We start from the raw sequence: 57,671 nt of genomic DNA, 5'->3' as shown, positions 1-57,671 counted from the left end.
GAGCATGCCGCGGGCTTCCAGCATCATCGAGTCGAACTTCGGCGACTTGAACTGGCTTTCGTTCCAAGGAGCATCGGACGAATAGAGAAGCGAGAAGTAGATGTCCGGTGTCGGCCGCGGATTGATATTGCCGAAATGGATCGGTGCCTTGAGCCAATACTTGTCCCAGTAGCCATCCGAAGGCACGCGCTGGATATCGAGCTTGAGGCCGATATCGGCACCCGAGGCCTGGATGATCATGGCCATGTCGATGGAGAAGTCGGCCGCCTCCGAGGCGACGACGGGGATCGACTGGCCGAGAACACCGGCCTTCTGGAAGTAATGCTTTGCCTTGTCGGGATCGAATGCTTTCGGCTTCAGGTCCTTGTTGTGGAAGACATTGGCCTTGGAGATCGGCTGGTCGTTGCCGACGTCGCCGAAGCCACGGAGTGCTGCGGCAACGATCTGTTCGCGGTCGATCAGATGCTTCATGCCCGTCACGAAGTCGGGCTTGTTCATGTCGAGGCGAATGTTGAGGTTCGTATAGCTGCCGACCGTCGACCGCGAAAGCCGGAAGTCTTTCTGGCCATCAACCAGCTTGGCCGCACGGGGATCTACGGAGGAGCAGAATTGAATGTCACCGGCCAGCAGTGCGTTGACGCGGGCCGTCGCATCGGGAATGGCAAAGAACTCGAAGGAGTCGAGATGCGGGAGGTTCGGCTTCCAGTAATTCGTGTTCTTCTTGACGATGGATCGAACGCCGGGCTGGAAGGTTTCCAGAACGAAGGCGCCGGTGCCGATGCCCTTGGAGAAGTCGGTTGTGCCATCCTGCACGATCATGAAGTGATGCAGCGCCAGAATGTACGGAAGGTCGGCATTGGCGGCCTTCAGGACGATTTCGACCGTGTTGGGGTCGATCGCCTTGATCTCCGTCATCTGGGCGGCGATCTTGGCGACCTTCGAACCGACGGCGGGATCGAGATGGCGCTTCAAGGCGAACACGACGTCGGCTGACGTCAGGGTCTTGCCATCATGGAAGGTCACGCCCTTGCGCAGGGTCACGGTCCAGGTCTTGGCATCCTTGGTTTCGAGCTTTTCGGCGAGTTCCATCTGTGGAACGCCCGTCACGTCAATGAAGGTCAGGCGGTTGTAGAGCGAACAGCAGCGCGAATAGTCGGTGCCCAGCGAGGCCTTGGCCGGGTCGAGCGTGTCGGCGTTGGAAGAGGAAATGCCCGCGGCCTTCATGTGACCGCCGGAAACCGGCGTCGCCGCAACCGCTTGCTCGGCGCGGCCGAAGACGGCGCCGCCGGCGGAGAGCGCAACGCCACTTGCCAGCATCATCTTCAGAAGATCGCGGCGGGTCGCGCCGCGACGGATGGCATCCTCGACGCGGGTGTCGTCCGATTTCGTCCAGTTGGTAATCTTGTCGGTCATGTCATTCCCCTTCTTTGCTTTGATTGGGTGATGTCCGTCTTGTGCGGACTTTCGGCCCCGGTGAATATTGCTCGCGGCGTCCCGTGTTTTGCGCCTTCTCCCGTTGATGCGCCGGGTGACCGGCGTGGGCGCTTTCTGCCTATTCCATTTGCCAGAGGCCGGTTTGCTCTCGGGCTTGATGTTTATCAGTCTGTCATGTCCGCCGGGGCGTATCGTTCGATTTGGTCCGGGACGGCAGCATAAAATTGCGAACTTGCTTCCTGCGGCGATATTTCGGCGAAATGCCGCCGCAGTCGGTTTCTGCGGTTCAGGTCAGCGCCGCCCGGATATCCGGGTCTTCCAGCGTTTGGTCGAGCGTTTGGCGGGTCCGTTCGACAATGGCGTCGATATCGGCATCCGTGCAGCAGAGCGGCGGGGCATAACCCAGCACCCCTTGCGGGAAGGCGCGGATGACGAGACCATTGTCCCAGGCGCGGTCGAAAATGCGGCGCGCCGGCTGGGCTGCTGCCGGAAGCGGCGTCTTCTTCGCCTTGTCCGTCACCAGCTCCACGCCGTAAAGCATGCCGCGCCCGCGGATCTCGCCGACAAGCGGGTGGTTGCTCAGACTTTGAAGTCCTGCCAGGAGCCGGGCTCCGGCCTTGACACCGTTTTCCAGCAGGCCGCCTTCGTAAAGCTTCAGGACTTCCAGCGCGACGGCGGCGCTGACCGGATGGGCAGAATAAGTAAAGCCGTGGCCGACGGCCGTCTCGCCCGCGCCATCGGCAATCACGTCATAGACATGATCGGCCATGAAGACCGCGCCCATCGGCACATAGCCGGAGGTCAGCCCCTTGGCGACCGTCATCATGTCTGGCACGATGCCTTCGTCGGATGAGGCAAAGAGCGGACCGGTGCGGCCGAAGCCGGTGATGACTTCGTCGGCGATGAAGAGGATGCCGTAGCTCGTGCAGAGCTCGCGCATGGCCTTGATCCAGCCTTTTGGCGGGACGATGACGCCGCCCGACCCTTGGATCGGTTCGGCATAAAATGCTGCCACGCGATCCGCGCCGATCTCCTCGATCTTGGCCTTCAGGCTGGCAAGCGAGGCGGCCGTGATCGCCGCATCGTCTTCGCCCACGGGGTTGCGGTAGGGATAGGGCGAGGGGATCTTGTGCTGCCAGTCGAACGGCAGGCCGAAGCCGGCATGGAAGGCCGGAAGTGCGGTGAGCCCGGCGCCGACCGTGGTCGAGCCATGATAGCCCTGCTGGATCGAGATGAACTGATCGCGCTGCGGGTGGCCCTTGGCGTTCCAATAGTAGCGTACGAAGCGGATGGTGGAATCCACCGCATCCGAGCCGCCGAGCGTGAAATAGACGCGGTTGAGATCGCCCGGCGCCCGTTCGGCGAGTTCTGCCGCCAGCCGGATCGCCGGCTCGGAGCCGAGGTCGAAATAGCCGGTCGCGTAGGGCAGTTCGCGCAACTGCTTCGTGGCCGCCTCGATGATGCTTTCATGGCCGTATCCGGCATTCACACACCAGAGCCCGGCAAAGCCGTCGACCAGTTGATGTCCATTGGCCTCGGTGACGGTTGCGCCAAAGGCGGATTTCAGCACGCGCACACCCTGCCGCTCATGACCGCGATAGGAGGCGACGGGATGGATGAGGTGGGCGCGATCGAGTTCGATCAGGGAATTGGCGAGCATTCTCAAACTCCAGGTGTTTCAGCCGAGGGCCTGGCTGACAAGGGCAAAGACTTTATGTTTCGGCTCGCCGGCATTTTCGGTCAGCGGACGCCGCATGGTCACGCCACCGCCGACATGCGCCAGGCCAAGTTCGGAAAGCCAGGGCGCAATGCCTGTTTCGCTGCCCGTATCGACACGCAGGAAAGAGCCCTCACGGGATGAGGCGAGATAGGCAACCAGTGCGCAAGCGGTCTTCGCATCCGGCGCGATGACGGGGCCGATGACCTCGCCGCGCCCGAAGGGCCGGATCGCTGCCCAGGCATCGATGGCATCGCCCTTGCGCACCACAGCGATCTGCCCGCGCTGCAGTAGCGCATCGAGAAGCGCCGAGCGGTCGGCATGATAGGCTTTGCGGTCGAGCGCCTTCACGGCCTCGACATCGCCGGAGCGCATGTCTTCTACGCCTTCCGGACGTTCGACCGCACGAACTGCACCCTGATGCTGGCGGATTGTCCCGGTGGCGACGAAGCCGAGCTTTTCGTAAAGCGGCAGGCCTTCCTTCGTGGCAATGAGGCGTAGCGGCCTCTTGCCGGCGAGTTCGAAGGCTCGTTCCATCAGCTTGCGGCCAACACCGAGGCCCCGCATCGACTTGTCGACGATCACCATGTTGATCGTTGCGTAATCATCGCCGAACGGTGTCATGAATGTCGTGCCGGTCACGCGGCCGTCGCCATCCACCACTGCAACGCCTGCGCTGAGTTGCTGCACCATCGCCCAGTCTTCGCGGCGATGCGGCCAGCTTTCGGCGCGCGACAGCTCAACGGCTCCGTCAATGTGTTCCGGCTCGAAGGCAACGATGTCGATCTGGTTCTGCATGGGCATTCCCTTTCCTGACCTGAAGTGTCGGCGAGGACGGGGAAGCTATTCATCTGAATGGCAAGGCCCGTGCACTATCTTTCGCCGAAGCGGGCGGGCAGCGCCGCATCTTATGCTGCGACCCCTGCGAAACCGGCATTTGAAAGGGGCTGGCTCGGGCGTGAGCACGGCCCAACCATGCAATAGTGTGCCAAACGGGACGGCAGATTAAACACTTTGTGCTTCCCGGACGGGTGAATTCGCGCAATCGAGGCGGGACAAGCCGGCTTATGATCAGGCCAACGAAACATGAAAGCCAGAGGAAGAACGTCATGGCCCCCTTTCGCCCGAAATACATCTCCTTCGACTGCTACGGCACGCTGATCAATTTCGACATGGCGGGGGCCGCCCGCGATCTTTATGGCGACCGTCTCGATGCGGCGGGCATGGACAAGTTCATCCGCAACTTCTCCGCCTACCGCCTTGATGAAATCATGGGCGCCTGGAAGCCCTATGCAGAAGTCGTGCACAATTCGCTGTCACGCACCTGCAAAGCCAATGGCGTGACGTTCAAGGACGAAGACGCAAAGATGGTCTATGAGCGCGTGCCGACCTGGGGCCCGCATGCCGACGTTCCGGCGGGGCTTGCCAAGGTGGCGAAGGAAATTCCGCTCGTCATCCTTTCCAACGCCATGAACGCGCAGATCATGTCGAATGTCGAAAAGCTAGGCGCGCCCTTCCACAAGGTCTATACCGCCGAACAGGCGCAGGCCTACAAGCCGCGCTTCCAGGCCTTCGAATACATGTTCGACATGCTTGGTTGCGGCCCGGAAGACATGCTGCACGTCTCTTCGTCCTTCCGCTACGACCTGATGTCTGCGCATGATCTCGGTATCAAGAACAAGGTCTGGGTCAATCGCGGCCACGAGCCGGCCAACCCCTATTACGGCTACACCGAAATCGCCGACATCTCCGGCCTGCCGGGTGTGGTAGGTCTCTGATCAGGATCCTGATGCGATGAAATTCGTCTCCTATTGGCATGACACGGCACCCGCCTTTGCCAGCGCGGCTCAAGGCGTGGTCGGCGGGCACTATGATGTTGCCGTGATCGGCGCGGGCTTTACGGGGCTCGCCGCCGCAAGGCAGCTTGCACGAGCGGGGGCGAAGGTCGTCGTGCTGGAGGCGGAGCGCGTCGGCTTCGGCGCGTCGGGCCGCAATGGCGGACATCTGAACAACGGCCTGGCGCATAGCTATCTCGGCGCCAAGGCCGAGCTTGGCAAGGAGCGCGCCATCGCGCTCTACCATGCGCTGGACTCGTCCATCGACACCATCGAGGCGCTGATTGCAGAAGAAGGCATAGACTGCAATTTCCGCCGCTCCGGCAAGCTGAAGCTTGCCTCCAAGCCGAAGCACTTCGAGGCGATTGCCCGCAATTTCGAGGCGCTTAACAAGGAATGCGATCCTGACACGGCACTCCTGTCGCCTGAGCAACTGATGGGCGAAGTGGGCTCGCCTTTCCACGGCGCGATGTTGTCGAAGAAGAGCGCCATGATGCATATGGGCCGCTATGTCGTCGGTCTGGCTCAGGCCGCTGCCCGCCACGGTGCGACCATCTTCGAAGGCACGACCGTCACCGGGCATCGCGAGGTCAACGGGACGCATACGCTGGAAACCTCGCGCGGCACCGTTACCGCTGCCAATGTCATCATGGCGACGGGCGCCTATACGACGAAGAACTTCACCTGGTTCCGCCGCCGCATCATCGCGGTCGGCAGCTTCCTGATCGCCACGCGCCCGCTGACGGACGGCGAAGTTCATGCCGTGATGCCCGGCAACCGCACCTGCGTCAACACGATGAATATCGGCAATTACTGGCGGCTGGCACCCGACAACCGTCTGATCTTCGGCGGCCGCGCCCGCTTTTCGGCGACCTCGGACCAGCGCTCGGACGAGAAGAGTGGCGCGATCCTGCGCCAGAGCATGGAGCGCATCTTCCCGCAACTGAAGGGCATCGATATCGACTATTGCTGGGGTGGGTTGGTCGATATGACCGCCGACCGCTACCCCCGCGCCGGCTTCCATGACGGGCTCTGGTACGCCATGGGCTATTCAGGCCACGGCGCGCAGCTCTCCACCCATCTCGGCATGATGGTGGCCGACGCCATTCTCGGAAGAGCGGATCGCAATCCCATGCAGAACTACCCCTGGCCCGCAGTTCCCGGTCATTTCGGCAAGCCCTGGTTCCTGCCGCTCGTGGGGCAGTACTACAAGATGCTCGACAGGTTTCAGTGAGGCTTCCACTGCACGGCAAGCTGCCGTTACCCTCGTGGCTTTTTCCGGTCATCCCGACCGAGCTGGTCTATGGCGCTGGCAAGATCCTTCTCGTCATAGGGCTTGCGCAGGATCGCACTTCCGGGGAGCGGCGCCTCTATATTGCCGCCGGTCGCGAAAATGATGGGCAAGTCGGGGAACTGCTTGCGGGCTTGTTCGGCCAGATCGAGCCCGCTTCCATCCGGTAGGTGCAGATCGCAGATCAGGAGGCTGATCTCCGGGGTCAGGGCCGCCATGCACTGTGCGACAGTGCCCGTTTCAACCACGGAATGGCCGAGATCGGCGAGCATGTCCGACACGAAGACGCGGATGAGCGGCTCGTCCTCGCAGAGCAAGGTCTTGCCGTGCGGGTCGGCTTTGGGCGGCGCGATCGCCCGCTTTTCATCAAGCACCTGGCGCACCTTTCGCGCGAGCTGTTCGCGCGTATAGGGCTTGCCGAGGAAGTTGACGCCAGTGTCCAGCTTGCCGTCGTGGACGATCGAATTTTCGGTATAGCCCGAATTGAACAGAACTGCGGCGTTCGGCCGATTTTTCTGAACGATCTGGGCGAGCGCCGTGCTTTTGACCGGCCCCGGCATCACGACGTCCGTAAACAGCAGATCGAAACGAATGCCGCTTTCGACGATGGCCACGCCGCTCTGGCCGTCGCGGGCCAGCAGTACCTGATAGCCAAGCTCGCGCAAAAGTTCTGCGGCGGTCTCGCGAACCGCTTCATCATCCTCGACGACCAGGATTGTCTCGTTGCCGCCGACGATTGCCGTGGATGGAGCCGGCAGCTCATCTTCGGCAGCCTTTGCCCGCGGCAGATAGATCCTGACCGTCGTGCCCTTGCCTGGCTCCGAATAGATATTGACGTGTCCGCCGGACTGTTTGACGAAGCCATAGACCATGGAAAGGCCAAGCCCCGTTCCCTTGCCCTCGGCCTTCGTCGTGAAGAAGGGATCGAACACCTTCTCCAGGATATCCGGTGGGATGCCCGTCCCCGTATCGGTCACGGCGAGCATGACATATTGACCCGGCTTAACTCCGAAAACCTTTCGCGTGTATTCGTCGTCGAGATAGGCGTTGCCCAGCTCGATCGTCAGCTTGCCGTGACCTGCCATCGCGTCACGGGCATTGATGGCGAGGTTCAGGAGCGCGGTTTCGACATTCGTCGAGTCGGCAAGCGTGTTCCAAAGCCCACCCGACACGATCGTCTCGATCTCGATCCCTTCGCCGATACTCCGCCGCAGCAGATCGTCGAGATCGCGCACAAGCCTGCCGAGATTGATGACCCTGGGTTCCAGCGGTTGTCTTCGCCCGAAGGCGAGAAGCTGTGAAGACAGTTTCGCGCCGCGCGTCGTTGCCATCATGGCGTTATCGAGCAGCCGCAACGACTTCTCGTCCGTCAGCCGTTTGCCGAGGAGTTGCAGGCTTCCCTGGATCACCTGCAGGAGATTGTTGAAGTCGTGGGCGATGCCGCCGGCGAGATTGCCGATCGCATCCATTTTCTGCGACTGGCGCAGCATGTCCTGGACGCGCGCGAGTTCCTGCGTGCGCGCCTCCACCCGTTCCTCGAGCGTGCTGGTCAGATCCTCCAGCCGCGCCTGCGCCTGTTTCTGCTCCGTGACATCGTAGCCCTGGACAAAGATGCCATCGACCTTCCTGTTCGACATGATGGGCTGGTAGACGAAATTCAGGAAGCGGATTTCGCCGGCGCCTCCGGGTCCTCGGTTGAGCAGGACGCGCGCGCCATCCGCCACGAAAGGCTCGCCCGTCTCGAAAACCCGATCCAGAATGTCGATGAAGCCCTGACCGGTGATTTCCGGCAGGGCGTCTTCCAGCGCTTTGCCAATGATGTCCCTGCGCCCGACAATTTCGAGATAGGCATCGTTGGCGAGATCAAAGATGTGGGTTGGTCCGCGCAGGACGGCCATGAAGCTGGGCGCCTGCGAAAAGAGCGTACGCAGATATTCGCGCTCCTTGGAAAGCAGCAGGTTCTGCCCCGCGACCTTCCCGGCGCGCTCCATGATCGCTTTCTCCACGGCGATGTCGCGGCCATCCGCGCGATGCCGCAGCCGCTGCAGCTCCGTCACATCCATCGTGTTCTGCAGAATGTAGAGCGCACCATCTTCGCCGCGGATCGGTGTATGCGTCGCACTCCAGAACCGCTCCTCTATCGATCCGTCCCGCCCGGCGATGGGGTAGGGGATCAGGGCCAGATGGTCCATCTCGCCCGTCTGGATAACGGTGGTGAGCGACCGTCTGAGCATCTCCTCCGGCACGGAGCCAGGCTCGCTCGGGAACGCGTCGAAGACATTGCGTCCGATGATCTCTCCGCGTTCGCGCATCGTGGCGGCCAGATAGGCTTGGTTCATGCCAACGATGTTGAATGCGCTGTCCAGGAGAACAAAGGGAGTGGGCGCCTCATCGAAGAGCTTTCCCAGATTGATGTTCGGCATGGTGACTGCCTGCATGTCCGTCGTAGCCCCCTCGTACAATCGAAGTCCCCAAATGCTGCGTCCCCTGGTCCTGTCGCGCGATCAAGGCCGACAGGCTCGGGAAGATGGCCCCAGCTACGTCCGTGCCGTACTTGCTCGAAACGGAGCAACCGAGTCAAGGCGGAAAGACGCCGCTAAAATCAACATTCCGACGCACCCGTGATGAGCTGGGTGCGTCGGCAAATTTTCCAGTCAAAGCCGGCAATTGAGCGGCCGGGAACACTCAATCAGACGCCGTCCTGCTGCGTTTCAGAAGGCGGGAGATGACATTCTTCCGGCGGCCGTACTGCGCGAGGTACACGTCGCTGACGAGCCGCGCGCCGCCATCTTGCCGTTCCAGCGTGATTTTCCGGCTGTGGAACTCCTCCAGTTCCGCCCGGTGGCCGACGCTGAGGATCGTGGCTGAAGGCAGTTCGCGAAGAAGCATCTCCATCATCGCGTCCTGCGTTTTCTCATCCAATGCGGAGGTTGCCTCGTCGAGCACGACGATGTCGGCGTCGTGGAGAAGCAGGCGGGCGAACGAGACGCGCTGCTTTTCGCCGCCGGAGAGGATGTGATCCCATGGCGCCTCCTGATCGATCTTCTCCTTGAGCTGCCCGAGCCCCACTTTCTCAAGCGCTGTTGCCAGATCACTGGCCGTCCACCAGTCGCCGCCTCTCGGATAGGCGATCGCCCGCCGCAGCGTGCCGGAGGGGATATAGGGACGCTGCGGAAGCATGAACAGCCGGCTGCCCTCGCGGAAGCTGACCGTGCCGTCGCCCCAGGGCCAGAGACCTGAAATGGCGCGAACCAGCGTGCTCTTGCCGGAGCCGGATTCACCTGCCACGAGAACGCGCTCGCCGGGCTCGATCTCGACCTGTGTTTCCTTCACCACCGCGCGGCCGTCGCCGAGCGTCACGGAGAGATCATGCAGGCTGAGGATCGAGCCCTGCTTCACCTCTCCGCGCTGGATGCGGCCGATCGTGTCGTTTTCCTCGGCGCGCTCCAGTTCGTCCAGTGACGTCATGAGCGAGGCCACGCGCCTGGCGCAGGCATTCCAGTCAGCGAGACGCGGATAGTTATCGACCAGCCAGCCGAATGCACCCTGAACGATCGTGAAGGCAGAGGCCGCCTGCATGACTTCGCCCAGCGTCATCTCGCCGGCCAGAAACTTCGGTGCGCAGAGCAGCACGGGCACGACACCTGCCACCAGCATGGACGTATGGGAGACCAGCGTGGTGCGCATGTACTGGTGCGACAGGAGCCGCCATTGCCGACGGACGTTGCCGAAGGTCCGGTCCAGTTCACTGCGCTCTTCCTGTTCACCGCCCAGAAGCGCGATGCTTTCGCCATTCTCGCGCACACGGGTCAGGGTGTAGCGGAACTCTGCCTCCGTCTGGTTCTTGACCTCCGACACCTGCACGAAATTTCGCCCGATCACCGCAATCGAGGTCGAGGTGATGACGGCATAGAGGACGGCGGCGATGACCAGGAAGCCGGGAATGACAATCGTCGAGCCGCCGAACGGCAGTGTCAACGCACCTCCGATCGACCAGAGGACCACGATGAAGGTCGAGGCCGAGAGGAAGGCGACAAGCACGCCGGAGACAAAGTCGACCGGGGCTTCCGTGGCGATCCGCAAGTCCTCCGAGATGCGCGCCTCCGGGTTCTTGTGGTCGCCATCGATCAGGTTCAGCTGATAATAGCGGCCATGCGCGAGCCAGCGGGCGATGAGCTCTTTGGTGAGCCACGAACGCCACCGGCGCTGGATCAGCATGCGCGCATAGACCTGCGCCGTCACGAGCCCGACGCTGCCGATCACCAGGATCGGAAAGACCTCCGCGAGAAACAGCACCGTAGAGGAGTTGCGCTGCTCGATGGCGTCGAAAAGCCGGCGGTTCCAGACGTTGAACCCGTACTGGAAGGCGAGGTTGGCAACGATCAAAAGCAGAAGAGCCAGGGTGCAAAGCCACGCAACCTTTTCCCCCGACGGGCCCCAATAGCCGCGCGCACTTTTCAAAAAACGCAGGAGCAAGAAGGCTTTGCGCGCCTTCTCCATCTCTTCCGGCGTCAACTTCGGAACGTCCTTGCCGTCCGAAGACACAACAGGTTGATTCAAGTCTTGCCCCCTGCTCGGAGCGAAGCGCGCGCTATCTGAAATGCGCGGCACCGTTCCGGTTTCATCTCGCTTGTGTCGAGCGCAAAGATCGACACAAGCCATGAAACGCGGACCCCGGCCGGATGGTTCCGCCCGAAACTCAAGGAATTTTCTATGTGTCAGAGATAGCGGGAGACGGGTCTGTAGGCGATCACCTGACGGTGAATGGGAACGGGAACCGTCCGATCACGATCCGTTTGCTTTCCCTCATGACCGCACCCTCCATCCTCAGATCAATCCACCCATGTGGAAGCTCTTCGTTTCCAGATATTCCTCGATTCCCATCTGCGCGCCCTCGCGGCCGAGGCCGGATTGCTTGACGCCGCCGAAGGGAGCGACTTCCATGGAGATGAGGCCGGTGTTGAGCGCCACCATGCCGAACTCCAGCGCTTCGCCGACGCGCCAGGCGCGTTTCATGTTCTCGGTGTAGAAATAGGAAGCGAGGCCGAAGGGCGTGCCGTTGGCAATGGCGATGGCCTCTTCTTCCGTCTCGAAGCGGAAGAGGGGCGCGACGGGCCCGAAGGTTTCCTCCGTGGCGAGCTGCATGTCGGTGGTGGCACCCGTTAGCACCATGGGCGCGGTATATTGCGCGCCGTTCGGCATGGCGGGTGTTTCGGTGATGATCTTCGCGCCCTTGGACAGCGCGTCCGCCACATGGCGTTCGATCTTGTCGATGGCGGCGGCGTTGATCATCGGGCCGATGGAGACGCCGGCCTCGGTGCCCGGACCCACCTTCATGGCATCGACGCGGGCCTTCAGCTTGGCGGCGAAGGCATCGTAGACGCCAGACTGGACAAGGATGCGGTTGGCGCAGACACAGGTCTGGCCGCCATTGCGGAACTTGGAGGCGAGCGCACCTTCAATCGCCAGATCGAGATCGGCGTCGTCGAAGACGATGAAGGGCGCATTGCCGCCGAGTTCCAGGCTGAGCCGCTTGACGCTATCGGCAGCCCCGCGCATCAGCAGCGAGCCGACGCGGGTCGAGCCGGTGAAGGAGATCTTGCGAACCGTCTCGTTGGCCATCAGCTCGTTGCCGATTTCCGTCGGCATGCCGGTGACGATGTTGATGACGCCCGCTGGAATGCCGGCGCGTTCGGCCAGAACGCCCAGCGCCAGCGCCGAATAGGGGGTGAATTCGGAGGGCTTGATGACGACCGTGCAGCCGGCGGCCAGCGCCGGCGCCACCTTGCGGGTGATCATCGCATTGGGGAAGTTCCACGGCGTGATGATGCCGCAGACGCCGACGGGCTCCTTGAGCACGATAATACGCCGGTCGCGCGCGGGGGCAGGGATGGTGTGGCCGTTGATGCGGCGGGCTTCCTCGGCGAACCATTTCACGAAGGAGGCGCCATAGCGGATTTCGCCGCGCGCCTCGTCCAGCGGCTTGCCCTGTTCCGATGTCAGGATCAGCGCCAGATCCTCGAGGTTTTCGATCATCAGATCGAACCATTTTTCGATGATCACGGCGCGCTCGGCATTGGTCTTCGCCTTCCAGACCCTGAAGGCGGCCTCTGCCGCGACGATGGCGGCGCGGGTCTCTTCACCGCCCATGTCGGGAACGGTGCCGATGGCGTCTTGGGTTGCAGGGTCAATGACATCGACGGTCTTGCCGGAACGGGCGGCGATCCATTCACCATTGATGAGGCCGGCCTTGCGGAGGAGGCTCTGGTCCTTGAGGTTCAGCATGGGTCTGTCCTTATTCGGTGGTGAGCGCGGCGATGACCGCAGCGGTGATGGCGTCGGTCGAATCCTTGCCCGGAACTGTGCCGATGCCCTTGGCGGTGACGGCGGAAACGGCTGCCATCACGCGGGCGGCGGCGTCCTTTTCCCCGAGATGATCCAGCATCATCGCGCCGGACCAGATGGCGGCCATGGGGTTGGCGATGCCTTTGCCTGCAATGTCCGGCGCCGAGCCGTGGACGGGCTCGAACATGGACGGGGCGGAGCGGTCGGGGTTGATGTTGGCGGAGGCTGCAAAACCGAGCCCGCCCTGGATCGCCGCGCCGAGATCGGTCAGGATATCGCCGAAAAGGTTGGAGGCGACGATGACGTCGAGGCTGTCCGGAGCCATGACCATGCGCGCGGCGAGCGCATCGACGTGATAGCTCGTGACCGCGACATCCGGGTATTCGGCGGCAAGCTGCTTCGTGATCTCGTCCCAAAAGACCATGGAATATTTCTGCGCATTCGACTTGGTGACGGAGGCAAGCTTGCCGCGCCGGCTACGTGCCTGCTCGAAGCCGAAGCGGATGATGCGCTCGACGCCCTTGCGGGTGAAGATCGAGGTTTCGACGGCGACTTCGTTGTCTAGCCCCTGATGGACACGCCCGCCGGCGCCCGAATATTCGCCTTCGGTATTCTCGCGGATGCAGAGAATGTCGAAGCCTTCGGCCTTCAATGGACCTTGCACACCCGGCAGAAGCCGGTGCGGCCTGATATTGGCATATTGCACGAAGGCCTTGCGGATGGGCAGAAGCAGCCCGTGCAGCGAGACCGAATCCGGCACTTCCGCCGGCCAGCCGACCGCGCCGAGAAGAATGGCGTCGAAGGCGCGCAGCGTCTCGATCCCGTCCTCCGGCATCATTCGGCCGGTTTCCTTGTAGAAGGCGCAGGACCAGGGGAATTCCGTGCCGGACAGCGCGAAGCCGGAGCGCGCTGCGAGAGCCTGCAACACGCTCCAGGCGGCGTCGACAACGTCGCGGCCGATCCCGTCGCCGGGGATCAATGCTACCCTGTGGGTCTTCATGGCGGATACTTTCTCAGAAGGGGAAGAGAACGTGGCTGTTCATTTGATTGGCCGGAACGGTGAGGCGGGCCACAATCGTCAGTTCACGACAACATAGATCTTGCGCACGGTCTCGATCGTCTTCCAGACGCCGACAAAGCCGGGCTTCATGACAAAGCTGTCGCCGGCCTTGTAGATGACCGGTTCGCCGCCCGTAGGGGTGATTTCGACGACGCCCGAGAGGATGTGGCAGAACTCGAAGACCTCGCCCTTGATCGATTTTGTCTCGCCTGGCGTTGCTTCCCAGACGCCCGACAGCACAAGGCCGTCCTTGGCCTCATCCATCGCCCAGGTCTTGAAGGCGGGTGAACCGGCAATCAGCCGTTCCGGCAGCGGACCGGATTCACGCGGGGCGAAAGTCGGGTTCGGGTCAAGGGTCTTCAGAAGAGACATGGTGTTTCCTTTCACGAGGGGTGTCTTGCGTTCAGTAACCGCGCGCCCGATCGACAAGTCCGATGGGTTCGTGGCCGGCCAGATGAAGCCGGATGTTTTCGATGACGGCACGCGCCGCACTCGCTGGCTGAGTGACGCTGGCGACATGCGGGGTGAGGATGATCTTCGGGTGCAGCCAGAAGGGATGATCCTCCGGCAGCGGTTGGGGATCGGTGACGTCGATCATCGCACCACTCAGATGGTCGCGGTCGAGTGCTGCGAGCAGCGCCGCATCATCCAGCTGGGGGCCGCGCCCGACATGGATCAGCTGCGCCCCCTTCGGCAGCATCGCAAAAAGGTCGGCATCGAGGAAGCCGCGGGTCTCCGGAGTCAGCGGCAAAAGGCAGACGAGAATGTCCGTTTCGGCGAGCATGGTGCCAAGCCCGGTTGCTCCGTGGTGGCAGGTCACGCTGTCGAGGCTGCGCGGACTGCGGCTCCAGGCTGCGAGCGGGAAGCCGAGCGGCTTGAGGCGTTCGAGAACAGCCTGCGCCAGCATGCCGAGGCCGAGTATGCCGATGCGCCGGTCGGTGGCCTGCGCCTGCGGCAGGGGCGCCCAACGCCGCTTTCGCTGGCTTTCGAGATAGGCGGGCAGGTTGCGATGGAGGGCGAGCGCCGCCAGCAGCACATATTCCTGCATCATCCGCACGATCCCGTCCTCGACCATGCGCACGACCTTCACATGGGCCGGAATCACGGCCAGATCGAGCTGATCGACGCCCGCCCCGATCGAAAAGAGAATTTCGAGATTGCGATAGCGGGCGAGGTCCTTTGGCGCGGTCCAGGTGATGAGGTAGCGAACCTCGTTCGGATCGATGCCCCTCGCATCCATGCTGAACGGAATGTTGGGCAAAGCCTGAGCAAACGCGTCCGCGAAGATCGCCCCACGCGCGGCATCGGAGTTGAAGAGAAAGGTCATGAAGCCTTCTCCGTCACGCGGCACAGCGACCGCCAAGTGCTTCAATGAAGCGCTGGCAGGCGGCAAGTTCGCTTTCGAGGATGAATTCATCCGGCTTGTGCGCCCGGCCGATATCGCCGGGACCGCAGATGACCGCATCGATGCCGGCGGCCTGATAGAGCCCGGCTTCGGTGCCGTAGCTGACCGCGCCCAGCGGTGCCTCGCCCGTCAGCTCCGTCACGAGGTGAGCGAGCGGGCTTTGCGGCGACAGGGCCAGTGCCGGATAGGCGCTCAACTCCTCCCACGCGACGATGAAACCGTCAGCTTGCAGTGCTTCGGCAGTTGCCCGGATTGATGCGAGCAGGTCGCGCGGGGCAATTCCCGCAATCGCGCGAGCTTCAAGCTCCAGGATGCACAGGTCCGGGACAATGTTGATCGCCTTGCCACCGGCCATCACGCCCGCCTGCAGCGTGGAATAGGCAGGCTCGAAGGCGGCATCGAAGGGTCCTTGCATGAGGCGCGCGGCCTCCGCGACGACGACATCGAGGACTTTTGCCATGGCATGGATGGCGTTCAGCCCGAGATCGGGCCGCGAGGAATGGCCGGCACGGCCGCGTACGGTGACCCGCGCTGCTGCCTTGCCCTTGTGGGCCAGTACGGCGTGCATGTTGCTCGGCTCGCCGATAAATGCCCCGAGCGGCGGGGCGCAGAGTTCCGGCAGCCGGGCGATGAGATGCGGCACGCCCCTGCAGCCTGCTTCCTCGTCGTAGGAAAAGGCGAGGTGGATGGGGCGCTTCAGGCCTGCTTTCACCAGCTGCGGCACGGCGGCAAGTGCTGCGGCGAGATAGCCCTTCATGTCGGTCGTGCCCCGCCCGAACAGCTTCTCGCCATCGCGGCGGAGCGTGAAGGGCGAGGATGTCCATTCGCTTCCATCGGCCGGCACGACATCCATGTGGCCGGAGACGATATAGCCCGGCACATCTGCCGGCCCGATCGTCGCGAAGAGATTGCTGCGGTCGCCTTCAGGGCCGGGCAGAACCTTTGCGCCGACGCCGTGCCGGTCGAGATAGGCGACAATCCATTCGACGATCGCGGCGTTCGGCGTGCCCACGACGCTATCAAAGGAGACCAGCTTTTCCAGAATGTCAGTCGCGTTCATGATTTCCCCGGTTTGGCGTCCGGCCGTATTGGTTCGCCGGCTATCAAGCATGCCGTGTTTGCGCAGGATGGGATGCCGAACGCGGGGCCGTTTCGGTGAAAAGTTGCGCAGCGCTGCAGATTTCGAGCAAAATCTGCGGAACGGTGCGCTTATGCTTGAAGACCTGTCCGGATCCTCGAGGTGCCGGATAATGGCAAATTGATCGAGGATATGCGTGTGGGTGCGATCCTGAAGCCCGGCGAAAGAAATCAGATTGACGCCTTCGAGATGCAGATCGGCGATGTGGCGGGGGCTGACCTCGGGCAGCTTCATGCGCTGTCGATTTCGGTCGGCTGGCCGCATCGCGCAGAGGACTGGCAGTTCCTGCGTGATGTCGGCAAGGGCGTCGTTGCCACCGACGACATCGGCCGTATCATGAGTTCGGCCATGTGGTTCCGCCAGTCGCCCGATCTTGCGACGATCGGCATGGTGATCACCTCGCCGCGCCTGCAGACGCAGGGCACCGGCCTCTGGCTGATGGAATATGCGCTGCAGGACCTTGAGGGCGTCGACCTGCGCCTCAATGCCACGCGGGCTGCCCAGAGGCTTTACCTGTCCCTCGACTTCGTGCCGGAAAAGAAGGTCTATCAGTGCCAGGGCATCGTCACTAATGCACCCGGCGAGCAGACCATTTCCGGCGACCTCCGGATGCTGGGTGATGATGATCTCGCGGCAGTGATAGCGCTGGACGCGGCCGCGTTCGGCGTCGCACGGGCAGGCGTCATCGAAAAGGTGATGGCGCATTCGCGCGGCTACGGCCTTTTCCGGGATGGCGTTCTGAAGGCCTTCGCGCTCTGTCGTCGTTTCGGGCGCGGCCACGTTGTCGGCCCGGTGGTGGCCGCGGACGATGAGGATGCGATTGCGGTCGTCTCGCCGCATATCCGCGATCATCAGGGCCGCTTTCTGCGCCTCGACACGCATTTCGAGACCGGTGACTTTGCGCTCTTCGTTGTGCGCAGCGGGCTGGCCGTCTTCGATACGGTGCTGACCATGTCGCGTGGCAAGCGGCTTGCGGACTTCGTATCGGACGAGGCGCATGCGCCGGTGACCTACGCACTCATCAGCCAGACGCTCGGCTGATCATGCCCGGCCGATCGGCCGGCCCGCATGTTCGGCCATAGTTGTTAAGCTCCGCCTAAACCGGGCATTCAGGCGAGATCGATTGCCGATCTCTTACCCCTTCAGTCATCCTGCTCGCAGCGCACGAAATGTGGCGGGCAGGACCAAGCAGAAAGCGCAGCGATGAAACGAGAGAACCAGTTTTACATCAACGGCGAGTGGCAGTCTTTCGCCGATGTGAACCTGTTGCCGGTCGTCGATCCGGCGTCCGAACAGGTCACAGGCCATGTCGCGGCCGGCAACGCCCGTCATGTCGATCTTGCTGTCGCCGCCGCACGTGCGGCCTTCCCGGCCTTTGCCCAATCCCCGGTTTCGGAGCGGGTGGCGTTGCTGAAGCGCATGCATGCGCTCGTCATGGAGCGCGCAGAGCAGTTCGCTCAGGCCATGGTGAGCGAAATGGGAACGCCGATCAGCTTCGCGCGCTCGTCGCAGGTCTTCTTCGGCGCCGAACACATCCGAGTCCAGATGGAGACGCTTCAGACCTATCCGTTCCTGTCGGTGAAGGAAGGCCTGGCGACCGCGAAGGAGGCCATAGGTGTCTGCGCGCTCATCACCCCGTGGAACTGGCCGCTTTACCAGATCACCGCCAAGGTGGCGCCGGCGATTGCCGCCGGCTGCACGATCGTCCTGAAGCCCAGCGAGCTGTCGCCTTACAGCGCGCTCCTGTTTGCCGAGCTGATGCATGATGCCGGCACGCCGCCGGGCGTGTTCAATCTGGTGACTGGTACAGGCGAGGCCGTGGGTGCGGCTCTGTCCAGCCATCCGGATGTCGACATGATCTCCATCACCGGCTCGACCCGCGCCGGCGTGCTGGTCGCCCAAGCCGCGGCGCCCACCATCAAGCGCGTGGTTCAGGAACTGGGTGGCAAGTCGCCGAACATATTGCTCGACGATGCCGATTTCGAAGTCGCGGTCCCGAAGGGTCTGCAGGCGGGCATGCGCAATGCCGGCCAGTCCTGCAGCGCGCCGACGCGGATGCTGGTGCCCGCGCATCGGCTCGCCGAGGTGGAGGCGCTGGCGCGCAACACCGTCCATGCCATGGTGGTCGGCGATCCGCGTGATGCCGCAACCACGATGGGACCGATCGCCAACCGCGCCCAGTTCGATCGCGTCCAGTCCATGATCCGCGCCGGCATCGACGGCGGCGCGAAGCTTGTGGCCGGTGGTCTCGGCCGGCCCGACGGGATAGAGAGCGGCCTCTTCGTCCAGCCGACGGTCTTTTCCGAGGTCACGACCGACATGCGGATCGCGCGGGAGGAAATCTTCGGCCCTGTCCTCGTGATCATGCCTTACCGGGATGAGGAAGAGGCCATCGCCATTGCAAACGACACGGTCTACGGGCTCGGCGCACATGTGCAGTCGGCCGACATTGACCGGGCGAGACGCGTCGCGAGCCGCATCCGCGCCGGTCAGGTCCATATCAACTATCCGGCCTGGAACGGCGCGGCCGCCTTCGGCGGCTACAAGCAGTCAGGCAATGGCCGCGAATACGGCGTCCATGGACTTGAGGAATATCTGGAGACGAAGTCGATCCTCGGTTATTGAACATCCGACGCCATGCCGCCGCTACGCCACGGCGGCGGCTTGAGCGATTGACGCAGAAGTTTCAGGAATGCGGTGGAGCGGGCGCTTCGTCCGTGTCTCGAGCCCAGCATGGCCACGATGTCGGCTGATGGAAGCTGCCAGTCGGGCAGCACTTCCCGCAATCGGCCGGCGGCGAGGTCCTGCGCCACGCTCCATTCCGAGCGCATCATCACGCCCTGGCCCGCCAGCGCCCAGTCCCGGATGACCGACCCGTCATTGCTCGACATGACCGGATTGATCCGCACCGTCGCGCTCTCTTTCCGTGGCCCGGTGAGACGCCAAAGCGTCACGTCCTCGTCATTCTCGCGGACGGCGAGGCAGCGATGCCTGACAAGGTCTTGAGGTTCGGAGATGGGCGCGGCGGACGCGAGATAGTGCGGACTGGCGCAGAGGATTCGCCGGTTCGGCGCCAGCGTTGTGACCACCTGGTCGAGATGTGCGCGCGCCCCGATGTGAATGATCACCTCGAAGCTCTCCATGAGCATTGCCGAAGGGTGATCGGACAATTCCAGCGTGGCGAGCGCACTTCGGTTCTCCCGTGCAAAGGTCTCCACGACGGGGGCGACATATTGCCTGCCAAATCCGTGCGGGGCGGCAATCCTCAAATGTCCCCGTACGATACCCCGGCGGTCGGCCAAAGCCTCCGCCAGCTGGTCGATGGCATTGTTGACGAGCGCGCCGTGCGAGGCGACCAGCGAGCCTTCTTCGGTGAGGAACAGGCTTTTGCCGGTTCTGTCGATCAACCTGACGCCCACCTTTTCCTCAAGCGCGCGCAGCCGCTGCGTAACGGCTGGCGGCGTGACATTGAGCTTGCGCGCACTCTCCGCCAGCGAGCGGGAGCCGGCAAGGACCGAGAAAAAGGCGAGATCATCGGAGGTGAGCATTAAGGTAGTCCTGAATTGAAGTTGGATCTGTATTAATTTCCACCTTCAGCGTCAGGAAGCAAGATTGCCGAAACGGGTATCGCGGAAAGGCCTCTCCTCCCGACCTTTGGCTTCGGACACGGCACCTCTGCCAGGTGACGCAGAGCGGCTTCGATATGGCTGCTGCATCGCTCTTGATGCTGGTTCCCCCACAAGCGGCGGCTTGAAGAGCTGATGATGATAATGAAGGGAAAGGATTGCCGATAGCGGCGCTGTCGATGCGGATTGGCCTTACGACTTGATGATCGGAAGCCGAATTTCCACCCCAAGACCTGCTTCTTGAATTTCTATGATGTCCGCCTCTCCGCCATGGGCGCGTGCGATGCTGCGGACGATCGACAAACCGAGGCCGGAGCCCCCGCGGGCTCGGGTCCGCGAGCCGTCGGCGCGCCAGAAACGCTCGAAGGCCCGTGCGCGGCCTTCCGCCGAAAGTCCGGGGCCATTGTCCGAGACGCGCAGAAAGGCAACCTCTTCCCTGACGCCGGTTTCCACGCGAACCGTGGAACCGGGCGCATAGCGGATGCAGTTCTGCAAGAGCGCATGCAGGGCCTGGCGGAGCTTCGCCCGGTCGACGCGCGCCGCTGCCGGCCGCAGGACTGTCCGGGTGGTAATGGCAGCAGAAGAAAGATCGTGACTGACCGAGGCCAGCACAGCCTCGGCATCGGCCGACAGGTCGGACGTTTCGACATCAAGTTCCAGTTTGCCGGCATTTGCCATGGCGAGCGTCCGAAGCTCTTCCACTATGCTCGACAGGTCGTCGACATGGTCGATCAAACGTATGTAAAGCTCCGGTGTCGGCTGGAACGCGCCGTCGAGCAGTCCCTGCAGGCGTCCGCGCAGGATCGTCAACGGTGTTCGCAACTCGTGGGCAATCGCCGAATTGGCGTATTTCAGCTCCGCTTCGGTCTTTTCCAGACGTTCCGCCATGGAATTGAAGTCGGCTAGAAGGTCGCTTGCCTCCCCGAAGCTCCAGCGCACGTTGTCCGCACGCGCCGAAAAATCACCCGCCGCGATGGCGCGGGCGGCGGCAGCGACGGAGTGGAGCGGCTTTGCAATATTGCGCGCCAGCCGCCAGCCGACGAATGACGCCGCCACGATCCCGGTGGCAAGGATCAGGCCCAGCACGACGAAATCAACCAGCTGCCATTTCTCGTCATAGGCGGCGTCCGGGTACATGGCGGGGTAGATGATGAAGTAGAAGAGCGTGATGCCGCCATACATGACGGCAAAGGCCAGCAGCGTCAGCCCGATCATGCTGACCAGCATATGGGTGTTGAGCGGCTTAGCCATGAGGTACGGCCACCTTGTAGCCGACACCTCTGACCCCGGTCAGCAGACCTTCGGCACCGGCGGCAGAAAGCTTGCGCCGGAGGTTGGAGAGATGGCTGTCGACCGTGCGGTTCAGCGCATCGCCCTCCGGCAAACAGGCATCCACCAGTTCCGAGCGCTCGAAAACCCGGTTGGGTGCGCCGGCCATGTGGCTGAGGAGCCGGAATTCGGTTCTGGTCAGTTCCAGCGGCACGGTCCCCCTTTCGGAGTCCACCTGCGCGGAATGCGCTTCCGGATCGATCGAGAGCGAGCCAACGCGGATCACGTTTCCGGCCCTTGGCCGGTAAGTTCTCCGCAGCACGGCCTTGGCGCGCGCCACGACTTCCACAGGATTGAAGGGCTTGACGACATAATCGTCGGCCCCGATGCGCAGCGCCTGCAGCTTGTCGAGATCTTCGGCGAGCGCCGTAACCATGATCACAGGCGTGTCGCCGCGCCGGCGAATGGCGGCCAGAACCTCGTAGCCGTCCTGTCCGGGAAGCTTGACGTCAAGGATCACGAGGTCCGGCTTGAGTGTGGCGTGGTGCGCCAGGCCGATCACGCCGTCGGCGGCGCTGATGGTCCGGAAACCCTCGCGGATGAAATAGGTTTCGAGAATTTCGGCAATCTCGGGCTCGTCTTCAATGATCAGAACGAGTGCGTTGTCCATGCCGCCCTCCTTGTTGCGTCTCCTGAATGTGGGCTCAAGAGAAGCTGCCCAAACGCAAAGGTCAACGGCTTCTTTGCGCCTCCACGAAACCTCAATGGAAACTGCGCGGAAGCTGAACGGCTGGGAGCCAGATAGGCTCAGGCAAAGGAGACGGCCATGGAAGACAGACACTCGATCATCATACTGTTTCTCGTTTTCGCTTTCGCGCTGATGACTGTCAGGACGATCGTCAGGCTCGAAACGCATGTTCCGCTTCGTGCTGCGCAGGCTGCCCAGCAACCCGCGGCAGGCCGTTGAACGGCCCTTATGTGCCGTGAAAGAAGATAGGACAATCATCATGACCCGCACAAAATCAGGCCTGGGCATCGCCCTTGTGGCCGCCGGGCTGGGGCTTGCCGCTATCGGCGCCCTGTCTTTCGGATCGAGCGGTGCCGCCGAGGAGACGCCGATGGCCGAGCAGGTGAAGCGTGGCTCCGTCGAGGAGACCGTAATGGCGAACGGTGTGCTCGAGCCGGTCCAGCTCATCAATGTCGGCGCGCAGGTTTCCGGCCAGCTAAAGACGCTGCATGTCTCCCTTGGGCAGACGGTGAAGGCGGGTGATCTCATCGCCGAGATTGATTCGGTACCACAGGCCAATGCGCTGCGGATTGCCCAGGCGGGTCTGGCCAGCGCCAAGGCGCAGCGCCGCGCCAAGGCCATCCAGTATCAGCAGGCCGAAAAGGCCTATCGGCGCCAGCAGATTCTGGCCGGACAAAAGGCCTCCTCGCAGGCGGATCTGGAATCCAGAGAAGCAACCTACAAGAGCCTTGAGGCCGACATCGAAGCGCTCGACGCGCGGCTTGCGCAGGCCGCCGTGGAGGTCGAGAATGCCGAGGCCAGTCTCGGCTATACCAAGGTCCGCGCCCCGATCAGCGGAACCGTCGTTTCGGTGGTCGCGAAGGCCGGCCAGACGCTGAATTCGGTGCAGGCGGTGCCGACCATCATCGTGCTTGCCCAGCTCGACGCGATGCGCGTGAAGGTGCAGATCTCGGAAGCCGATATCGAACGCGTCCGGGCCGCACAGGACATCCGCTTCACCGTGATGGGGAGGCCCGATGCGCCGGTCAACGCCCGGCTGGAGGCGATCGACCCTGCGCCGACCGCCATCGCCAACGACACATCGGCGACGACCGGCCAGACCGCCAGTCAGGCCGTCTACTATACCGGCCGCTTCACGACCCCGAACACAGACGGGCGGCTGCGCCCCATGATGACCGTTTCCACCACCATCGTCGTCGGCCGCGCCGAAAACGTGCCGCTGGTCGCATGGTCGGTCCTGACGCGGCGCGACAAGGCCGGGCTCTACCACGTCACGGTCCTCTCCGGCTCGGGGAAGACCGAGGAGCGCACGGTCAGGATCGGGCTGACGGACCGCATCCACGCGCAGGTGCTGGAAGGCCTGGCTGAGGGCGACCGGGTTGTCGTTCCGGCCGATGGCGAAACCACCAACCCGATGGAAATGCTGGGACTATGACCGCTCTTCTCGAAATCCGGAATGTTTCGCGCGTCTTCCAGGCCGGCGAGGAAACCGTCACCGCACTGAAAGGTATCGACCTGACGATCGAGAAAGGCGAACTCCTCGCCATTGTCGGCTCGAGCGGCTCGGGCAAATCGACGCTCATGAACATTCTCGGCTGCCTCGATCAGCCGAGTGCCGGCGACTATCGCGTGGCCGGCAAGAGCGTGCTCGGCCTCTTCCCGGACGAGCTTGCGGCGCTGCGGCGCGAGCATTTCGGCTTCATCTTCCAGCGTTATCACCTGCTCGGGACGCTGACGGCGGCGGAAAATGTCGCCATGCCCGCCATCTATGCCGGGCTCGATCCGCAAGCGCGCGCAAGTCGCGCCAAGGCGCTGCTCGAACGTCTGGGCCTCGGCGAACGCATGGACCACCGGCCGAACCAGTTGTCGGGCGGGCAGCAGCAGCGTGTCTCGATTGCCCGCGCGCTGATGAATGGCGGCGAGATCATCCTGGCGGACGAGCCGACCGGGGCGCTGGATACCCGCAGCGGTGAGGTGGTGCTGGACATCCTCAAGGAGCTGCATCGCGCCGGCCATACTGTCATCATCGTCACGCATGACATGCAGGTCGCCGCCAATGCCGAGCGCATCATCGAGATCCGCGACGGCCTCGTGCTTTCCGACAAGCGGAGCGTGGAAATGCACGCTGCGCCCGTCGCAACGATTTCGTCTGAGACCGGACGCCCCGGCTGGCTTGGCGGGTTCCGCCGTCGGCTGGAGGATGCTTTCCCGATGGCGCTGCGCTCTATGGCGGCGCATCGCGTACGAACTTTTCTCACCATGCTCGGGATCATCATCGGCATCGCCGCCGTGGTCGCGGTCGTCGGACTTGGCGAAGGCGCGCGCCAGAAGGTGCTTGCCCAGATCAACGAGCTTGGGGCGAGCACGCTTTCGCTGTTTCCCGGCAAGGGATGGAATGACGAGCGCGCGGCAGCGATCACCACGCTGGTGGCCCGCGATGCCGATGCGCTCTCGGCGCAATCCTATGTCAGTGGTGTCACGCCGCTCATCACCTCGACCACGCGTGTCCGTTCCGACCGCGCGTCTCTCAATGCCAACATCAACGGTGTGGGCCCCGACTATTTCCGTGTGAATGGCATGAAGGTGCTGAAGGGCAATGGTTTCAGCGCGCAAAGCGTTTCGGCGCGCAAGCAGATCGCGCTTCTGGACGATCGCACCGCCGAGACGCTGTTTCCGAACGGCGAGCCGGCGCTCGGTCGCGTCATCATGATCGATCGCATGCCGGCGGTCGTCGTCGGCATCGTCAGCCGGCCCCGTTCGGCGGCAGGCGACAAGACCCTGCAGGTCTATGTTCCCTATACAAGCGCGTCCGGCCGCCTTTTTGGCGAATCGACCAGCCTGTCGGGTCTGACGGTGCGCGTCGCAGATGGCGTCGATACCGGTTTTGCGGAGCGCGCGATCGTCAGCCTCATGACGCGGCGGCATGGGGTGAAGGATTTCTTCGTCTTCAACAGCGACCAGATGCGCAAGGCGCTGGAGAGCACATCGCAGACGATGACGCTTCTGATCTCGTCGGTCGCCGTCATTTCGCTGATCGTCGGCGGCATCGGCGTGATGAACATCATGCTCGTCTCGGTCACGGAGCGGACGCGCGAGATCGGGTTGCGCATGGCGGTCGGTGCGCGGCGTCTCGACATCATGCTGCAATTCCTCATCGAGGCGGTGGTAATCTGTCTGGCGGGCTCCATCGTCGGGGTCGGGCTGGCGGTGGCGCTCGCCTTTGCGCTGGGTGGCGCGGGAAGCGAATTCCCGATGATCATCTCACTCAACTCCATCCTTGCCGCCTGCGCTGTGGCCGTGGCGATCGGGCTGACCTTCGGCTTTCTTCCGGCCCGCAACGCCTCGCGTCTCGCCCCGGTGGACGCCCTTTCGAGAGAGTAACAATGTGGCATCGTGACGGAGCCATTGTATCAAACCGTGCAAGAGGCATTGGCAACGGCGCGCTGTTGAGGAGATCGGTTTCGTTCTGAAGATTCTGCTTTAAGCCGCCACAACCCCAGGACCGCCCCGCGGGAGATCGTGCCCGGTCTGGAGCAAGGTTTCCTCAAAGGAAGCCGATCGTCCCAAAAATGGCGCATGGGCGTTCGCAAGAGGGCAACTATTTGAAAGAATGAAATTTTCCTCGTGCCATGGTCCATGGTCCGCGACGCTTCCAAAAATGGTGCGACAGCCTCCGTTTCGAAGCTTGGGCAGCCGTGAGAATGTCTGCGCGTGAGCCTGTTAGCCAATGCAAAACTACCCAAGGGAGAGCCTGATGTCTAAGACAGCCTTCATGATTGCCGCGTCGTTCCTCGCAATCTTGAGTACCAACCTGCCAGCTTGGGCAAGTTCGGATGATGCGAAATGGATCAAGCAATGTGTTGATGACAATAAGGATCAGGGCGCGAAGCCCGAGGTCATTGCAGCCTATTGCTCATGCATGAATGGTAAAATGTCATCGAACGAAACACAGTCGATCAGCGAATGGGAAAAAACACATGTTGCCGAGCGCAAGGCTTGCGACAAGGAGTCCGGCTGGCGCTGAATAAGCTCCTTTGGATATGAAAGGGCGGCGCGCCGATGGAACGCCGCTCCGATGAAGTCGCGCATTGATCCTACGTCAACAGTTCCCAAATCTCGCGCGGCAGCAAGCGGGGAGGATGACGACGGTTAAGGGCAGCATCGGAAGCGCCAACGGGATCAAGCTATTGTGATCGCGCGAAAGGCCAAGCGCCTTCCTGCCCCCGGATATCCGACCTTCACACCTCACCGGACATCACGCAGCCATAGAGGATGGCACCGCTCATCTGGCGGTAGCGCCCCACGATCTCTTCAGGCCTTGGTGCGACAAAGCTCTGGTTCGTTCCACGGGCGCCGTCACAAAGCATCTGGACGAGGCTGTCGACCGAGACCGTAGGGCGAAGCGAAAACAGGCCCTCCGAAATGGCCCTCTCGATCAGCCTGCAGAAATCTGCCTGAAACAGGGCTGCGGCCTCAATCATCACGGGGCGGCAAATTCGAAACGCCGCGTCGTTGATCTCAAGGGCATAGGGAGACAAGGCTATTTGCCGTCGCGTTTCGCCATATCTGACATCGAGGACGTGGGTGACGATGTCCAATACCGGCGCCTTTTCAGCCAGCAGGCGCTCGCCTTCGCGGATGCTGTTGACACGGGTACGCTGGTTTCCGAGACGGATCATCGCCTGAAGGGCTTCTTCCTTGCTGCTGAAATGATGATAGAGCCCGCGCCGGGTGATTTTGCAGTGCTGTGCAAGCAGGCTCATCGTCATCTTCTCGTAGCCGTGTTCGAAGAAGACTTGCGTAATTTGCGTGACCAGATTTTCGAAGGCCGACATGCGCTGATCTTTCAAAAGGCCTGTTGCATCGATTGAATGACTTTGTTCAAGGCGCCGGCAAGCTCACCCTTGCCGGGCAGACGCCAGGTCCGGCTCCGGACCCAGCCTATAGTGAAATGCGGCGACAAGGGCCAGAGCGGCGGAGCTGAGAAGCGCACCAGTCGAAACGACGCTCAGAGCCATTCCAAGCTGGTGGGGGTCTCTCAGAACATTTTCTGTGATGTACCCAACCAGAGGAGGCCCCAAGCCCATGCCGACCATCGTGACCACCATGACACCGATTGCGGAGGAGATGCCGCGCATCCTGGGTGGTGTGATGTCCTGAAGTGCTGCGGGGCCGTTGGCAACGACAAGGGTGGAAAAGAAACAGGTGCCTGCAATGAAGGTCAGGGCAGCGTTCTGTGTCGTCATCATCGGCAGCGGTGCGGCGAACACGCCGGCCCCGAGTGCTCCGACACACATGAGGGCGGGCCTCGCGGCACGCAATCCTCTGCGGACAAGCTTGTCCCCGAGCATCGCCCCGACAAGGAGACCGGCCAGACTGGCGCCAATAAACAGCGGGCCCAGAACAAGGCCGACAGCGGCAGGGGAAAGCTCGAAGGCACGGATCAGCATGCTTGGACCCCATGCGCTGTAACTATAGGACTGCATGCCCACCAGACCCAGGGAGAAATAGAGGGTCAACAGTTCAACGCGACGTGCCCAGAAATAGGCACGCACGTCATTCATGTTCGGCACCTCGGCCGGCGCGCTCTCCGCAGCACCGCGCGCCGGTTCTTTCAGGCTTGCCACCCACAGTGCAATGGCGAGCCCCGGCAATCCGACGAGGACGAACACGGATTGCCAGGCAAACGTCGTGCCGAGCCTCGTGAGCGAGGAGCCGGGCTGCGAGAGATGATGAAGGGCGGATGCTGCCAGAATGAGTGACAGGCCGGCCCCGATGAACGCACCGGATGAATAAATTCCCATTGCAAGGCCACGACGGCGGGTCGGAAAGAGATCGCTGATCAGCGAGTAGGCCGCCGGGATCAGCGCCGCCTCGCCCAGTGCGACGCCGGCCCGGCAAACCAGAAGAGACAGGAAGCTGTCGGCAAATCCGCAGGCGGCGGTCATGATGCTCCAAACGGCAATGGCCATCGCCGCGATGCTGGTCCGGTTGCCCCGGTCCACCCATCGTCCCGCCGGCAATCCACCGACCGCCAAGACGAGGGCGAAGCTCAATCCCTGCAGCAGGCCGATCTCCACATCCGTCAGAAGGAGATCGCGACGGATGGGCTCCACGAGCAGGCTGAGGATTTGCCGGTCGAGATAGGCAAAGATGTAGGCCGTCGTGAGGACGCCGAGCATGTAGGACGGTCGGCACTGCAGCCCTGAAGACATGCTCGCATTTCCTTCAAAATGAGTGTTGCGGCGGGTGGAATGTCCTCGGAATAGAGCATGCCTGACTTCCGCGCGAAAGGGTTCTCGTGAGACGGACTTCTCACAATTAACGTAGATGAGAAAGATCCCCCCTTGACGACACATCGGAAATACCGCAAAAACTTCTCAATATAATATTAAATGAGAAGTTGTCCGGCTGTTGAACTTCCACCCATAGGGCAGGACCTTTTCAAGCCGGAGTGTTTTTTCTTCGCTGTGACCTGAGCAGGTTTCGACGGCAAATTGCTGGTGGAGGCATTCTTGGGGCCTTTTGCAGAATCCCGGATCCGTTCGTCACCCGCGGCGACCCCCGAAACGGAGGGGACTGTCGATGATGGCGTAACGGCTCTGCTGAACCATGTCGCGTTCTCGCAGGCAGTGTGTCTTCTGGCATCCGGGCTGTTCGACACGCACAAACTCGCGCCCCGTGCGGCCGCCCTGTTTGCCACGCAACAGCGCTGGCTTCTCAGCCATGCGGCGCTCGCCCACCATTTCCAGCCGTTTGATCAGGTGGAGCCCTGCGTCAGCCGCCGAAGCCTCGGTCTCATCGGTCCTCTTCTCGGCATTGCAAGCCGCAATACATCCCGCGCCCTGTTCGACGAGGCCGCCAAATACGGCGTGCTCGACCTGCTGGAGGAACATGGCGCCCACCGCGAACAACTGGCCGCCCCGTCCTCAAACGCGCTGTCACTGATCGGACTTTGGTACGGCCAGCATTTTGCGGCACTGGACCTGCTCGATGGCGGGACGAGGCAGAGCCGGTTTCAGGCCCGAAGCCACAGCCTGCTGCCCCGGATGCAGCCCCTCGTGGCGCGTGGCCTTCTATCGAGCCCCGGCTTACGCGCGCCCGGTCCGCTCTACACCATTTTCACCTGGAGCGATTCCGGCGGCTGGCTGATGGACCGGCTGATCGCCGGGATCGACTGGGAGAGGCCGCAGGGACAGGACCGGTTTCTCACGGATGTCCGCTCCATCACCTTTCTCGCGGAATCGGCAAAGCTGTCACGCTCGCATACGAGCCGGAAACTCTCCGAGGCTCAATCCATCGGTGGCCTGGGCTGGACGGGGCGCCCGGGACGCTCGCCGCTTTGGATTTCGCACGAGTTCTACACCGAATATGCCGAATTCCAGGCACGCAAGCTGCTCATTCTCGATCATGCGCTGACCGAAGTCACCGCGATGGAGGCGTCTCAAGGGGGGCGATGGGAATGAGAGCCGATGAGACCCGCGAAGCCATGCGGCGATGCCGTTTGCCTTCTTACGACGGAAAAGAGCGCCGTTTTCGGCGCGTCAAAAATGGACGCTGACTTTGCACATTTCATTGGCTAGCCCTGCAGATGGGCTCCCGACACCTTGCGCAACAGCGCGGTTTGCGGCCTGGACGAAATCGAGGTTTGTTTTGAATTCGAGATACCGCCTTGCAGTGTTGGGACTGATCGCGAGCACGAGCCTTGCGGCCCCTGCCGCCATGGCCCAGACTGCCTCGCAGATCACGCCGCAGCGTGTGCGTCCGAGCGAGCCGGTCGCGGCGGCAGGGATCGCGGTGCCGGAACTTTCCGGTCCGGCGTCCCCGAAGGGTGCCGGGAAACTCTCGGTGCGTCTCGCCCATGTCGAGATCGAGGGCGCGAAGGGGAGCGGCTCGGGCAGCCAGGCGCTGGCGGCAGCCGATGCCGGCCTCAGCGCAGCGCTTGCAGACCGCACCGTGACGGTCGCCGACATCTTCAGCGCCGCGCGTGTGCTCGAAGCCGCCTATGGCCGCGCCGGCCTCGTGCTGACACGCGTGGTCGTTCCCGCGCAGAACCTCAAGAATGGCGGTACACTGAAGGTCGTGGTGATTTCCGGCTTCGTCGAGCGGATCGATACACAGAGCCTGCCGGGCCCGGTCAAGGACAGGGTTGGGGCCGTGCTGGCGCCGCTTGTCGGGCGCCCGGACACAACGCTTGCGGATATCGAGCGCGCACTGATGCTGGCGAGCGATACGCCCGGCCTTTCGATGAAATCGACGCTGACTGCGGGGAAGAAGCCCGGCGGCAGCGTGCTGATTATCGATGGTCGCTACAAGCCGGTCTCCGGATCGGTTTCCGCAGACAATACGGTTGGCTCCGGCCTGGGCGGGCTTTCGACGACCGCGGCTCTGCAGGTCAATTCCGTCCTCGGCCTCGGAGAACTTTTCTACATTCAGCTGGGCGGCTACCCCAACTTCGTCGGCACAAACGGCTTCTTTTCCAGCCGGCCCGTCAACCGGCAGATTGCCGGCGGGGTCGTTCTGCCTTTGGGTACCGATGGCTGGAGCCTGAACCTGGAGGCGATCCGGACGGACTCCACGCCTGCGGCAGTCGCCGGCCAGCAATTCGCTTCGCGTTTTGACCGCGTCTCGGCGCGGCTGAAATACGCGATCGTCCGTTCACGCGGCTTCAACCTCTCGAATGAAGTCGCCTTCGATGCGGAAGAGGAAGCACTGTCCACTGTCCTGCCACTGACGAACCCGGTCTCCCTCGACCGGCTGCGCGTGCTGCGCGATACCGTGGCCGTTTCCGGCGTTACCCCCTGGGGCGCTTTCATGAGCGGCCAGGTCACGGGGTCGCTGGGCATCAACGGTCTGGGCGCGCGCAGCGCCGCCGCCGCGACAGCGCTTTTGCCGCTCTCGCGGCAGGGTGCGGATGCGAATTTCCAGAAGCTGGAGTTTTCCGGCCGGTATAGCCAGCGCCTGATGGAGCATCTGGGCCTCGATCTCTTCGTTCGGGGGCAGACCTCGTTCGGCAGGCCGCTGCCGCGTGCAGAGCAAATCGGGCTTGTCGGCGGCAATGCGCTGAGCGCCTTCGATGCCGGCGCGTTTCAGGGCGACAGCGGCCTCGTGGCGCGCGCGGAACTCTCGTCGCCCTTCGCGTTCGACCTGACATCGGGCGCCGCCAATGCCTCGCCCTATGCCTTTGGCGCCGTGGGCAGCATCTGGTTGATGAACCCGACGGCGGTGGAGCGCCGCCAGACCACGGCCGGCACCTTCGGTCTCGGACTGCGCGTCGGTGCGGCGCCGAATCCGCCGGGCACGACAGCGACCAGCGAATTCAGCGGCATCATTGATCAGGCAATCCTCTCGCTCGAATGGGGTCGCCAATACCGGAATGACGGCACCGCGCCGAAGGACCGCTTCACCATTTCAAGCTCGATACAATTCTGAGGGCTATCATGTCTTACGTCCCGTCTTCCCGCTGCCGCCACATGCTCCGCACGCTAGAGAGCTCAACCGCGCTCTTTACCTCCCTGCTGATCGCGGCGGCCGGGTTGACGGGCAACATCGCCGCCTCGGCACAGGAATTGCCACAAGGCGGAACGGTTGCGTCCGGTAACGTCACCATCACCCAGACCGCGCCCACGGCAATGGTGATCAACCAGACATCCGGGACGGCCGTCACCAACTGGCAGAGCTTTTCCATCGGGCAGGGGAACTCCGTCGCTGTCGTCCAGCCTTCAACCTCTTCGGCCATGCTGGCCCGCGTCAACGGAAACACGACCTCGACCATTGCCGGAAGTCTCAGCGCTACGGGCCAGTTCATGCTGATCAACCCGAACGGCATTTCGATTACGGCGACCGGGACGGTCAATGCAGGCGGCGGCTTCGTTGCCACGACGCTCGGCATTTCGGACGACGACTTCTTATCCGGCAAGCGTATATTCAAGGGCAATGGTGCGTCGGGTGCAGTCAGCAATGACGGCGCAATCACCGTGGGGCCGGGCGGCTATGCGGCGCTGATCGGCGGAACCGTTTCCAATTCCGGTACGATCTCGGTGCCCATGGGCAAGGTGGGTCTCGGCTCGGGCGAAATCGCGACACTCGACTTCTCGGGTGACGGCTTCCTCCAGGTCGGCGTTCCGACCGCCGCACCCGGCAAGGGCGCGCTGGTGTCGAATGCCGGCAAGATCACGGCCAATGGCGGTTCGGTCCATATCAAGGCGGCGCAGGCGCGCGATGCGGCGCGTCAGGCGATCAACATGTCCGGCGTCATCGAGGCCCGCTCGGTCTCCGGCTCCAACGGCAATATCACGCTTGGCGGGAGCGAGGGCGAGGTTGCGGTGAGCGGCAAGCTGGACGCCTCTTCCGCATCGGGCAAGGGCGGGACCGTGAGGGTCACGGGTCGGCAGATCAAGCTTTCCGGCGGATCCATCGACGCTTCGGGCAAGACCGGCGGCGGCACGGTCCGCATCGGCGGCGACCGGCAAGGCGCGGGGACCCTGCCGCGCGCCGCGAAGGTCGCCGTCGACAAGACCACCATCATCCGTGCCGACGCGACCGACCAGGGCAATGGCGGCGATGTCGTCATCTGGTCCGACAGCCGCACCGATTTCGCCGGCACAATCACCGCACGCGGCGGGGCAAACGGCGGCAACGGCGGCGAGGCGGAAGTATCGTCGAAAGGCGTGCTCGGCTATTCCGGTCTGACCGTTCTGACGGCTGCGAAAGGGACAACGGGAACGCTGTTGCTCGACCCTTACAACATCACGATTTCCAATGCCGCCGACACCGGCGGCTTCACCGCGAGCGCGGATGACAGCGTCATCAACGTGACGACCCTGCAGACCGCGCTTGCCAGTGCCAATGTCACGATCTCCACGGGCTCGTCCGGCAGCCAGGCCGGTGACATCACCGTCGCCGCGCCGCTCACCTGGAGCGCCAATCTCCTCCGGCTCGACGCCGCGCATTCGATCAAGATTGCCTCCACCGTCACCGTCGGCGGCACCGGTGCTTTGATGCTCAACACCAATGTTGGCGGCGGTTTGGGCGGCACGCTCGACTTCGGCCTGACCTCTTCCGGCTTCGCCGGCCGCATCGACTTTACGGGCACGCCCGGCCAGCAGGCGCTGTTCTTCAATATGGCGCAGCAGACGCTCATCTATTCGCTGGCGGACCTGCAGAATGTCAACAACGACCTCTCTGGTAATTACATGCTTGCCAGGAACCTTGATGCATCTGGCACGACCTACACGGATGCGCTGATCGGCGTCGATAATACCAGCGCCTTCACCGGCAAATTCGACGGTCTCGGGCACACGATCAGCAATCTCGCCATCATAAAACCCCAGGACTATTCCGGTCTGTTCGGTGCGGCCAGCGGCGCAACCATCGGCAATGTCGGCCTTGTCGGTGGGTCGCTTTCGGGGCGGTACTTCGCCGGGAGTCTGCTTGGCTATGGCGCGAACACGACGATCGCGAGTGTCTTTTCCACGAGCACTGTGCAGGCAAGCGGCAGCGGCGCCGGGGCCCTGGTCGGAGAGCTCCACAGCAACAGCGCGATCAGCAACGCCTATGCAACGGGCACTGTCAGCGCGCACGATACGATTGGCGGTCTTGTCGGTGCTGTCTTCGACAGCGCCGTGAGCAACGCCTATGCGACGGGAGCGGTCGGCGGGCTGGAAGGCATAGGCGGTCTTGTCGGGTTCACGAGAAATGCCACGATCAGTCAGGTTCATGCGGCGGGCGCCGCACGGGGAAATCAATATATCGGCGGCCTGATCGGCTATTCGGACAGCATGACGCTGAGCCAGGCCTATTCCACCGGCGCGGTTGCCGGGAGCATCAACGTCGGCGGTCTCGTCGGAAAACTGGTTGGCGGCACGATTGCCAGCGCCTACTGGGACGTTCAGACCAGCGGACGGACAAACGGCATCGGCACCGACGGCAACAGCCAGTCCGGCAATGTCACCGGCCTGACGACGGCGCAGCTTCAGAACGGCACATCCGCCTCCGGCCTCGGCAACGCCTTCACGGTCTCGGCCAATCTCTACCCCTATCTCACCAGCTTCTTCCCCAATGGTGTGCAGGCGATCTCCGGCATTGCCTATGACGACAGCGGCGTGACACGCTTTGCCTCGGATGCCAACGCCGCGCGCTACGTCTATATCGACATCGCCGGCCGGCAGACGGCCGTGACCACCGGCGCCAACGGCTATTATTATGCGATGCTCTCCGGCGGCACGCTGTCGTCGGCGAATGGCGGCACGGCAGTCGTCGCCTATACCCGCGACGGCAATGTCACTGGCGCAGTCATGGGCGCGCATCTGCGTGCACTGAGCGGTACGGCGCAGAACCTCGACGTCTGGGCAAACAACCTGATCGCACCGACCGCGGCCACGAGCCTGTCGACGGCCGAGACATCGGTGAACGCGCTGCTCGGCGCCAACGCCAACCGGACGCTGCTGACGGACGCGGCGGGTGGCGACACGGTGCCGACAGACGCCAACGCGGGCGTCGCCGATCTCGGCCTGGTCGGCTATATCGCCACCTCTGGCAGTGGCTTCACCATCGATCGGGGCATCTCGGCCTATGGCCTCTATGTGAAGGCGGCGACCGGTCCGATCACCGTCTCGAGCGCCCAGACGCTCGGCGGGCCGATCAATCTCACCCTGCTGTCCAGCGGCGATCTCGACATCAACGCCGCCGTCCAGGTCAATGGCAATGGCGCACTGACCCTCGGCTATGGCGGGAAACTCAATATGGCGATGGACAGTTCCGGCTTCGCCGGCAGCCTCACCTTCGCCAATGCCGATGGCACGGTGGCGACCCTGGGTGAGGGTGGCACACTGACCGTCAATGACAAGGCCTACACGCTGGTCTATTCGCTGACGGACCTGCAAAACATCAACAATAATCTTTCAGGGACTTACGCGCTCGCCCACAGCCTCGACGCCTCCGGTCAGACCTATAGCAACGCCCTGGTCGGACAAGACCTCGGCACATCCTTCACCGGCACATTCGACGGTCTCGGCCACACGATCGGCAATCTCGTTATCGCCAAAAGCGGAGACTATGCCGGTCTGTTCGGTTCCACCGCCAATGCGACGATCCGCAATATCGGCCTTGCCGGCGGATCGGTCACGGGCAACAGCTATGCCGGCGGCCTTGCCGGGCAGGCTCAGGGTGGCAGCATCAGCAATGCCTATGGGACAGGCAGCGTCAGTGGACACGACAATGTCGGCGGACTTGTCGGTACTGCATCGGCAGCAGCCATCAGCAATGCCTATGCCACGGGCGCTGTCAGCGGCACCAACCAGATCGGTGGCCTTGTCGGCGATACGGCCAATAATGCAACCGTCAGCAACGCCCACGCGACAGGCGACGTCAGCGGCGCCAGCAGCATTGGCGGCCTCGTCGGTCGCTCATTTAACAGCACCATCGGCTACGCCTATGCGACAGGTGCTGTCAGCGGCACCAACGGCGTCGGTGGTCTTGTCGCCTATTCAGTCAGCTCCACGATCAGCAACGCTTATGCCACAGGCGCCGTCAACGGCACCGGCTTTTATGTCGGCGGCCTTGTCGGGAGTGCATCGATGAACACCATCAGCGACGCCTATGCGACGGGTGCCGTCCACGGCTTCTCCGATATCGGTGGCTTTGCCGGGGGTGTGTCGGATTCCAGCATCAGCAACATCTATGCAACAGGCGCGGTCAATGGCGCAGTCTATGTCGGCGGACTTTTCGGTGAGGCGAGGGCAGGCAGCATCACCAACGCCCTCTGGGACACGCAGACCAGCGGGCGCGGCAGCGCCATTGGCGACGGCAGCCAGATCGCCAATGTCACCGGGCTGACGACGGCGCAGCTGCAGGATGGGACATCCGCAGCGGGCCTCGGCAGCGCCTTCACGGTCTCGGTCAATCTCTATCCCTATCTGACGAGCTTCTTCCCCAATGGCGCAAAGGCCATATCCGGCTTCGCCTACAAGGATACAGGCGTGACGCCGCTCGCCTCGGGTGCGAACGGCGCGGGATTGGTCAATGTCCGCTTCGGCAGTGGCGGCGTGCAGACAATCTCCACCGGCGCAAACGGCTATTACTACGCAATGGCCGCCGCCGACGGCAGCCCGAGCCCCGTGCTCGCCTATACGCGCACCGATACGACAACAGGCGCGGCGAATGGAGCCTTCTTCCTGACGGACTTCACCGGCACTCTCTCGGGCGTCAGTATCTCTGCCGGCTGGCGGATCGACGCCGCACTCGCCGGCGGAACACTCTCCGCGCTCGATACCGCTTATGCGACGGCGACCGCCGGCACGACGGCGGCCGGCATGACGTTGGCCAATCGCGCCATTTTAGGTATCGGAACCTTCATGATCGATACGCCGCTCACCGTGAGCGGCAAGCTGGAGCTTGTCGCCGGCCTACCGGGCACAACGTTTAGCCAAACTTCCGCACTATCAGCCGATACGCTGATCCTGCGTTCGCCCAATGGCCAAAGCAGGTTCATGCTGACCGGCAGCGGCAACCGCTTCAACAATCTCGCGGCATCCGGTACTGATGTTCTCCTCGATGTTTATGACGCCAGCGACCTGACGATCACCACAAGCGCCTCCGATCCCTTCGGGACGGCTGTCTCCGGCATCACGCTTCTCAATTCGAGCCAGACCGTCGCGCGCGGCGTCAGGGTTGCTACGGCCGGCAATCTGAAGATTGCTTCCGGCGCTGCGGTCCATGCGGATAATCCGGTGCTGGCCGCCGGCGGAACCTTCACCAACAATGCGGGCGCCAATGCCGTTTCCGCCATCGCCGGACGCTGGCTCGTCTATGCGGCAGACCCGACCGGCAACACGTTTGGCGGCCTCGACAGCCAAAACACGGCGGTCTGGGGTACGAGTTATCCGACAGCAGTGACGGCGCAGGGCAACCGCTATGTCTTTGCCCGGCAGGCCACACTGACGGTGACGGCGAGGGACGCGGAGAAGTCCGCCGGCGAAACATCGGGCTTCAATGGCTACACGGTCTCCGGTTTCCAGGGCGGCGTTGCAGGAGCCTTTCTTGGCGATGATCCCGCAGGCCTGACCGGACTGCCCGGCCTGTCCTCGGCAGGGGCGGCGGCAAATGCCGCACCCGGAACCTATGAGATCGCCATTGCCCATGGATCGCTGATCTGGGGCGGCTACGGCTACGGGTTCAACTTCGTTTCAGGCAAGTTGACGGTGAACGGCTCATCACAACCCGACCCGACGTTCATCTTCGCGCCTGGATCGACAGACAGCCGTCCGGACGGTTTCGGGGCCTCGACACCTGGCGGCGGCTTCAGCGCAACCGATCCCTCGAACCTCCTCAATTTGACGGAGATTGGCTTCGACAAGGCGAATGTCTGCTTCCCCGGCCGCGCCTGCGAATGATGCTTCCGATCGCCGAACGGCCCGCTCTCAGAGTGCACCGGCAGGTCATCTGCCGGACGCACCACCCCCATCGCACCTGAAAGAACGCCGCATGACCAGACTGTCCATCACCCGCCCTCTTCACGGTGGGCCATGTTTCATGCGCCGCCGGGCTCCTACAGGGGCGCTTCTTAGACGCCCTGCCGGTTCGGGACATGCGCGCCAGGCGAACTCCGTCAAAGGGAATATTCAGCTCACCGTGATGTGCCGGCCACTCATGACGCCAGCCGCGCCGAGAAATTCGTGAAGAACTGCTCGGCGAGCTTCTGCGCCGTGCTGTTGATCAGCCGGCTGCCGAGCATGGCAATCTTTCCGCCGATTTCGGCCTTCGCGGTGTAACGCAGGATGGTTTCGTCACCGTCGGCCACCAGCACGACATCCGCGCCGCCCTTGGCAAAGCCGGCGACGCCACCGCTGCCTTCGCCCTTGAGCGAGAAACTGTCCGGCGCACCGCTGCGGTCGAGCGTGACCTTGCCGCCGAAGGTGGCCTTGACCGGCCCGACCTTGAGAACGACCTTGGCTTCCAGTTCCTCATCAGACACCTGCTCCAAAGACTCGCAGCCAGGGATCGCGGCCTTCAGCATGTCCGGGTCATTGAGAGCTTCATAGACCAGCGCCTTGGGTGCCTTGATGCGGATTTCGTCTGTCATTTCCATTTGCGGATATCCTTTACATGCAACAGGAGTGAAGCCGGAGCAGGAGTTCATGATCTGGAACCGCCCGTTCGGCCGTTCCGGCGAGTGCGGAATTCGACGCTGCAGGCTGGAACAGGAGCGCGGCAATGGCAGCGAGGGGCGCCATCAGACGCGTTGTCAGCCGCCCGGCCTGTGGCGTGACGTCCTGCAGTGTGGAGACTGCATCACCCGGCACAGGCTCCGCACGCTCCAGCTTCCGGTCATCCGTCTTGGCCCCGTCAGAGGCTGCGTTTCCCGCCTCGTGCCCCCGGACACTGCTTCGCCGGATGCTGATCATCTCGGCAATGATCGACAGCGCGATTTCCTCCGGCGTCACCGCACCGATGTCGAGGCCTGCCGGCGCCTTGATGCGGTCGAGCGCTTCCTGCGGCAGACCGCGGACGGCGAGCTTCTCCCTGAGCGACGCCGCCTTGGCGCGGCTGCCGACGAAGGCGATATAGGCACCCGTTGCAGAGGCGGCGGCCGTCAGCCCCGCCTCGTCGCCACGCCCCTGCGTCGAAACGACGATGTAACGCTCGCCGGCAGCATTTGCCGGCAGAAGCATGCCCTCGATACGCTCGTCCGCCTCGGCGAATGCCCCCTGATCGTCGGAGGGCGCGCAGGCGATCGTGCGGAAGCCGAAGCGCCGCGCGATATCGGCAAGCGCGACCGCGACGGGGCTCGCACCGAGTACATAAAGCTCCGGCAGCGGCAATACGGGCTCGATGAAGACATCCATCGTTCCCTTGGAGGGACACATGTTGCGGGCGAACCGGACGCCGTCGCGCACCTCGCCGGGCGTGACGCCGAGTTCGGACAGCAGGTCTTCCGGCTGAACCGAGACCAGCCTTGGCTGACCATCGGCAAAGGCATCTCTTGCCGCCTTCAGTACCGCGCCGCGGGCGCAGCCACCGCCGATCCAGCCCTCGGCAATGCTGCCATCCTCCAGGATGATCGCCTTGGCACCTGCCTTGGCAGCGGTTGCGGCGACCGTGCGCACAACGGTTGCCAGCACATAGGGCCGATGGGCGCGTTTCAGGCTACCGGCCGTGTCGTCGATCTTCATGGGTACATGCATCGAAGCCTCCCGTGCTCAGATCCGGTGAAGTTGGGGTTCAAGGGCCGCCAGCGCGTCGAGCGTATTGGCGGCGGCAAAGAGATCGAGATGCGGCAGGGCTGCCGCCATGCCGCGCGCCACCGGCTCGTAGCCGGCCCAGCCTTTCAGGGGGTTCAGCCACACGATCCGCCCGCCACGCCGCTTCAGGCGCTGCAGCTCCTTGCCGATCTCCTCCGGCGCGCCAGTGTCATAGCCATCGGAGAGGATCAGCAATACGGTTCGCCCGTTCACGCCCTGCCGGGCGTATTGGTCGTTGAACCGCTTCAGGTTGAGACCGATCTGGGTGCCGCCGCCGAAGCCGTTCGCCATCAGCGTCAGTTTCTCCAGCGCCCGCGTTCCGTTTCCGTCACGCAGGACATCGGAGATGCGAACCAGACGGGTATGGAAGAGAAAGACGTCCGTCCGGCTGTCCGCACTCATCAGCCCCCGCAGGAAGGCGAGAAAGATCCGCGCATAAAGGCTCATCGACCCGGAGACATCACAGAGTGCCACGATGTTGACCGGACGATCGGGACGCTTGCGGCGCAGAAGTTCCAGCGGCTCGCCGCCATGCGCGATCGAGCGGCGGGCCATCCGGCGCAGATCGAGCGCCGATCCGGCTCGTGCCCGCCTAAGCCGTCGCGACCGGCGATCTCGAAGCGCCCGCGCGAGCTGCAAGGCCACGGCTTCTGCAGCGGCAATCTCCTCCGGCGTCGAGAAATGACGCATATCGGTCCCCCGCAGCGCATCGAGCCGCGAGGCGACGAGCTTGCCTGTGCCGCCGCCTTCCGCCTCTCCGTCCTCCGCTGCATCCGGCGTTTCCGGCCGGCCACCCTTCGCTGACGACGACAGGGAGGACAGGAGATTGGACGTTTGGGCTGGTGGTCTCCGCTCAATCGAAGCGCCCACTTGCCGCTCGCGGCCATCGGAATACCAGTAGGCGTCGAACAGGTCGTCAAAGCGGCGGTGGCGCTCAACCCCGCTGGCACAGATGGCGCGCAGGGCAGAGCGCACTTCGCGGCCGTCGGTGGCGTCGATCAGCGTAAGCGCCTGCAGGGCGTCCGCGCTCTCCGCGATGCCGGCTGGTAGGCCGTTGAGGCGCAGATGCGCCATGAACCCGCCCATGCGGCCTGTCATGTCCTCGCGTTCAGGAAAGCGGCGCGCACGCATCAGGCCGCCTTTCCGACAAGTCGCTCTTGCACTTCAAGCGGCACAGCGTCGCGGTCGGCGCGGGTCTTCAGAAGGCAGACCAGCGTGGCCTGAAGCGTCACCGGATCGTCGGAAAGATCGTTGATCCCGAGACCGGCAATGGCCGCAGCCCAGTCGAGCATCTCCGCAACGCCGGGCTTCTTTTCAAGCTCCTCCTTGCGCAAAGCCTGCACGACGCCGACAATCTGGGCGGCGAGCCGCGCCTCAAGGTCCGGCATGTGCGCCTTCAGGATGGCGGTCTCGGTCTCGCGGTCGGGATAGTCGACATAGCTGTAAAGGCAGCGGCGGCGCAGCGCATCGGAGAGATCGCGCGTGCCGTTCGCCGTCAGGATCACATGGGGGCGGGCCGTTGCGCGGATCGTGCCCAATTCCGGAATCGTGACCTGAAAATCCGAGAGAAGCTCCAGCAGATAGGCCTCGAACTCCTCATCCGCACGATCCACCTCGTCCAGAAGAAGGACGGGCGACCGCTCCTCTCTTATCGCCTGCAGGAGGGGCCGCGCCAGAAGGTATTTCTCCGAAAATATACGGTCTTCGGCGGCTTCGGAATCCGCGCTATTTTCTGCACTGGCACGGATGGACAGCAACTGACGCTGATAGTTCCACTCGTAGATCGCCGCCGATGCGTCGATGCCCTCGTAGCATTGCAGGCGGATCAGGCGCGTGTCCAGGAGCGTGGCGAGCACCTTGGCAAGCTCCGTCTTGCCGACGCCGGCCGCTCCCTCGAGGAGCAGCGGTTTGCCAAGCGTCACGGAGAGATGCAGCGCCATGGCGAGATCGTCGGAGGCCACATAGCCAAGACGCGCCAGATCGCCCTTCAGCGTTTTCCAGGTCATCGGACATATCCTTCGGGGAGGCATGGCGGGCCGGAAAGCTCTCGGCCCGCCACCGTTCCTTCAGCCATGCATGCCGAGATCATGGGCGACCTTCCAGATCCGCCAGTGATCGTGCGGCATGTGCGATTGCGTCAGCCCGAAGGCGCGGAACGCGTCATGCACCGCATTCGAGAAGGCAGGCACCGAGCCGACATTCGGGCTTTCACCCACGCCCTTGGCACCGATCGGATGATGCGGCGACGGCGTGACGGTGAAGTCGGTCGTGTAGTGCGGCGTTTCCCAGGAGGTTGGCAGGAAGAAGTCCATCAGCGTTCCGGTCTTGACGTTGCCGATCTCGTCATAGGCAATTTCCTGGCCCATCGCGATGGCATAGCCCTCCGTCGCCCCCCCATGGACCTGCCCCTCGATGATCATCGGGTTGATGCGGGTGCCGCAGTCGTCCAGCGCATAGAACTGGCGGATCTTGTGTTCGCCCGTATCGACGTCGATCTCCATCACGCAGATATAGGCGCCGAACGGATAGGTCATGTTCGGCGGATCGTAGTAGCTGACCGCCTCGAGACCCGGTTCCAGCCCGGGGATCGCCTGATTGTAGGCGGCGAAGGCGATTTCCTTCATCGTCTTGAAGCGTTCCGGAGCGCCCTTCACTACGAAGCGGTCGATATCCCATTCGACATCGTCGTCATGGACTTCGAGCAGGTAGGCCGCGATCATCTGCGCCTTGGCGCGGATCTTCCGCCCGGCCATGGCCGTTGCCGCACCGGCGACCGGTGTGGAACGCGAACCATAGGTGCCGAGTCCGTAGGGCGCGGTATCGGTATCGCCTTCCTCGACCGTGATGTCATCGGCTGGCAAGCCGATCTCCGTGGCCAGGATCTGCGCAAACGTGGTGGCGTGACCCTGACCCTGGCTGATCGTTCCAAGGCGCGCAATGGCCGATCCGGTCGGATGGATGCGGATTTCGCAGCTGTCGAACATGCCAAGGCCAAGAATATCGCAATTCTTGACCGGGCCGGCACCCACGATTTCGGTGAAATGCGTGAGGCCGATCCCGAGCAGCTGGCGCGTCTTGCCCGCCTTGAAGTCGGCGATGCGCTCCGCCTGTTCACGGCGAAGCCCGGTATAGTCCACGGCCTTGAGCGCCTTGTCCCAAGCGGTGTGATAATCGCCGGAATCATATTCCCAGCCGAGTGCCGATTGATAAGGGAACTGCTCCTTGCGGATGAAGTTCTTTGTCCGCAATTCAGCGGCATCCATGCCGAGCTTGATCGCCAGAACCTCGATCATCCGCTCGATGAAATAGGCAGCCTCAGTGACACGGAACGAGCAGCGATAGGCCACGCCCCCCGGTGCCTTGTTGGTATAGACCCCATCGACCGCCAGATGCGCGACCGGAATGTCATAGGACCCGGTGCAGATGTTGAAGAAACCGGCCGGAAACTTCGTCGGGTCCGCACAGGCGTCGAATGCGCCGTGATCGGCCGTGACGTGGCACGAAAGTCCCGTGATGCGGCCGTCCTTCGTCGCCGAGATCCGCCCCTTCATCCAGTAGTCGCGGGCAAAGGCGGTCGCCATCAGGTTTTCCATCCGGTCCTCGATCCACTTCACCGGCTTGCCGGTGACGATGGAGGCGACGATGGAGCAGATATAGCCCGGATAAACGCCGACCTTGTTGCCGAACCCGCCGCCGATATCCGGCGAGATGATGCGGATATTGTGTTCCGCGATACCCGAGATCAGCGACGCCACGGTGCGCACTGCGTGCGGCGCCTGGAACGTGCCATGCACCGTCAGTTTGCCGTTCACCTTGTCCATGGAGGCAACACAGCCGCAGGTTTCCAGCGGGCAGGGATGCGTTCGGTGATAATAGATCATCTCCTCGGCAACCACATCGGCGGAAGATAGCACCTTCTCGGTCGCGTCCCTATCGCCCTGTTCCCAGGTGAAGATATGGTTGTGATGGCGGCGCGGACCATGGGCGCCGGAGGTCTTTCCGGCCAGATCCTCGCGCAGCACCGGCGCATCGGGCGCCTGCGCCTTGAACGGGTCGACAACGACGGGAAGCTCCTCGTATTCGACCTCGACCAGTTCCACCGCATCGGCGGCTACATAACGGTCGCTGGCAACGACGAAGGCGACTTCCTGTCCCTGGAACAGCACCTTGCCATCGGCCAGAACCATCTGCACATCGCCGGCGAGCGTCGGCATCCAGTGAAGGTTCAGCGGCGCGAGGTCGGCTGCGGTCAAAACGGCGACGACGCCGGGCAGCGCCTTGGCCTTCTCGCTATTGATCGACTTGATCCGGGCATGGGCATAGGGCGAGCGGACGAAATCGCCGAACAACATGCCCGGCAGCTTCAGATCATCGACGTAATTTCCCTTGCCCTGGGTGAAGCGCACGTCCTCCACGCGCTTGCGCGAGGCGCCGAGACCCTTGAGTGCAACGGCGCGCTCGTCTTTCGGGGGTGTCATGTCGTTCATTGGGCTGCCTCCTTGACCGCGTTCAGTTCCGACGCGGCAGCCATGATGGCCTTCACGATGTTCTGATATCCGGTGCAGCGGCAGAGATTTCCCGCCATGGCGTAGCGGATCTCCTCCTCGCTCGGATCAGGATTTTCCTGCAGCAGGCGATAGGCACGGGTGATCATGCCCGGCGTGCAGAAACCGCATTGCAGACCATGATGCTCGCGGAACATCTGCTGCAGGACGTGCAGGCTGTCAGGAGTCCCGAGCCCTTCGATCGTGGTAATTTCGGCACCATTGGCCTGCGCGGCCAGAACCGTGCAGGACTTGACCGATTTCCCGTTCATGTCGACCGTGCAGGCGCCGCAATGCGTGGTCTCGCAGCCGATATGCGGGCCGGTGATCGACAGCCGCTCCCGCAGGACGTGGATCAGAAGTTCGCGCGGTTCGGCAAGCAGTTCCTCCTGCTTGCCGTTGACCGTCAGCGTGATATGCATCTTGCTCATTGTCATCTCCTTCAGGCGCGGGCAGCAGCGGCGGCAATCGCCCGGCGCAGCACGACGGCTGCGGCATGGCGCTTGAACTCGGCGGGCCCACGATTGTCGCTTTGCGGATCGATCGCTTCGTCCATCGCACTGACCGCGGCTTCGATCGCAGAAGCGGAGAGATCCGTTCCGGCAAGGGCAGCACCGGCAGCTTCACACCAGACCGGCGTGTCGGACAGGTTGGTCATGGCAATCGACGCGTATGTGCAGCGTCCGCCCGACATGGCGATGACGGCGGCGGCGGCGGCCGTCGCATAGTCGCCGATCTTGCGCTTCTGTTTCAGATAGGCCTGCCCGGCGGACGGGGCGTCGAAGCTGACCCCGGTGAGGATCTCGTCCTCTGCACGGGCGGTGAAATAGGCAGCCTCGTAGAAATCTCGCGCCTTCACCTCACGCGCGCCGCCGGGGCCACTCAGATGATAGGTGGCGTCCAGACATTGCATGACAGCGGGCATATCATTGCCCGGATCGCCATTGGCGACATTTCCCCCGAGCGTGCCCATGTAGCGCACCTGCGGATCGGCGATCTGCCGTGCCGCCTCCTTGAGAATCGGCGCAGCGCTCGCCAGTGCGGCGTGTTCGATGATCTCGTGCTGGGTGGTCAGGGCGCCGATCGAAATGCGGCGTCCCTCGATGCAGATGCCCTTGAGCGCGCCGATCGCCTGAAGGTCGATCAGATGACCGAAGTCCGTCATGCGCAGCTTCATCATCGGGATCAGGCTATGGCCGCCGGCGACAACACGGGCGTCCTCGCCGAAATCGGACAGAAGTTTCACGGCCGCCTCGACGGAATCCGGGCGGTGATATTCAAACGGTGCAGGTATCATGGTCTCCTCCCGGCGCGCCGCCTCCTCGCGGACCCGCCATGGAAAGAGGAGACATCCCGGTGCCGGGCTGCGGCAACGGCCAAGACCCTGGATGCGAAACGCGCTGCACGAAATGCGAATAGGCTGCACGAAATGCGAAATCGCCCCGATGGGCGTCAGAATGCCGCGCCTCTGCCGGATTCAGGAGACAGCACAGCCTGCCGGGCGAGGGGTGATTCAGATGTTCAGGGCTGTGCGCACGCGGGGGATGAAGGAACGGCTGACCGGCACAAACTTGAGCGAGGTGACGCCGTCGAACATACATCGACCGCTGTCCTTGGCGCGCTCGAACGCGGTGACCCGTTCGATATTGACGAGATAGCTCCTATGCGTCCGGATGAAGCTTCCCGCCTGAAGCCGCTTTTCTACTTCCGAAATGGAGAGTGGGCAGAAAAGCTTGTCATCAGCCGTATGAATGATGGTGTAATGACCCTCGGCGCGGATCGCGGCGACCTGCGCGGGCTCGATGAAATAGATGCGCTTGTCGCGCTCGTAGGGGAGCTTGTGCTTCTCCAGCAGCGGGAAATCCGAGGCTGACGGCTCATCCGGTCTTGTTGCCGGTCCTGCTTCCGCTGGGAGAACCGGGCTCGGCCTGACAACCTCAATCACCGCCGTCTCGCGCGCCTCTCCGGTCAACAGGAAATTCGTCGCCGTCAGCAGGAACGTGCCGCAGATCACGAAGGCGGACAGCATGACGGCGAGCGCCAGCGTCCCGTTTTCAATAATCGGCGTGAAATCGCCGCTCACGCCGCCCGCCTGAAAATTCGTCCAGCCCATCGCCACGAAATGCACCAGCACGACCGACAGGCCGAAGATGATGGCACCGGCGAAGATGTGACGGGTCGTGCGCCTCGAATACGAAATCCATATGGCAAGGATACCCGTTGCCGTCGCGCCGACGACGGCCAGGACAAGCCCGGCAGGCTGAAACGCCGGCATGCAGCCGCGAATGCCGGACATGCCGAGATAATGCATGGCCACGATGCCGTTGCCGAGAACGGTGCCGGCGATCGCTATCCGGAAAATCGTGCGGGTGCCGTAATGCATGATCAACAGGGCAACCCCGGACAGGAGTATGGCGATGAGCACCGACCCGAGTGTGTTGGCTGCATCGTAGCTGATCGGCACCGGCAGGCGCATCGCCAGCATGGCGACGAAATGCATGCACCAGATGCCGCCGCCCAGCGACAGCGAGGCCATCACGATCAGGAGCTTGCGCGTCGTGTCCGGGAGGGCTGAAATCCCGCGCGTCAGTGTCAGCCCTGTAAACGACGCCATGACCGAAACGGCCACGGAGGCGAGCACAAGCATGAGATCGTACTGCGGTGTCAGCATGTGCCGTTTCTGGGTGAAAGAACGTCACAGGAGGCTAACAGAGTTTCCGCGGCCTGTCATCCGCGGCTTCAGCGCAGACCTTGTTCCCGATGGCTTGTGTTCGCTGTCCTGCCGTTGGCCATAGCCTTCGCCAAGGCGGCGGGCATGGCCTTGCCAAAATAGTAGCCCTGGCCAAACTCCCCGCCGCGCCTGGCGATTTCGTCCATCTCCCCGAAATGCTCTATGCCCTCTGCAATGACGGGAACACCCAGACTTTTCGCGAGGTCGATCACCGAGTTTACGATCTTGTCGCTCCACTTGTCTTTCTGCATGGACTGCACGAACGATCGGTCGATCTTGATCTTGTCGAAATGCAGCTCCCGCAAGCTGTAAAGATTGGAATAGCCCGTTCCAAAGTCGTCCAGCGATGCCTTGATACCGAGATCCCGAAGCGCGGACAGGGTCGTGCGGGCCGCGTCAAAGTCGGTGACGAATGCAGACTCCGTGACTTCGATTTCCAGACGATGGGGCGGAAAACCTGTTTCGGAGAGGATTGCCAGCAGCTTGATCGGAAGCAGCGGGTCCGTGAAGTGCAGCGGCGATATGTTGAGCGCGATGGTGAGATCAGCGGGCCAGTCGCCGGCATCTTTGCAGGCGCGCCGCATCAAATCATACGTCAGGTCGCCGATCAGACCGAGTTTCTCGACAATCGGGATGAAGACATTGGGGCCGATGTCTCCGCGGACGGGATGGCGCCATCGCGCCAGGACCTCGAAGCCGACCAGGCGATTTTCCTGCAGGTGCATCAGGGGCTGGTAATAGGGAAGAATGTCTCCATTGACGACCGCCTGACGGACGTCCTTTTCGAGCTGTACGCGCTCCTTCAGCGCCTCTTCCATGCCTTTGGAGAAGATATGATAGACGCCGCGTCCCTGCTCCTTGGCGCGATACATCGCGAGATCGGCCGCCCGCAGGACAGTATCCGAATCCGTTCCGTCGGCCGGACAAATCGATATGCCGACACTCGCGCCCACCTCAATCGAGTGGTCGCCGATCATGATCGGTTGCGACAGGCTCGCAATGATACGGGAGGCAAGCGCTGTGGCGTCCTCGGCAGGACGTTTTGACGCGCCGGAATCGACAACGATCCCGAACTCATCGCCGCCAAGTCGTGCCACGGTATCACTCTCGCTGGAGTCGGCACGTATGCGCGCGGCGACCTCTCTGAGAACATCATCGCCTGCCGCGTGACCGAGGGCATCGTTGACGGGCTTGAACCGATCCAGATCAACGATCATCACCGCAAAATCAGATGAGTCGTGCCGCGCACGTTCAAGCAACGTCTCCAGGACTTCCGTGAAAACCCGACGGTTGGGCAGTCCCGTCAACGCATCATGCCGCGCCATGGATTCAGCGAGCTTGTGGGCCGCTTCGGTCGCCTCCTGGGCCTTTTTCAGCGCCGCCAGATGCTTGCGATAGGTCTGCTCCTTCTCTTCTGCAGCCTTGGCTTCCGCGAGCTTGATGCTCGTTATGTCGATATCGGTTCCGATGATGCGGGCAACGCTGCCGTCGGCCATCCACTCGACCGGCTTTCCGCGGCTCAGTATCCAGATGTAGTGGCCGTCCCGATGCCGCTCGCGATACTCGAAAGAATTCTGGGCGAGCGCCCCGGAGTTTTGCTGATCGGTCTCCCGCTGCAGCCGTTCATGATCGTCCGGATGAACGCGAGCGAACCAGGCCTCCCGCGAAGGGTCGACCGGTTCGTTGAGGCCAATGCCCCGCATACGGCGCCACATTGGGGAAAAATAGGCCGTGCCGTTTTTCAGGTTGTGATCCCAAACCCCTTGACCTGCGCCTTCCAGCGCGAAATTCCAGCGGCTTTCCGCTTCGGCCAGGGCAATTTCGTTCTGTTTTCGACCCGTAATGTCGCGGTTCACACCATAGGAGCGCACGGTTCGTCCCGCTTCGTCCTTGGCGATGAACAGGCGCACCGCCACCCAGCCCGGCTGGCCATCGCCAAAGATCACGCGATGCTCAAGTTCGACACTGAATTCAGGATCGGTCGCCGCGATCGCCTGGGCTGTCACGCTACCCACGAAAGACGCGTCCTCGGGATGGCAGAAGCGCGCCGCATAGTCTGCCGATCGCATCACATATCCGCCGACGGCCTCGGCGGTCGTGCGAAACAGCCCGTAGAAGTTATCATTGAATGTGAACTGATCCAGATCGGCGTCATAGACCCAGTGCCCGGCGCGCGCGATCTTCAGCGCATTCAAAAGCTGGGCCTCGCTGGCCATCAGCGCTTCTTCGGCGCGCCTTCGCTGGGTAATATCGCGGCAGACCCCAACCACGCCGATGATATTCCCTTGCCGATCCCGCAGCGGCAGTTTTGAAGTGGTAAGCCACTTTTTCTCACCGAAGGGCGTGACCACAAACTCTTCGATGTCGATCTTCGGATTGCCCGTCGTGATCACCTCCTGCTCGTCGGCAAAGAACCTTGTCGCAAGTTCGCGGGAATGGAGATCGAAATCCGTTTTGCCGATCAGGTCGCGGGAAGATATCCCGAGATCGTCGCTGACGGCAGGATTTGCAATGACAAAGCGGCTCTCGACATCCTTGATGAAAAGGTAGTCGGGAACGCAGTCAATCAACGCGCGAAGGAGATGTTCCTGCGGTGCGGTCGTATCGGTCATCCCAACAAGGAAATCCTCATTGCAAGGCGCGGAACGTCCGGTTTTCAATGATCGCCGTCCCTCCTCATCCAGCGAGGCTTCGGTGTTCAGGAACTTGGCTGACATTTCTTCGGTGTTCATTTCCGCACGCCGTGATCGGTTAATTCGGAAATGCTAATTTACATGTGTTGGTAAGTGATTAATTTCAGTGGCGAAGATCCGAAACAGGACGCCCCGAACGTCATGCCCTTTGCGTTCAGAGACAGCAGCTGTTACCCGACAGCAACCCGGCACTCGAAATTCAGCAATATGTCGGCGGGCTTTCACCGATCCGTTTTCCTGTGCTACTGACGACCGCTCTTTGTAAGCCGATCAGGCGAGCCCAACCGTCAGCCGAACACCGCGAGGCATCATGTCCATCCAGCCGCAGCATCGGATCTACATCTGCTTCTTTCTGTTCGCAATTTCCATGGGCGCCATGCTGTCACGCCTGCCCGACCTGCAGGAGAGCCTTCAGGTCGACAAGTCGGAACTCGGGCTCACGCTGATTGGCGCCGCCATCGGTGCGCTGGTGTCGTTGACGTTTTCCTCGCCGCTGATTGCCCGTTTCGGCGCCCGCAAGACCGCGTTCCTGACAGTTCTGGGCAGCTCCGGGCTGCTGGCGCTTGTTCCGTGGGCGGGCAGCGCACCCCTCGTCTTTGTCATCCTTTTCTGCGAAGGACTGCTGGCCGGCGCGCTCGAGATCAATCTCAATGTCGAGATCGATCGGATCGAGGCCAGGCTCGGAAAGGGCGTGATGAACCGCGCTCACGGCTTCTGGAGCCTGGGTTTCTTCGTCACCGCCCTAGTGTCGGCAGCGCTTCGCCAGGCCGAGGTGCCGGTACAGTTGCATCTGGGCCTCACCTTCGCCTTTGTGCTCTTGGTCGGCAGCATCACGATTGCCGGCATGCGGAACGAACCGGCGCGCCAGACGGCGGATCATGTCGAGGCCGGACACATCGCGCTTCCGACCCGCGGCCTTCTGCCACTCTGCGCCATCGGCATCGCCGCCTTCCTCGTAGAAGGCGCAGGCATCGACTGGTCGGCGATCTATATGCGCGACGTCTTTCAGTCCGTCCCTTTCATTGGTGGTCTCGGCCTTACGCTCTTCACCTTCTTCATGGCCGCTACCCGCCTGTTCGCTGATCCACTGGTCGACCGCTTCGGCTCGCGAACCGTGGCTCTTGTGCTGCTCCTTGTGTCTGCGGCAGGACTTGCCGCCGTCTGGCTGGCACCCCATGAATATGTGGCACTGCTCGGATTTGCCCTGATGGGCTCGGGCTGCAGCGCGGTCTATCCGCTTGCCGTCTCGGCCGCCGCGCAGCGGACCGACCGCGCCTCTCATCTGAACGTCGCGGCAATCGCGCAAATGTCCTTCGTGGTATTTTTCCTCGCTCCACCACTCCTCGGCTTTATTGCCGAGCATTTCGGCATTCGCTCTTCTTACCTTGTTTGCCTGCCGGTGATCGTCCTGGCGCTGTCCTGCGTCAGAGCACTGTCGACGCAGCGTAAGCTCGCGCTTGCCTGACGCGAGCTGCCAACATCATCGAGCAGGATATCACTCTCGTCGTGCCCTTCATGGCCGTCGTCGGCTATGTGCTCCAGCGTTTCCTTCTGAACCACACGATGGGTGGCGACCTTCTGCCGCCGCTGCTCCTCACCTTCGGGCTTTCGGTCATCATCCGGAACGCGCTGCTGATGGGCTATTCGGCCGATCCGCAGAAACCGGTTTCGCGTCCGGCATTGCGTAAAGACGGAGAGCGAGATCGGTTCAGCGGGGTCCGGAGCTGACCGGCCTGACGTCTTGTCGGAGCTTGCCGCCCAGCCATCCATGCAGAGGCGCCGCCCCGGCAAGCAGTGAACCACCGTCATCGGGTTGCCCGCCGAAGAGGGACGTCACGAGTGCACCGGCTTCCTGCGCGATGATTTTGCCGGCGGCATAATCGTAGTGGCTGAGACCGTCCTCGAAATAGGCGTCCAGACGACCGGCAGCCACATAAGCCAGATCGAGCGCCGCCGATCCCAGACGGCGAACGCCCGCCGTTTCATCCGTGATGTCGCTGAGCGACCGGAAGAAGCTATCGCGGCTGATCGCCTTCAATTGTCCGCGAACCGGCATCGACATCGAGATGATGGCCTCTTCCGGTAATTTTTGTCCCAGGAGCGCAAGTGCTGACCCGTTCAGCCGCGCGCCTTTGCCACGGATGGCCGTAAACATTTCCTCGCGCAGCGGATCGTAGACGACGCCGAGCAATTCGCCATGAGCATCACACAGAGCGATGCTCACGGCAAAATAGGGGATGCCCCAGATGAAATTGCTCGTTCCGTCCAGGGGGTCGACTACCCACAGGCGTTCGGCCGCGGCGTTTCGTGTGCCTGTTTCCTCGCCAAGGAAACCGAAGGCGTTTCCCGCCTTCGCCAGAACGGCGGCAATGGCCTCTTCCGCCGCCAGATCGGCCTTCGAAGCATAGTCCCCCAGCGCCTTCCGCTGGATGGTGTTCTGCTGCAAACGGCCGAAATGCGCGTTCAACTGGGCGCCTCCGGCGTGAGCGGCCGAGCAGGCAAGTTCAAGGAGATTCTCAAGCGACAGCTCGGTCATGGTTCATGCCTCCGCCGGCAGAAACGTGAAGTTTTCGAAATCGACACCCACCCGTGCTCCGACATCCAGTGCCGTTCTGGTCTCAACGCAGAGCAGGGGGCCGTTCGGGAGCCGCAGACCTTGAGCCCAGGCCTTGCCCATATAGCGCCTGTCTTCGACGACCGCATCGAAGAGACCATGGCCGCATTCCTTGAGAACTACCTGCTCGGGACGCACGACGAGGGTGCCGCGGCCCGCATGTTGCCTCCCGGCAATCTGCAGCCTTGACCCTTCAGACAACAGAAATCCTGTCTCGTCGAATGCGCCTTCCATAAAATTGGCGCTGCCGACGAATTCCGCAACGAAACGGTTGACGGGCCTGGAATAGATCGTTTCCGGATCGGCAAGCTGCTGGACCAGGCCATTTTGCATGACCGCGATCCGGTCCGACATTTCGAGCGCTTCCTCCTGATCGTGCGTCACGTAGATCGCCGTCAGTCCCAGCCGTTTCTGCAAGGTCCGCAATTCATGGCGAAGCGCCACCCGAAGGCGGGCGTCGAGATTGGACATCGGTTCGTCCATCAGCAGCAGCGGCGGATCGATGACGAGCGCCCGCGCAAGCGCGATGCGCTGTTGCATGCCGCCGCTCATTTCGGCAGGAAAGCGGTTTTCCACGTCGTGCAGTTCAACCTGCGCCAGCGCCGCCCGCACCCTCCCGGCGACCTGGGTCTTCGGGACCTTACGCAGCTTCAGGCCGTAGGCCACGTTGTCGAACACCGTCTTGTTCGGCCACAGGGCATAATTCTGAAACACAAAGCCGATGTTTCTGTCCCAGGCCGGAAGGGTTGTCACGTCGTCACCATTGAAGCGGATGCGCCCGCCATTGATGGGGTGAAAGCCTGCTATTGCGCGCAACAGCGTGGTCTTGCCGCATCCGGAAGGGCCGAGCAGGGTGAAGAATTCGCCCGGCCTGATGGTGATGTTGATGTCCTTGAGGACAGCATTCTTGCCGAAGGTTTTCGAGACGCCATCGATGACGACTTCGCAGCCTCGGGTCTCGGCTTGCTGGGATCTGGTTTCAACCACCGGATTTTCCTTGGTTTTGGCCGTAGCGCACGATGAAATAAAGCGGGATGTAGATGATGAGCATCAGAAGAATGGTCTGGGCGGCCGAGACACCGAAATCGGCGTCCACAAGCGTGTTTTCAAAGATCACCGCCGTCATGGGTTTCCACGGAGGGCGATAAAGCACGATGGTGGAGGACAGCTCCGTGACAATATGCAGGAAGGTGAGGGTTGCACCTGTCACCGCACCCGCCAGAACGAGCGGTGCCGTGACCGTGACGAACACCCGCAACGGCCGTGCGCCAAGGCTCAGCGCCGCCTCTTCGAGAGCGGGATGAACACGCCGCAACGCGGCTTCCGAAGCCTTCACCGTGAAAGGCAGGTTACGGACAAGATAGGCCAGCGCCAGGATGAACCACGTGCCGGTCAGCTGAAGCGGTGCCTTGTTGAACATCATGATCAGGCCGATACCGAGCACGGTGCCGGGAATGACATAGGGCATCATCACGGCAAGGCTGAGAACCGGCGCGATGACCTTGTAGCGCTTGCGGATGATCACATAGGCGATCCCGAGGCCGAGCGCGGTCGCGGCCATGGTTCCGGCAAGACCGAGCGACAGCGTGACCCAGGCCGGCCCCAGGCCGGTCTGCAGCATGGTGGCGTAGTTGGCCAGCGTCAGGTTCGCACGCGGCAGACCTACCCGCCATTCCATGAAGCTGGAGACGAGCACCGTCAGATGGGGCGTGAAAGCCATCAGAAGCACGAGGGCCACGCCGCACAGGACGAGCGCGTGCGCTACAGGAGACAGCGGTTTCCGCGCCAGTGCGCGTGAAGAAACGACGGAGAAACCGCGTCGCGCCAGATAGATCTGCTGTGCCATCAGGAAGAGGCTGGAAATGGTGATCAGCACCATGGAGCCTGTCGCGGCCAGCGCAGGATTGCGACCCGCCTCGCTGAGGAAGGACGTGTAGATCAGGACGGGCAGGGCATTGACATCCAGACCGATGATGCGCGGCGTTCCGAAATCCGAAAGGGCTGCCATGGTCGCCAGATAGAGCCCGGTGATGATGCCCGGTAGCGCCAGGGGAATTTCGACCGAGAAGCGCACCTGCGAGGGCTTCGCGCCCAGGCTTTCGGCCGCTTCGACATGGCCGGCATCCAGACTTTGAAACGAGCTGTGGCTGAGCAGGAAGATGATCGGGAAGACCAGCCATGTGATCACCCAGATGACGCCGTGGAGGCCTACAATCGAGATGTCCCAGCCGAAATAGCTCGTCAGCACGCCGTTGCGGCCCAGAAGAAGCCGCCAGGCATAGGCGCCCAGAAACGGCGGGGAGACCGAGGCCATGGTCACGAGGAAGGTGATCGCCGTGCTGCCCGCGACCTGATAGCGCGCAACGATATAGGCCAGCGAAACGCCGATCAGCGCGGCAAGCCCGGTGGAAACGAGCGCGATGAGCAGGCTGTTCAGTGTCGCAGACAGGGTCTCCGAGCGTATGAAGAAATCAAGATAGTGGACGGCGGAAACGGACAGCGCCTTGTTCTCGAACGTGATGTAGGCGTTGGCCGCATGCGAAAGCAGAACCGTGTTGGCGGATTGTGGCTTTGCCTCCAGAGGTGCCGGTGCCGCCGTTGAGAACAGGCCACGGGGCGCCTGCTGGGAAAGCGAAAACCGGCTCTGCCCGAAGACAAGCTCAAGCGTACCGGCCTCGCTCCTGTTAACCGCCATGGGTTGCGGAGCGCTGAGCCGGAGCGTTCGTTCGTCCTGCACCTCCACCGTCAGGTCTTGCTCGGATTTCAGCGACACGGAAAGGCCGTTTGCCACTTTTTCGACGGCGTATCGGCTGGTCATCTCCGGAACGGACTGCAGGCCGTCGCGGTTGTGCAGGAGAGTGAAGCTGCCCCCCTCCTCGAGAAGGGAGGCACCCAGAAGGCGAAGCTGCGGGACGACAATCGTCAGGCCGCAAAAGAAAAGCGCGACGATTGAAAAAAGAAGCCAATTGTCGCGCAGGATTCTCATTTGCCGCGAATGTCCTGAAAGCGAGCCACGACCACGGGACGGGGGTCCACGGCCGACACGATGTTGAGCGATGTCATGTCGGGAAGTGCTGCCGGCGGGGTGGTGTCCTTGCGGGCCGAACGGCGCACTGTGGCATCGCGAACGATCTCGTGCGCGCCCTTGGTGCCGAGGAAGTCTATGAAGCTCTTGGCGTCGGCCAGATGCTGAGCACCCTTGACGATCGCCTGGGCATCGATCTGCCCGGTGACGGCATCGCTCGGATAGACGATGGCGATCGGGAGGCCCTGGGCTTTCCATTTGGCGCCAAGATCCTCGTTGATCCAGCCGACTGCGGCCTCGCCATCCCTCACGGCGTTGAAGGCATCGTCCGAACCCGGTGCGATCCGTGCGCCCTTGGCAAGCTTGCCGACGAAGTCCCAGCCGAAATTGCCGGCCAGGGCAGACAGGATGGTGTATCCCGTGCCGGACTTTGCCGGATCCGGAATGATCAACCCGCCGGCCTTGGCAAAATCGGGTGAGAGCAGATCTTTCTGTGTCTTCGGGATGGAGCCGGCTTCGACGCGCTTCGTGCTGACGATGAGCGGCTGCAGAAGCACCGTGAACGGATGCCAGATATGGTTGGGGTCGATCGTTACCATCTCGGCATCGGCCGGGCTTTCATAGGCTTGAAAGAGCGTCGCGTTTTCATCAAAGGTCTGGGTCGGCCCGCCCCACATCACGTCGGCAGACGAGTTGCCGGCTTCCGCACGCAGGCGTTCCACCAGTTCGCCCGTTCCGCCGCGCACGACGGTGACCTTTACATCCGGATGGGCCTTGGCAAATGCGGCCAGGATCGGAGAGGACGTCGTTTCGCCATGGGCGGTGTAGACCACCAATTCGCCGGCCTGGGCGATATTGAAGAAGGATGCGGAAGCCAACGCGCCCGCCATCAGTCGCTGCAAGGTCGATTTTAACATGCCATGTTTCCTTTTACATCATGAGGAGCAGGAGCGAGGGTATTAATCCATCTAAAGGATTAAAAATCAAGACGCCTTATAGCCTCATTTATGGGCGTTTAATTGCAGAAATATGACAATTCGTACGAAAGGCGCGGCCTCCCAATTGCTTGACGCTCGATGAGCAAGCTGATAAATTCTATTTAATGTAATAAATAAGGGTTCCCTGCATGACCCTGATGGGCAGCAACCACACATATTCGGGCCGTTATAATCGCCGCCTCGTCTTCGACCTTATCCGGTCGGGCGAGGGCATCAGCCGTCGGGGCCTTGTGGACGTGACTGGCCTGAAGCCTCAGACGATGTCCAACATCTGCAAGGACCTCATTGACCGGTCTCTGGTGGTGGAAACGATCCGTCTTGAAGGTGCGCGTGGCGCGCCGCAGAAGGAGCTTCGGATCCGGGCCGAAGCGGGCTGCTGCCTGGGTGTGCACATAGACCGCGATGGGCTCGTTGGAATCCTGTGTGATCTCGCTGGGCAGGAGCTGGGCCGGGAGACGGTTTCAGCCTCCCTGCAGGATCCGAAGGACACCATGCGCGCCATTGCCGGCATGGTGCAACGCCTGCAATCCGTGGCGCCTGATCTTCCTGCCTGGGGCCTGGGCGTTGCCATGCCGACGCTACAGGAGGCCGAGTTCGAACACCATGTCGGTCCTCCGGGCTGGGATGCATGGAGCCGCCTGCCGGTGGCCGAGGCAATCGAAGAGGCGTGCGGTCTCCCCGCCATCATAGAAAATGATGCGACGGCGGCGGCGCTGGCTGAACTGAGGGCAGGGCGCGCAGTCGGCCTTAGTCACTATGTCCACATCTTCGCCGGGCATGGGCTTGGTGCGGGTATCATCAATGATGGCGTGCCGTTGCAGGGCTTCTGGAGCAACGCGGGTGAAATCGGTCTTCTGACTTGGCCGCAAGAGCTTGCTGGCGGCGGCGAAGCGGCGGGGCAAACGCCCTTTTCTCTGGATGAACTGGCAGCCATGCTCGGGCGGGAAAGCCGGGAAATTGCCGCCCCCGGCCAGCTGGACGCCCTTTACCGCCAGCGCGACAGCGTGCTGATGCGCTGGCTTGATCTCAACGCAAGACGCCTGCGTCTTCTGGTCTCGCTGCTGGAAAACATTCTCGACCCCCAGACCGTGGTGGTGGGCGGCCATTTTCCGGCGGCCCTGATCGATTCTCTCATTGATCGCGCCTATCCGCTGATGCCCTCCGTCAGCGCACGCGGACACAGAGATATGCCGCGGCTCTGTGCCGGTGCGCTGGGACCGGACGCGGCGGCCATCGGAGCGGCCATGCTGCCCCTGATTGCCCATGGAAGCCCCGATTTCCGCCGCCTTTCGTTCCTGCGCGGGCGCAGCCAGCCAATTGATTTCGAACATCGCTTCGATCGTGTCGCCGGCGCCCCGGCGGATGACGATACTTGATGAAAGCTCTCGCCAACAGGACTCCAGAATGAAAATCGCCGTCGTCGGACTTGGCTTCCGGCTTGCCAGTGTCATTTCCTCATTCCCGCCCACCAATAAGCTTGCCGAGACCCGGCAGCGGTCCGATGATGTGCTTGGCACATCCCGGCGCGTGCAATGATGGACAATACGATGAACGACTTGAACCCGCTTCCTGCCGTCGCAATCCGCACGGCCCGCCCGTCTGACGAGGCATCGATCATGGACATCTGCCTGCGGACGGCCGACGCGGGAAAAGATGGTACGCAATGCTATAGCGATCCTCGGCTGCCGGGGTTCGTCTGGGCCCTGCCTTACATCCGCCTCTGCCCGGATAACGCCTTTGTCCTCACCCACGGCGAGCAGGTAATGGGATATTGCGTCGCCGCACCGGACACGGTTGCCTTCGAGGAGTGCCTGAAAAAGGAATGGTGGCCGATGCTGAGGGCAGAGCTTCAAGGCTTCTCGCCCGGAACCCCGCACGATGAGAATGTCCTGGCTTACATTCACAACCCGCCCGGAACTCCGTCTCGCATCGCTGACCTCTATCCGGCCCACCTGCAC

Annotated in this window: 43 protein-coding genes and 1 pseudogene (2 of these 44 cut by a window edge); 16 read left to right on the top strand and 28 right to left on the bottom strand. The window is 62.5% G+C overall.

Annotated features, from left to right (window positions below; all coding sequences use genetic code 11):
• The 3 genes from ABID16_RS12980 to ABID16_RS12970 form a co-directional block, all read right to left on the bottom strand.
• Positions 1–1,413 carry the 5' portion of an ABC transporter substrate-binding protein gene (locus tag ABID16_RS12980; protein WP_354556770.1) on the bottom strand. Its footprint begins 189 nt before the window's first position, so only the first 1,413 of its 1,602 coding nucleotides appear in the window; its start codon is at positions 1,411–1,413; the stop codon falls past the left edge of the window.
• Positions 1,414–1,720: 307 nt separating this feature from the next.
• Complete coding sequence (locus ABID16_RS12975; protein ID WP_354556769.1) at positions 1,721–3,094, bottom strand: aspartate aminotransferase family protein; 1,374 nt, start codon at positions 3,092–3,094, stop codon at positions 1,721–1,723.
• Between the two features lie 18 nt (positions 3,095–3,112).
• Positions 3,113–3,955, bottom strand: coding sequence for a GNAT family N-acetyltransferase (locus ABID16_RS12970; RefSeq protein WP_435532415.1), 843 nt, complete (start codon positions 3,953–3,955; stop codon positions 3,113–3,115).
• A 305-nt stretch (positions 3,956–4,260) separates the two neighbouring features.
• On the opposite strand from ABID16_RS12970, the gene ABID16_RS12965 reads away from it, so the two are divergent.
• Together ABID16_RS12965 and ABID16_RS12960 are read left to right on the top strand one after the other, a co-directional pair.
• Positions 4,261–4,929 (top strand): haloacid dehalogenase type II, encoded by a 669-nt coding sequence (locus ABID16_RS12965; protein WP_354556768.1) that lies wholly within the window; start codon positions 4,261–4,263, stop codon positions 4,927–4,929.
• A 16-nt stretch (positions 4,930–4,945) separates the two neighbouring features.
• Positions 4,946–6,220 (top strand): NAD(P)/FAD-dependent oxidoreductase, encoded by a 1,275-nt coding sequence (locus ABID16_RS12960; RefSeq protein ID WP_354556767.1) that lies wholly within the window; start codon positions 4,946–4,948, stop codon positions 6,218–6,220.
• Positions 6,221–6,246: 26 nt separating this feature from the next.
• Here ABID16_RS12960 and ABID16_RS12955 read toward each other — a convergent pair whose 3' ends face one another.
• The 7 genes from ABID16_RS12955 to argE form a co-directional block, all read right to left on the bottom strand.
• Entirely contained in the window at positions 6,247–8,715 is a 2,469-nt protein-coding gene (locus ABID16_RS12955; RefSeq protein WP_354556766.1) for a response regulator, read from the bottom strand.
• A gap of 247 nt (positions 8,716–8,962) precedes the next feature.
• Complete coding sequence (locus ABID16_RS12950; protein ID WP_354556883.1) at positions 8,963–10,777, bottom strand: ABC transporter ATP-binding protein/permease; 1,815 nt, start codon at positions 10,775–10,777, stop codon at positions 8,963–8,965.
• A gap of 327 nt (positions 10,778–11,104) precedes the next feature.
• Complete coding sequence (locus tag ABID16_RS12945) at positions 11,105–12,562, bottom strand: NAD-dependent succinate-semialdehyde dehydrogenase (protein WP_354556765.1); 1,458 nt, start codon at positions 12,560–12,562, stop codon at positions 11,105–11,107.
• Positions 12,563–12,572: 10 nt separating this feature from the next.
• On the bottom strand, positions 12,573–13,622 hold the full coding sequence (locus ABID16_RS12940) for a tartrate dehydrogenase (protein WP_354556764.1): 1,050 nt from the start codon (positions 13,620–13,622) through the stop codon (positions 12,573–12,575).
• 78 nt (positions 13,623–13,700) lie between these two features.
• On the bottom strand, positions 13,701–14,054 hold the full coding sequence (locus ABID16_RS12935; protein WP_354556763.1) for a cupin domain-containing protein: 354 nt from the start codon (positions 14,052–14,054) through the stop codon (positions 13,701–13,703).
• 31 nt (positions 14,055–14,085) lie between these two features.
• Entirely contained in the window at positions 14,086–15,009 is a 924-nt protein-coding gene (locus ABID16_RS12930) for a 2-hydroxyacid dehydrogenase (RefSeq protein WP_354556762.1), read from the bottom strand.
• 13 nt (positions 15,010–15,022) lie between these two features.
• Positions 15,023–16,147, bottom strand: a complete 1,125-nt coding sequence (gene argE / locus ABID16_RS12925; protein ID WP_354556761.1) for an acetylornithine deacetylase — start codon at positions 16,145–16,147, stop codon at positions 15,023–15,025.
• Positions 16,148–16,357: 210 nt separating this feature from the next.
• Between argE and ABID16_RS12920 the strand changes: the two genes are divergently transcribed.
• Positions 16,358–17,266: a GNAT family N-acetyltransferase gene (locus tag ABID16_RS12920; protein ID WP_354556882.1), complete on the top strand. Its 909-nt coding sequence runs from the start codon at positions 16,358–16,360 to the stop codon at positions 17,264–17,266.
• Positions 17,267–17,428: 162 nt separating this feature from the next.
• Positions 17,429–18,850: an aldehyde dehydrogenase family protein gene (locus ABID16_RS12915; protein ID WP_354556760.1), complete on the top strand. Its 1,422-nt coding sequence runs from the start codon at positions 17,429–17,431 to the stop codon at positions 18,848–18,850.
• Here ABID16_RS12915 and ABID16_RS12910 read toward each other — a convergent pair.
• From ABID16_RS12910 to ABID16_RS12900, 3 genes are all read right to left on the bottom strand, one after another.
• Entirely contained in the window at positions 18,844–19,773 is a 930-nt protein-coding gene (locus ABID16_RS12910) for a LysR family transcriptional regulator (protein WP_354556759.1), read from the bottom strand. The two genes, ABID16_RS12915 and ABID16_RS12910, sit on opposite strands and share 7 nt — an antisense overlap.
• A 270-nt stretch (positions 19,774–20,043) precedes the next feature.
• Positions 20,044–21,102 carry an ATP-binding protein gene (locus tag ABID16_RS12905; protein WP_354556758.1) on the bottom strand — a complete coding sequence of 353 codons (1,059 nt, stop codon included), beginning with the start codon at positions 21,100–21,102 and terminating at the stop codon, positions 20,044–20,046.
• The gene (locus ABID16_RS12900) at positions 21,095–21,790 is read right to left on the bottom strand and encodes a response regulator (RefSeq protein WP_354556757.1); all 696 of its coding nucleotides are present in this window, start codon (positions 21,788–21,790) and stop codon (positions 21,095–21,097) included. The genes ABID16_RS12905 and ABID16_RS12900 overlap by 8 nt, the downstream gene beginning before the upstream one ends.
• Positions 21,791–21,946: 156 nt before the next feature.
• On the opposite strand from ABID16_RS12900, the gene ABID16_RS12895 reads away from it, so the two are divergent.
• From ABID16_RS12895 to ABID16_RS12880, 4 genes are all read left to right on the top strand, one after another.
• Entirely contained in the window at positions 21,947–22,087 is a 141-nt protein-coding gene (locus tag ABID16_RS12895) for a hypothetical protein (protein WP_354556756.1), read from the top strand.
• A 40-nt stretch (positions 22,088–22,127) separates the two neighbouring features.
• Positions 22,128–23,303, top strand: a complete 1,176-nt coding sequence (locus tag ABID16_RS12890) for an efflux RND transporter periplasmic adaptor subunit (RefSeq protein WP_354556755.1) — start codon at positions 22,128–22,130, stop codon at positions 23,301–23,303.
• Positions 23,300–25,249 carry a MacB family efflux pump subunit gene (locus ABID16_RS12885; protein WP_354556754.1) on the top strand — a complete coding sequence of 650 codons (1,950 nt, stop codon included), beginning with the start codon at positions 23,300–23,302 and terminating at the stop codon, positions 25,247–25,249. The genes ABID16_RS12890 and ABID16_RS12885 overlap by 4 nt, the downstream gene beginning before the upstream one ends.
• 373 nt (positions 25,250–25,622) lie before the next feature.
• Positions 25,623–25,892: a hypothetical protein gene (locus ABID16_RS12880; RefSeq protein ID WP_354556753.1), complete on the top strand. Its 270-nt coding sequence runs from the start codon at positions 25,623–25,625 to the stop codon at positions 25,890–25,892.
• A 214-nt stretch (positions 25,893–26,106) separates the two neighbouring features.
• Here ABID16_RS12880 and ABID16_RS12875 read toward each other — a convergent pair whose 3' ends face one another.
• A complete protein-coding gene (locus ABID16_RS12875; protein WP_354556752.1) occupies positions 26,107–26,703 on the bottom strand; it encodes a TetR/AcrR family transcriptional regulator in 597 nt (198 codons plus the stop codon).
• Between the two features lie 63 nt (positions 26,704–26,766).
• Entirely contained in the window at positions 26,767–28,083 is a 1,317-nt protein-coding gene (locus tag ABID16_RS12870) for an MFS transporter (protein WP_354556751.1), read from the bottom strand.
• Positions 28,084–28,383: 300 nt separating this feature from the next.
• Between ABID16_RS12870 and ABID16_RS12865 the strand changes: the two genes are divergently transcribed.
• The 3 genes from ABID16_RS12865 to ABID16_RS12855 all read left to right on the top strand — a co-directional run bounded on the left by ABID16_RS12865 (position 28,384) and on the right by ABID16_RS12855 (position 37,260).
• The gene (locus ABID16_RS12865) at positions 28,384–29,334 is read left to right on the top strand and encodes a hypothetical protein (protein ID WP_354556750.1); all 951 of its coding nucleotides are present in this window, start codon (positions 28,384–28,386) and stop codon (positions 29,332–29,334) included.
• Positions 29,335–29,545: 211 nt separating this feature from the next.
• Complete coding sequence (locus tag ABID16_RS12860) at positions 29,546–31,300, top strand: ShlB/FhaC/HecB family hemolysin secretion/activation protein (protein ID WP_354556749.1); 1,755 nt, start codon at positions 29,546–29,548, stop codon at positions 31,298–31,300.
• An 8-nt stretch (positions 31,301–31,308) separates the two neighbouring features.
• Positions 31,309–37,260, top strand: a complete 5,952-nt coding sequence (locus ABID16_RS12855; protein ID WP_354556748.1) for a beta strand repeat-containing protein — start codon at positions 31,309–31,311, stop codon at positions 37,258–37,260.
• A gap of 254 nt (positions 37,261–37,514) precedes the next feature.
• Here the strand turns inward: ABID16_RS12855 and ABID16_RS12850 are convergent, their stop codons facing one another.
• The 9 genes and pseudogenes from ABID16_RS12850 to ABID16_RS12810 form a co-directional block, all read right to left on the bottom strand.
• On the bottom strand, positions 37,515–37,955 hold the full coding sequence (locus ABID16_RS12850; protein WP_354556747.1) for an SRPBCC family protein: 441 nt from the start codon (positions 37,953–37,955) through the stop codon (positions 37,515–37,517).
• A 283-nt stretch (positions 37,956–38,238) separates the two neighbouring features.
• Positions 38,239–39,051: pseudogene (locus ABID16_RS12845) on the bottom strand (XdhC family protein); the annotation flags it as partial.
• Between the two features lie 15 nt (positions 39,052–39,066).
• Positions 39,067–40,239: a vWA domain-containing protein gene (locus ABID16_RS12840; protein ID WP_354556746.1), complete on the bottom strand. Its 1,173-nt coding sequence runs from the start codon at positions 40,237–40,239 to the stop codon at positions 39,067–39,069.
• Positions 40,239–41,114 carry an AAA family ATPase gene (locus ABID16_RS12835; protein WP_354556745.1) on the bottom strand — a complete coding sequence of 292 codons (876 nt, stop codon included), beginning with the start codon at positions 41,112–41,114 and terminating at the stop codon, positions 40,239–40,241. Before ABID16_RS12835 ends, ABID16_RS12840 begins: the two co-directional genes overlap by 1 nt.
• A gap of 60 nt (positions 41,115–41,174) precedes the next feature.
• Positions 41,175–43,595 (bottom strand): aerobic carbon-monoxide dehydrogenase large subunit, encoded by a 2,421-nt coding sequence (locus ABID16_RS12830; protein ID WP_354556744.1) that lies wholly within the window; start codon positions 43,593–43,595, stop codon positions 41,175–41,177.
• A complete protein-coding gene (locus ABID16_RS12825) occupies positions 43,592–44,083 on the bottom strand; it encodes a (2Fe-2S)-binding protein (protein WP_354556743.1) in 492 nt (163 codons plus the stop codon). Before ABID16_RS12825 ends, ABID16_RS12830 begins: the two co-directional genes overlap by 4 nt.
• Positions 44,084–44,094: 11 nt before the next feature.
• Positions 44,095–44,949, bottom strand: coding sequence for an FAD binding domain-containing protein (locus ABID16_RS12820; RefSeq protein ID WP_354556742.1), 855 nt, complete (start codon positions 44,947–44,949; stop codon positions 44,095–44,097).
• A gap of 216 nt (positions 44,950–45,165) precedes the next feature.
• Positions 45,166–46,323, bottom strand: coding sequence for an MHYT domain-containing protein (locus ABID16_RS12815; protein WP_354556741.1), 1,158 nt, complete (start codon positions 46,321–46,323; stop codon positions 45,166–45,168).
• Positions 46,324–46,391: 68 nt separating this feature from the next.
• Positions 46,392–48,995, bottom strand: coding sequence for a sensor domain-containing protein (locus tag ABID16_RS12810; protein WP_354556740.1), 2,604 nt, complete (start codon positions 48,993–48,995; stop codon positions 46,392–46,394).
• 391 nt (positions 48,996–49,386) lie between these two features.
• On the opposite strand from ABID16_RS12810, the gene ABID16_RS12805 reads away from it, so the two are divergent.
• Both ABID16_RS12805 and ABID16_RS12800 read left to right on the top strand, forming a co-directional pair.
• The gene (locus tag ABID16_RS12805; RefSeq protein WP_354556739.1) at positions 49,387–50,541 is read left to right on the top strand and encodes an MFS transporter; all 1,155 of its coding nucleotides are present in this window, start codon (positions 49,387–49,389) and stop codon (positions 50,539–50,541) included.
• A 41-nt stretch (positions 50,542–50,582) separates the two neighbouring features.
• Positions 50,583–50,804 (top strand): hypothetical protein, encoded by a 222-nt coding sequence (locus tag ABID16_RS12800; protein ID WP_354556738.1) that lies wholly within the window; start codon positions 50,583–50,585, stop codon positions 50,802–50,804.
• Here ABID16_RS12800 and ABID16_RS12795 read toward each other — a convergent pair.
• Genes ABID16_RS12795 through ABID16_RS12780 form a run of 4 tightly spaced genes read right to left on the bottom strand, consistent with a single transcriptional unit; the run spans position 50,785 to position 55,632 of the window.
• Complete coding sequence (locus ABID16_RS12795; protein ID WP_354556737.1) at positions 50,785–51,612, bottom strand: inositol monophosphatase family protein; 828 nt, start codon at positions 51,610–51,612, stop codon at positions 50,785–50,787. The genes ABID16_RS12800 and ABID16_RS12795 overlap by 20 nt on opposite strands.
• Positions 51,613–51,615: 3 nt before the next feature.
• Positions 51,616–52,677: an ABC transporter ATP-binding protein gene (locus ABID16_RS12790; protein ID WP_354556736.1), complete on the bottom strand. Its 1,062-nt coding sequence runs from the start codon at positions 52,675–52,677 to the stop codon at positions 51,616–51,618.
• Positions 52,670–54,676, bottom strand: coding sequence for an ABC transporter permease (locus ABID16_RS12785; protein ID WP_354556735.1), 2,007 nt, complete (start codon positions 54,674–54,676; stop codon positions 52,670–52,672). Before ABID16_RS12785 ends, ABID16_RS12790 begins: the two co-directional genes overlap by 8 nt.
• A complete protein-coding gene (locus tag ABID16_RS12780) occupies positions 54,673–55,632 on the bottom strand; it encodes an extracellular solute-binding protein (protein WP_354556734.1) in 960 nt (319 codons plus the stop codon). The genes ABID16_RS12785 and ABID16_RS12780 overlap by 4 nt, the downstream gene beginning before the upstream one ends.
• A 209-nt stretch (positions 55,633–55,841) precedes the next feature.
• Here ABID16_RS12780 and ABID16_RS12775 point away from each other — a divergent pair, with 209 nt between their 5' ends.
• The 3 genes in view from ABID16_RS12775 to ABID16_RS12765 are tightly spaced (at most 28 nt apart) and all read left to right on the top strand, a layout consistent with a single transcriptional unit that may run on beyond the window.
• Positions 55,842–57,089 (top strand): ROK family protein, encoded by a 1,248-nt coding sequence (locus ABID16_RS12775; protein ID WP_354556733.1) that lies wholly within the window; start codon positions 55,842–55,844, stop codon positions 57,087–57,089.
• A 28-nt stretch (positions 57,090–57,117) separates the two neighbouring features.
• Positions 57,118–57,249: a hypothetical protein gene (locus ABID16_RS12770; protein WP_354556732.1), complete on the top strand. Its 132-nt coding sequence runs from the start codon at positions 57,118–57,120 to the stop codon at positions 57,247–57,249.
• Positions 57,250–57,260: 11 nt separating this feature from the next.
• Positions 57,261–57,671, top strand: the 5' portion of a protein-coding gene (locus ABID16_RS12765) for a GNAT family N-acetyltransferase (protein ID WP_354556731.1). The gene runs 225 nt beyond the window's last position; only the first 411 of its 636 coding nucleotides appear in the window; the start codon lies at positions 57,261–57,263; the stop codon falls past the right edge of the window.

The organism is Limnomicrobium aquaticum (assembly GCF_040545545.1).
Classification (GTDB): Bacteria; Pseudomonadota; Alphaproteobacteria; order Rhizobiales; family Rhizobiaceae; genus Ensifer_A; species Ensifer_A aquaticum.
The sequence above is the reverse complement of the archived record's forward strand: the minus strand, read 5'-3'. Positions and strand labels throughout refer to the sequence as shown.

Coding starts and splice junctions, on each gene's coding strand:
- ABID16_RS12960 (WP_354556767.1), top strand. CDS start 4,946: ATGAAATTCGTCTCCTATTGGCATGACACGGCACCCGCCTTTGCCAGC.
- ABID16_RS12830 (WP_354556744.1), bottom strand. CDS start 43,595: ATGAACGACATGACACCCCCGAAAGACGAGCGCGCCGTTGCACTCAAG.
- ABID16_RS12940 (WP_354556764.1), bottom strand. CDS start 13,622: ATGAAGACCCACAGGGTAGCATTGATCCCCGGCGACGGGATCGGCCGC.
- ABID16_RS12855 (WP_354556748.1), top strand. CDS start 31,309: ATGTCTTACGTCCCGTCTTCCCGCTGCCGCCACATGCTCCGCACGCTA.
- ABID16_RS12880 (WP_354556753.1), top strand. CDS start 25,623: ATGTCTAAGACAGCCTTCATGATTGCCGCGTCGTTCCTCGCAATCTTG.
- argE (WP_354556761.1), bottom strand. CDS start 16,147: ATGAACGCGACTGACATTCTGGAAAAGCTGGTCTCCTTTGATAGCGTC.
- ABID16_RS12890 (WP_354556755.1), top strand. CDS start 22,128: ATGACCCGCACAAAATCAGGCCTGGGCATCGCCCTTGTGGCCGCCGGG.
- ABID16_RS12920 (WP_354556882.1), top strand. CDS start 16,358: ATGCGTGTGGGTGCGATCCTGAAGCCCGGCGAAAGAAATCAGATTGAC.
- ABID16_RS12955 (WP_354556766.1), bottom strand. CDS start 8,715: ATGCAGGCAGTCACCATGCCGAACATCAATCTGGGAAAGCTCTTCGAT.
- ABID16_RS12820 (WP_354556742.1), bottom strand. CDS start 44,949: ATGATACCTGCACCGTTTGAATATCACCGCCCGGATTCCGTCGAGGCG.
- ABID16_RS12795 (WP_354556737.1), bottom strand. CDS start 51,612: ATGACCGAGCTGTCGCTTGAGAATCTCCTTGAACTTGCCTGCTCGGCC.
- ABID16_RS12885 (WP_354556754.1), top strand. CDS start 23,300: ATGACCGCTCTTCTCGAAATCCGGAATGTTTCGCGCGTCTTCCAGGCC.
- ABID16_RS12835 (WP_354556745.1), bottom strand. CDS start 41,114: ATGACCTGGAAAACGCTGAAGGGCGATCTGGCGCGTCTTGGCTATGTG.
- ABID16_RS12785 (WP_354556735.1), bottom strand. CDS start 54,676: ATGAGAATCCTGCGCGACAATTGGCTTCTTTTTTCAATCGTCGCGCTT.
- ABID16_RS12805 (WP_354556739.1), top strand. CDS start 49,387: ATGTCCATCCAGCCGCAGCATCGGATCTACATCTGCTTCTTTCTGTTC.
- ABID16_RS12825 (WP_354556743.1), bottom strand. CDS start 44,083: ATGAGCAAGATGCATATCACGCTGACGGTCAACGGCAAGCAGGAGGAA.
- ABID16_RS12905 (WP_354556758.1), bottom strand. CDS start 21,102: ATGGCTAAGCCGCTCAACACCCATATGCTGGTCAGCATGATCGGGCTG.
- ABID16_RS12775 (WP_354556733.1), top strand. CDS start 55,842: ATGACCCTGATGGGCAGCAACCACACATATTCGGGCCGTTATAATCGC.
- ABID16_RS12900 (WP_354556757.1), bottom strand. CDS start 21,790: ATGGACAACGCACTCGTTCTGATCATTGAAGACGAGCCCGAGATTGCC.
- ABID16_RS12970 (WP_435532415.1), bottom strand. CDS start 3,955: ATGCCCATGCAGAACCAGATCGACATCGTTGCCTTCGAGCCGGAACAC.
- ABID16_RS12875 (WP_354556752.1), bottom strand. CDS start 26,703: ATGTCGGCCTTCGAAAATCTGGTCACGCAAATTACGCAAGTCTTCTTC.
- ABID16_RS12910 (WP_354556759.1), bottom strand. CDS start 19,773: ATGCTCACCTCCGATGATCTCGCCTTTTTCTCGGTCCTTGCCGGCTCC.
- ABID16_RS12965 (WP_354556768.1), top strand. CDS start 4,261: ATGGCCCCCTTTCGCCCGAAATACATCTCCTTCGACTGCTACGGCACG.
- ABID16_RS12870 (WP_354556751.1), bottom strand. CDS start 28,083: ATGTCTTCAGGGCTGCAGTGCCGACCGTCCTACATGCTCGGCGTCCTC.
- ABID16_RS12975 (WP_354556769.1), bottom strand. CDS start 3,094: ATGCTCGCCAATTCCCTGATCGAACTCGATCGCGCCCACCTCATCCAT.
- ABID16_RS12935 (WP_354556763.1), bottom strand. CDS start 14,054: ATGTCTCTTCTGAAGACCCTTGACCCGAACCCGACTTTCGCCCCGCGT.
- ABID16_RS12950 (WP_354556883.1), bottom strand. CDS start 10,777: ATGGAGAAGGCGCGCAAAGCCTTCTTGCTCCTGCGTTTTTTGAAAAGT.
- ABID16_RS12895 (WP_354556756.1), top strand. CDS start 21,947: ATGGAAGACAGACACTCGATCATCATACTGTTTCTCGTTTTCGCTTTC.
- ABID16_RS12780 (WP_354556734.1), bottom strand. CDS start 55,632: ATGTTAAAATCGACCTTGCAGCGACTGATGGCGGGCGCGTTGGCTTCC.
- ABID16_RS12850 (WP_354556747.1), bottom strand. CDS start 37,955: ATGGAAATGACAGACGAAATCCGCATCAAGGCACCCAAGGCGCTGGTC.
- ABID16_RS12840 (WP_354556746.1), bottom strand. CDS start 40,239: ATGCGTGCGCGCCGCTTTCCTGAACGCGAGGACATGACAGGCCGCATG.
- ABID16_RS12930 (WP_354556762.1), bottom strand. CDS start 15,009: ATGACCTTTCTCTTCAACTCCGATGCCGCGCGTGGGGCGATCTTCGCG.
- ABID16_RS12945 (WP_354556765.1), bottom strand. CDS start 12,562: ATGCTGAACCTCAAGGACCAGAGCCTCCTCCGCAAGGCCGGCCTCATC.
- ABID16_RS12770 (WP_354556732.1), top strand. CDS start 57,118: ATGAAAATCGCCGTCGTCGGACTTGGCTTCCGGCTTGCCAGTGTCATT.
- ABID16_RS12810 (WP_354556740.1), bottom strand. CDS start 48,995: ATGACCGATACGACCGCACCGCAGGAACATCTCCTTCGCGCGTTGATT.
- ABID16_RS12815 (WP_354556741.1), bottom strand. CDS start 46,323: ATGCTGACACCGCAGTACGATCTCATGCTTGTGCTCGCCTCCGTGGCC.
- ABID16_RS12915 (WP_354556760.1), top strand. CDS start 17,429: ATGAAACGAGAGAACCAGTTTTACATCAACGGCGAGTGGCAGTCTTTC.